The sequence below is a fragment of the Agrobacterium sp. DE0009 genome, assembly GCF_007680755.1.
Taxonomy (GTDB): domain Bacteria; phylum Pseudomonadota; class Alphaproteobacteria; order Rhizobiales; family Rhizobiaceae; genus Agrobacterium; species Agrobacterium tumefaciens_B.
This window is the reverse complement of the sequence record NZ_VEIU01000007.1, coordinates 1-57671: the sequence shown is the minus strand read 5'-3', so window position 1 is coordinate 57671 and position 57671 is coordinate 1. Positions and strand designations below refer to the sequence as shown.

53 protein-coding genes (1 of these 53 running past the window's edge) are annotated in these 57671 nt (G+C 59.1%); 13 read left to right on the top strand and 40 right to left on the bottom strand.

Annotated features, from left to right (window positions below):
* The 3 genes from FS804_RS20265 to FS804_RS20255 all read right to left on the bottom strand — a co-directional run.
* Positions 1-1307, bottom strand: the 5' portion of a protein-coding gene (locus tag FS804_RS20265; RefSeq protein ID WP_144578677.1) for an ABC transporter ATP-binding protein. 484 nt of this gene lie to the left of the window's left edge; 1307 of the gene's 1791 nt are visible here — the first part of the coding sequence; it begins with the start codon at positions 1305-1307; its stop codon lies beyond the left edge, outside the window.
* Positions 1308-1768: 461 nt separating this feature from the next.
* On the bottom strand, positions 1769-2758 hold the full coding sequence (locus FS804_RS20260; RefSeq protein ID WP_144578676.1) for a tripartite tricarboxylate transporter substrate binding protein: 990 nt from the start codon (positions 2756-2758) through the stop codon (positions 1769-1771).
* 247 nt (positions 2759-3005) lie between these two features.
* On the bottom strand, positions 3006-3320 hold the full coding sequence (locus tag FS804_RS20255) for a GCG_CRPN prefix-to-repeats domain-containing protein (RefSeq protein ID WP_144578675.1): 315 nt from the start codon (positions 3318-3320) through the stop codon (positions 3006-3008).
* A 176-nt stretch (positions 3321-3496) separates the two neighbouring features.
* Here FS804_RS20255 and FS804_RS20250 point away from each other — a divergent pair, with 176 nt between their 5' ends.
* The gene (locus tag FS804_RS20250) at positions 3497-3700 is read left to right on the top strand and encodes a CsbD family protein (RefSeq protein WP_010974103.1); all 204 of its coding nucleotides are present in this window, start codon (positions 3497-3499) and stop codon (positions 3698-3700) included.
* A 70-nt stretch (positions 3701-3770) separates the two neighbouring features.
* Here the strand turns inward: FS804_RS20250 and FS804_RS20245 are convergent, their stop codons facing one another.
* The 6 genes from FS804_RS20245 to FS804_RS20220 all read right to left on the bottom strand — a co-directional run bounded on the left by FS804_RS20245 (position 3771) and on the right by FS804_RS20220 (position 11637).
* Positions 3771-5579: an ABC transporter ATP-binding protein gene (locus FS804_RS20245; RefSeq protein ID WP_144578674.1), complete on the bottom strand. Its 1809-nt coding sequence runs from the start codon at positions 5577-5579 to the stop codon at positions 3771-3773.
* Positions 5580-5583: 4 nt separating this feature from the next.
* Positions 5584-7368 (bottom strand): gamma-glutamyltransferase family protein, encoded by a 1785-nt coding sequence (locus tag FS804_RS20240; protein ID WP_144578673.1) that lies wholly within the window; start codon positions 7366-7368, stop codon positions 5584-5586.
* Positions 7369-7389: 21 nt separating this feature from the next.
* A complete protein-coding gene (locus FS804_RS20235; RefSeq protein ID WP_186376930.1) occupies positions 7390-8262 on the bottom strand; it encodes an ABC transporter permease in 873 nt (290 codons plus the stop codon).
* Between the two features lie 12 nt (positions 8263-8274).
* Positions 8275-9222: an ABC transporter permease gene (locus FS804_RS20230; protein WP_144578672.1), complete on the bottom strand. Its 948-nt coding sequence runs from the start codon at positions 9220-9222 to the stop codon at positions 8275-8277.
* Between the two features lie 67 nt (positions 9223-9289).
* Positions 9290-10798, bottom strand: coding sequence for an ABC transporter substrate-binding protein (locus FS804_RS20225; RefSeq protein WP_144578671.1), 1509 nt, complete (start codon positions 10796-10798; stop codon positions 9290-9292).
* 77 nt (positions 10799-10875) lie between these two features.
* Positions 10876-11637, bottom strand: coding sequence for a FadR/GntR family transcriptional regulator (locus FS804_RS20220; RefSeq protein ID WP_246665912.1), 762 nt, complete (start codon positions 11635-11637; stop codon positions 10876-10878).
* A gap of 255 nt (positions 11638-11892) precedes the next feature.
* On the opposite strand from FS804_RS20220, the gene FS804_RS20215 reads away from it, so the two are divergent.
* The 4 genes from FS804_RS20215 to FS804_RS20200 all read left to right on the top strand — a co-directional run bounded on the left by FS804_RS20215 (position 11893) and on the right by FS804_RS20200 (position 14548).
* Positions 11893-13371 (top strand): helix-turn-helix transcriptional regulator, encoded by a 1479-nt coding sequence (locus tag FS804_RS20215; RefSeq protein ID WP_144578669.1) that lies wholly within the window; start codon positions 11893-11895, stop codon positions 13369-13371.
* 139 nt (positions 13372-13510) lie between these two features.
* Positions 13511-13690: a CsbD family protein gene (locus FS804_RS20210; protein ID WP_144578668.1), complete on the top strand. Its 180-nt coding sequence runs from the start codon at positions 13511-13513 to the stop codon at positions 13688-13690.
* Positions 13691-13697: 7 nt separating this feature from the next.
* Positions 13698-14045 (top strand): BON domain-containing protein, encoded by a 348-nt coding sequence (locus FS804_RS20205; RefSeq protein WP_144578667.1) that lies wholly within the window; start codon positions 13698-13700, stop codon positions 14043-14045.
* A complete protein-coding gene (locus FS804_RS20200) occupies positions 14042-14548 on the top strand; it encodes a DUF992 domain-containing protein (protein ID WP_144578666.1) in 507 nt (168 codons plus the stop codon). The genes FS804_RS20205 and FS804_RS20200 overlap by 4 nt, the downstream gene beginning before the upstream one ends.
* Positions 14549-14693: 145 nt before the next feature.
* Here the strand turns inward: FS804_RS20200 and FS804_RS20195 are convergent, their stop codons facing one another.
* On the bottom strand, positions 14694-15254 hold the full coding sequence (locus FS804_RS20195) for a hypothetical protein (RefSeq protein ID WP_144578665.1): 561 nt from the start codon (positions 15252-15254) through the stop codon (positions 14694-14696).
* A gap of 132 nt (positions 15255-15386) precedes the next feature.
* Here FS804_RS20195 and FS804_RS20190 point away from each other — a divergent pair, with 132 nt between their 5' ends.
* From FS804_RS20190 to FS804_RS20180, 3 genes are all read left to right on the top strand, one after another.
* On the top strand, positions 15387-16049 hold the full coding sequence (locus FS804_RS20190) for a response regulator transcription factor (protein ID WP_144578664.1): 663 nt from the start codon (positions 15387-15389) through the stop codon (positions 16047-16049).
* Positions 16046-17404 (top strand): HAMP domain-containing sensor histidine kinase, encoded by a 1359-nt coding sequence (locus tag FS804_RS20185; protein ID WP_144578663.1) that lies wholly within the window; start codon positions 16046-16048, stop codon positions 17402-17404. The genes FS804_RS20190 and FS804_RS20185 overlap by 4 nt, the downstream gene beginning before the upstream one ends.
* A 167-nt stretch (positions 17405-17571) precedes the next feature.
* Positions 17572-18024 carry a GNAT family N-acetyltransferase gene (locus FS804_RS20180; protein ID WP_144578662.1) on the top strand — a complete coding sequence of 151 codons (453 nt, stop codon included), beginning with the start codon at positions 17572-17574 and terminating at the stop codon, positions 18022-18024.
* Between the two features lie 50 nt (positions 18025-18074).
* Here the strand turns inward: FS804_RS20180 and FS804_RS20175 are convergent, their stop codons facing one another.
* The 8 genes from FS804_RS20175 to FS804_RS20140 form a co-directional block, all read right to left on the bottom strand.
* On the bottom strand, positions 18075-19727 hold the full coding sequence (locus tag FS804_RS20175; RefSeq protein WP_144578661.1) for an OFA family MFS transporter: 1653 nt from the start codon (positions 19725-19727) through the stop codon (positions 18075-18077).
* Between the two features lie 114 nt (positions 19728-19841).
* On the bottom strand, positions 19842-20186 hold the full coding sequence (locus FS804_RS20170) for a formate dehydrogenase subunit delta (RefSeq protein ID WP_144578660.1): 345 nt from the start codon (positions 20184-20186) through the stop codon (positions 19842-19844).
* 70 nt (positions 20187-20256) lie between these two features.
* Complete coding sequence (gene fdhF, locus FS804_RS20165) at positions 20257-23139, bottom strand: formate dehydrogenase subunit alpha (RefSeq protein ID WP_144578659.1); 2883 nt, start codon at positions 23137-23139, stop codon at positions 20257-20259.
* A 4-nt stretch (positions 23140-23143) separates the two neighbouring features.
* Positions 23144-24700, bottom strand: a complete 1557-nt coding sequence (locus FS804_RS20160) for an NADH-quinone oxidoreductase subunit NuoF (protein ID WP_144578658.1) — start codon at positions 24698-24700, stop codon at positions 23144-23146.
* Positions 24697-25176 carry a formate dehydrogenase subunit gamma gene (locus tag FS804_RS20155; RefSeq protein ID WP_144578657.1) on the bottom strand — a complete coding sequence of 160 codons (480 nt, stop codon included), beginning with the start codon at positions 25174-25176 and terminating at the stop codon, positions 24697-24699. The genes FS804_RS20160 and FS804_RS20155 overlap by 4 nt, the downstream gene beginning before the upstream one ends.
* 103 nt (positions 25177-25279) lie before the next feature.
* Positions 25280-26215 carry a LysR family transcriptional regulator gene (locus FS804_RS20150; RefSeq protein ID WP_144578656.1) on the bottom strand — a complete coding sequence of 312 codons (936 nt, stop codon included), beginning with the start codon at positions 26213-26215 and terminating at the stop codon, positions 25280-25282.
* A gap of 101 nt (positions 26216-26316) precedes the next feature.
* Positions 26317-27039 carry an aspartate/glutamate racemase family protein gene (locus FS804_RS20145; protein WP_144578655.1) on the bottom strand — a complete coding sequence of 241 codons (723 nt, stop codon included), beginning with the start codon at positions 27037-27039 and terminating at the stop codon, positions 26317-26319.
* A 21-nt stretch (positions 27040-27060) separates the two neighbouring features.
* Positions 27061-27690, bottom strand: coding sequence for a flavin reductase family protein (locus FS804_RS20140; RefSeq protein ID WP_144578654.1), 630 nt, complete (start codon positions 27688-27690; stop codon positions 27061-27063).
* Positions 27691-27819: 129 nt separating this feature from the next.
* Between FS804_RS20140 and FS804_RS20135 the strand changes: the two genes are divergently transcribed.
* Positions 27820-28497 carry a GntR family transcriptional regulator gene (locus FS804_RS20135; RefSeq protein ID WP_144578653.1) on the top strand — a complete coding sequence of 226 codons (678 nt, stop codon included), beginning with the start codon at positions 27820-27822 and terminating at the stop codon, positions 28495-28497.
* Positions 28498-28505: 8 nt separating this feature from the next.
* Here the strand turns inward: FS804_RS20135 and FS804_RS20130 are convergent, their stop codons facing one another.
* From FS804_RS20130 to FS804_RS20100, 7 genes are all read right to left on the bottom strand, one after another.
* Complete coding sequence (locus FS804_RS20130) at positions 28506-29528, bottom strand: ABC transporter ATP-binding protein (protein WP_144578652.1); 1023 nt, start codon at positions 29526-29528, stop codon at positions 28506-28508.
* On the bottom strand, positions 29525-30508 hold the full coding sequence (locus FS804_RS20125) for an ABC transporter ATP-binding protein (protein ID WP_004444579.1): 984 nt from the start codon (positions 30506-30508) through the stop codon (positions 29525-29527). The genes FS804_RS20130 and FS804_RS20125 overlap by 4 nt, the downstream gene beginning before the upstream one ends.
* On the bottom strand, positions 30501-31994 hold the full coding sequence (locus FS804_RS20120; protein ID WP_063951686.1) for an amidohydrolase family protein: 1494 nt from the start codon (positions 31992-31994) through the stop codon (positions 30501-30503). Before FS804_RS20120 ends, FS804_RS20125 begins: the two co-directional genes overlap by 8 nt.
* Positions 31994-33187 (bottom strand): amidohydrolase family protein, encoded by a 1194-nt coding sequence (locus FS804_RS20115; protein WP_063951685.1) that lies wholly within the window; start codon positions 33185-33187, stop codon positions 31994-31996. Before FS804_RS20115 ends, FS804_RS20120 begins: the two co-directional genes overlap by 1 nt.
* A 5-nt stretch (positions 33188-33192) precedes the next feature.
* Positions 33193-34140, bottom strand: a complete 948-nt coding sequence (locus FS804_RS20110; RefSeq protein WP_063951684.1) for an ABC transporter permease — start codon at positions 34138-34140, stop codon at positions 33193-33195.
* 18 nt (positions 34141-34158) lie between these two features.
* Complete coding sequence (locus tag FS804_RS20105) at positions 34159-35127, bottom strand: ABC transporter permease (protein WP_063951683.1); 969 nt, start codon at positions 35125-35127, stop codon at positions 34159-34161.
* 210 nt (positions 35128-35337) lie between these two features.
* The gene (locus FS804_RS20100) at positions 35338-36903 is read right to left on the bottom strand and encodes an ABC transporter substrate-binding protein (protein WP_144578651.1); all 1566 of its coding nucleotides are present in this window, start codon (positions 36901-36903) and stop codon (positions 35338-35340) included.
* Positions 36904-37068: 165 nt separating this feature from the next.
* Between FS804_RS20100 and FS804_RS20095 the strand changes: the two genes are divergently transcribed.
* A complete protein-coding gene (locus FS804_RS20095) occupies positions 37069-38586 on the top strand; it encodes an amidohydrolase family protein (RefSeq protein WP_144578650.1) in 1518 nt (505 codons plus the stop codon).
* A gap of 189 nt (positions 38587-38775) precedes the next feature.
* On the opposite strand, the gene FS804_RS20090 is transcribed toward FS804_RS20095, so the two are convergent.
* From FS804_RS20090 to FS804_RS20060, 7 genes are all read right to left on the bottom strand, one after another.
* Positions 38776-39819 carry a porin gene (locus tag FS804_RS20090; protein WP_144578649.1) on the bottom strand — a complete coding sequence of 348 codons (1044 nt, stop codon included), beginning with the start codon at positions 39817-39819 and terminating at the stop codon, positions 38776-38778.
* A 435-nt stretch (positions 39820-40254) separates the two neighbouring features.
* Positions 40255-42429, bottom strand: a complete 2175-nt coding sequence (locus FS804_RS20085; RefSeq protein WP_144578648.1) for a bifunctional diguanylate cyclase/phosphodiesterase — start codon at positions 42427-42429, stop codon at positions 40255-40257.
* Positions 42430-42658: 229 nt separating this feature from the next.
* A complete protein-coding gene (locus tag FS804_RS20080) occupies positions 42659-43594 on the bottom strand; it encodes a 2-hydroxyacid dehydrogenase (protein ID WP_144578647.1) in 936 nt (311 codons plus the stop codon).
* A gap of 23 nt (positions 43595-43617) precedes the next feature.
* Positions 43618-44349 (bottom strand): amino acid ABC transporter ATP-binding protein, encoded by a 732-nt coding sequence (locus FS804_RS20075; protein WP_063951677.1) that lies wholly within the window; start codon positions 44347-44349, stop codon positions 43618-43620.
* Positions 44330-44989 (bottom strand): amino acid ABC transporter permease, encoded by a 660-nt coding sequence (locus FS804_RS20070; RefSeq protein ID WP_063951676.1) that lies wholly within the window; start codon positions 44987-44989, stop codon positions 44330-44332. Before FS804_RS20070 ends, FS804_RS20075 begins: the two co-directional genes overlap by 20 nt.
* A complete protein-coding gene (locus tag FS804_RS20065; RefSeq protein WP_063951675.1) occupies positions 44986-45690 on the bottom strand; it encodes an amino acid ABC transporter permease in 705 nt (234 codons plus the stop codon). Before FS804_RS20065 ends, FS804_RS20070 begins: the two co-directional genes overlap by 4 nt.
* Positions 45691-45756: 66 nt before the next feature.
* A complete protein-coding gene (locus FS804_RS20060; protein WP_144578646.1) occupies positions 45757-46560 on the bottom strand; it encodes a transporter substrate-binding domain-containing protein in 804 nt (267 codons plus the stop codon).
* Positions 46561-46855: 295 nt separating this feature from the next.
* Here FS804_RS20060 and FS804_RS20055 point away from each other — a divergent pair, with 295 nt between their 5' ends.
* Both FS804_RS20055 and FS804_RS20050 read left to right on the top strand, forming a co-directional pair.
* Positions 46856-47176: a hypothetical protein gene (locus tag FS804_RS20055; RefSeq protein ID WP_144578645.1), complete on the top strand. Its 321-nt coding sequence runs from the start codon at positions 46856-46858 to the stop codon at positions 47174-47176.
* A gap of 157 nt (positions 47177-47333) precedes the next feature.
* Positions 47334-48356, top strand: coding sequence for a LacI family DNA-binding transcriptional regulator (locus tag FS804_RS20050; protein WP_144578644.1), 1023 nt, complete (start codon positions 47334-47336; stop codon positions 48354-48356).
* A 177-nt stretch (positions 48357-48533) separates the two neighbouring features.
* Here FS804_RS20050 and FS804_RS20045 read toward each other — a convergent pair whose 3' ends face one another.
* From FS804_RS20045 to FS804_RS20015, 7 genes are all read right to left on the bottom strand, one after another.
* The gene (locus tag FS804_RS20045) at positions 48534-49562 is read right to left on the bottom strand and encodes a proline racemase family protein (protein ID WP_144578643.1); all 1029 of its coding nucleotides are present in this window, start codon (positions 49560-49562) and stop codon (positions 48534-48536) included.
* A gap of 10 nt (positions 49563-49572) precedes the next feature.
* The gene (locus tag FS804_RS20040; protein WP_144578642.1) at positions 49573-51267 is read right to left on the bottom strand and encodes an aconitase X; all 1695 of its coding nucleotides are present in this window, start codon (positions 51265-51267) and stop codon (positions 49573-49575) included.
* A 111-nt stretch (positions 51268-51378) separates the two neighbouring features.
* On the bottom strand, positions 51379-52620 hold the full coding sequence (locus FS804_RS20035) for an FAD-binding oxidoreductase (RefSeq protein ID WP_144578641.1): 1242 nt from the start codon (positions 52618-52620) through the stop codon (positions 51379-51381).
* Entirely contained in the window at positions 52620-53342 is a 723-nt protein-coding gene (locus FS804_RS20030) for an amino acid ABC transporter ATP-binding protein (protein WP_112637244.1), read from the bottom strand. The genes FS804_RS20035 and FS804_RS20030 overlap by 1 nt, the downstream gene beginning before the upstream one ends.
* Positions 53335-53988: an amino acid ABC transporter permease gene (locus FS804_RS20025; RefSeq protein WP_144578640.1), complete on the bottom strand. Its 654-nt coding sequence runs from the start codon at positions 53986-53988 to the stop codon at positions 53335-53337. Before FS804_RS20025 ends, FS804_RS20030 begins: the two co-directional genes overlap by 8 nt.
* Positions 53989-54000: 12 nt before the next feature.
* The gene (locus tag FS804_RS20020; protein WP_063951667.1) at positions 54001-54666 is read right to left on the bottom strand and encodes an amino acid ABC transporter permease; all 666 of its coding nucleotides are present in this window, start codon (positions 54664-54666) and stop codon (positions 54001-54003) included.
* 71 nt (positions 54667-54737) lie between these two features.
* Positions 54738-55544 carry a transporter substrate-binding domain-containing protein gene (locus tag FS804_RS20015; RefSeq protein WP_063951666.1) on the bottom strand — a complete coding sequence of 269 codons (807 nt, stop codon included), beginning with the start codon at positions 55542-55544 and terminating at the stop codon, positions 54738-54740.
* A 443-nt stretch (positions 55545-55987) separates the two neighbouring features.
* On the opposite strand from FS804_RS20015, the gene FS804_RS20010 reads away from it, so the two are divergent.
* On the top strand, positions 55988-57025 hold the full coding sequence (locus tag FS804_RS20010; protein WP_144578639.1) for an Ldh family oxidoreductase: 1038 nt from the start codon (positions 55988-55990) through the stop codon (positions 57023-57025).
* Between the two features lie 159 nt (positions 57026-57184).
* On the opposite strand, the gene FS804_RS20005 is transcribed toward FS804_RS20010, so the two are convergent.
* A partial coding sequence (locus FS804_RS20005; RefSeq protein ID WP_186376929.1) for a transposase occupies positions 57185-57671 on the bottom strand: 487 nt, incomplete at its 5' end.

Below are 57671 nucleotides of genomic sequence, written 5' to 3'. Positions count from 1 at the left end.
AACAGGATAGGTTCCTGCTGAACGATGGCGATCTGGCCGCGCAGGCTCGACTGCGTCACGTCGGCTATGTTCTGGCCGTCGATGCGGATTTCGCCCGACTTCACGTCGTAAAGCCGCTGGATGAGCTTAACGAAAGTCGTCTTGCCCGAACCGGAGTGACCAACCAGACCCACCCTTTCTCCCGGCTTGATGGTGACGGAGAAGTCATCATAAAGCGGTGTCGGATGAGCTCCATACTGGAACGTGACGTGGTCGAAGACGATTTCGCCCTTGCCGATCCTGATCGGGCCGGCACCCGGCTTGTCCTCGATTCCAAGCGGCATCTTGTCCACCAGCACCAGTTCTTCCATGTCGTTGACGGCACGTTGCAGGTTACGGATATGCTGACCGACATCTCGAAGATAACCTTGCAGTACGAAGAACATCGCAAGCACAAAGGTGATGTCGCCAGGTGAGGCCAGCCCCTGTCGCCACATCAGGAGACCCGTGCCGAGGATGCCGGCCTGCATTGATACCATCATGAACCCCTGGATCGTGCCGTTCAGCGTCCCACGCTTCCATGTCCTGCGCGTGCGGTTATCCCATTTCGCCAATACATGGTTGAGCCGGACCTCCTCACGGATCTCCGCGCCAAAGGCCTTGACCACCGAGTTGCAGCTGATCGCGTCCGCCAGAGCACCGCCGAGTTTGGTGTCCCAGGCATTGGCCAGCCGTGCCGCCGGCGATACGTAGCCCATGGAAAGCATAACGGTGACGCCGATGTAGATCAGCGATCCGAGACCGACGATCAGACCCATGACCGGCCAGTAGCTGCCGAGGACGATGGTGGCGCCCACCAGCATGACGATGGACGGCAAAAGCGCGACGAGCAGCAGATCATTAAGCGAATCCAGCGCCCACATGCCGCGGGTGATCTTGCGCACTGTTGAACCGGCAAAGCTGTTGGCATGCCAGTCGGTGGAGAAACGCTGCACCTTGTGGAAGCCATTATTGGCGACATCCGCCATGATTTTCAGCGTCAGCCGGATGATGCCGTTGAAAATGAACCAGCGCAGCACAACGCTCACCAGCCCCAGCGCCACCACGATGACGAAGGCGCGCAACGCGTTGTCTGCCCCGTTGCCACCGGCAATGGCATCGACAATCTGGCCGGAAAAGACCGGCACCATCACTTCGGCGAGCGTGCTGGCAATCACCAGAACGATGATGAAACCCACCAGCGACGGCCGATGACGCCAATGGTTGAAAACAAAGCCGAGCACATTGCGATAAGCATCGGCGCGGAAATCGAGCTTCTTGCGAGTCATTTTTACCAGCCCAGCGCCCTGCAATCGGCGACCGGTCCTCAAAACGGAAGTTGGATGGCACAGCCCGGGCGGGAGACGAAGTGACCCCGTCAGATCAATCGGGCTATGGGGGAAAGTAAAACCGCATGTCGGGCGCGCGATGGGCGGGCCGCGAATGGATATGACCTAGTGTCGGGTCATTCCCTGCGGGAGGGTTTCGAAGAATGCTGGTGTCATGCAACGCCTCCCTTTGTTCGATCTGACGCGATAGCGAGATTTTTAACGCAGCGCTCAAAGCTTGCCAAACGGGTTTTTGCAACCGGCTGGTGAGTGATGCGGAAACGCCACACCGGCTGGGTGCGACGATATGAACTGTGGCCGATGCGATGGGAGCATCGGCCACGCTTCTGTCAAGCCATCATTTCCGCCGGCAACCTTCAGGACGCGCGGCGGAAAATCGCGATGATATCCGTCGTTACCGGTCAGTCCATTTGCACATTAGCGTCCTTGACGACCGGTCCCCACTTGGCGATTTCCGCCGCAACGTGGGTTTTCAGCTCATCCGGCGAAGAGGCGACGATCTTGGCGCTGAATTCCGCCATGCGGGCGGCGACCGCCGGATCGGCAAGCGCCTTCTTGGCCGCAGCATTCAACTTGTCGACCACCTCGGCCGGCGTGCCGGCAGGCGCAAACAGAGCATTCCAGGTGTAGGTTTCATAGCCGGGCACCGTCTCGGCGATCGTCGGCAGATCCGGAAACGACGAGGCGCGCTCCTTGGTCGTGACGCCGAGCGCCCGCAACGTGCCGGATTTGATATGACCCGATGACGACGGCAGATTATCGAACATGATTGAAATCTGGTTGCCGAGCAGATCGTTGAGCGCCGGGCCTGCGCCCTTGTAGGGAACATGCTGCATGCTTACACCAGCCATGCTCTTGAACAACTCACCGGAAAGATGCAACGGCGTGCCATTCCCAGATGAAGCGTAGGCGTGCTTGTCGGGTTCGGCCTTCAAGAGGGCAATCAATTCGGCGACGCTATTGACGTTAAGCTTCGGATTGACGACCAGCACATTGGGGACGACCACAAGCAGCGAAACCGGGGTGAAATCTTTTTCCGGGTCGTATGGTTTGGTCTTGAGAATCAGCGGGTTAAGCGCATGGGTGGCCACCGTTCCCATCAGGATCGTATAGCCGTCAGGTTCGGCGCGAGCAACACGGTCGGCACCGAGATTACCGCCAGCACCGGCGACATTTTCGACGACGATCTGCTGGCCGAGTTCATCACCCATCTTCTGCGCGATAACACGCGCGACAACATCGGTAGAGCCGCCCGCTGCAAACGGAACAACCAGCGTAATCGTGCGATCGGGAAAGCCTTGCGCGCTCGCTGCAGCACCCAGCATGCCAAAGGAAACCGCAGCAGCGGCCATTTTTAGGACTGTGCGCCGTTTTGAAGACCGGTAAATCATGAACCCTCCTGTAACATGGCCTCCTCGCCATGGGCGCATAGTAGCTCAAACGCACCTCAGGGCAACCCGCCGGTCCATAGCGCGGATGCAAGGACGACGCCCGTGGGGAGGCGCTCCTGGGTTTTCCCGCTTTTCAGGAAACACGAGCCTGTCCAACCAGCAGCGATGCTCCAATTGACGCGATTTCGCCGAGGTGCATGGTTGCAGAAAGAAAAAGGCCCTCCTGAATGGGGAGGGCCTCGCATGATCAGTATCTGTAATAATCGCGTCGGTAGTCGCGATAGTCTCTTCTCTCACGCCATTCACGACGGGCCTGGCGCTCCCGCCATTCCCGGCGCGCTTCCCACCGGTCACGCCGGTCCCAGCCACGCTCATATCGCGGCGGACCATTTGGGCGGCAATAACCGCGCGGCGAGAGATGGAATCCGCGTCCGCAGGCGTAGTCCACCGTCTGGACGTGGGATGCCGAAAGTGTGGACGGCTGGCCAACAGGCATGGCATTTGCGCCGGTGCCAAACAGGGCGCCGAAAATCAGTCCGGCGGTAAGTATCATCTTGCGCATCTTATTTCCCTCCTTGTGGGATGGCACGATTTAGCGCTCCGCCGGGTGAACTGTGGCTGAATGAATCGCGGTGTTTTCGTGGCATTTTAGCGGCAACTTATATCTGCCAGCCGGAACGGAACCTGTTTCAGGCTCAGACATTTACTGGCTGCAAACCAACAAAAGGGAGAGCACCGATGGATTGGAACCGCGTTGAAGGCAACTGGAAGCAGATGAAGGGCAAGGTCAAGGAGCAGTGGGGCAAACTCACTGATGATGATCTTGATGTCATCAACGGTAAGCGCGAACAACTTGAAGGCAAGATCCAGGAGCGCTACGGCTACGAAAAGGACCGTACCAAGAAAGATATCGATGACTGGTACGGCCGTCAGGGCTGGTAACACCTAACCCCGCTTCGGCGGGGTTTTGTTTGGAGGCTCGTGGGTCAGCTCACAAGTGCCTCTTGTCGTCTTATAGCTGAACCATGTGCCCGGGCGAAACCAGCCGATATTCACGCTTGGGGGGCGTGTGTCCTATCTTACGAATTGGGCTCTTCAGCTCCTCGTTGGAAATTCCTCTTCTCATTCCCCGTCGCGCGGGATCAGGCACTGGCACGGCGGCCATTAGTTTTTTCGTGTAAGGATGCTGCGGATTGTCGAAAACAGCCGCACGTGGGCCAATCTCGACGATCTCGCCCAGATACATCACCGCGACACGATGACTGACGCGCTCCACCACTGCCATATCATGCGAAATGAACAGAAAGGCGAGGTTGAGGCTCTGTTGCAGGTCGAGCAGCAGATTGCACACCTGCGCCTTGATCGAGACATCGAGCGCCGAAACGCTTTCGTCGGCGACGATCACCTTTGGATCAAGGGCGAGCGCACGGGCAATGGCGATGCGCTGGCGCTGGCCGCCCGAAAATTCATGCGGGTAACGAGTGGCCATGTCCGCTGAAAGGCCGACCTTTTCCAGGAGATCGGCGGTCTTTTCCTTCGCCTGCTTGCTGCTGCCCAGCCTGTGCTTGATGAAGGGCTCAGAAATCGCCGTACCGACGGTCATGCGCGGATTGAGCGAGGAGAACGGATCCTGAAAGATCATCTGCACGGATTTGCGCATGTTGCGCAGACCTACGGTATCAAGCCGCATCACATCATAACCGTCGAGTGACACATCGCCGGACGACGGCTCTACGAGGCGCATGATCGAGCGGCCGGTGGTGGATTTGCCGCAGCCGGATTCACCGACAAGCGACAGCGTTTCACCCTGAAAGAGATCGAAGGAGACGTTTTCAACGGCGTGAACCGCACCCGTCTGGCGCGCCAGCAGGCCGGACCGGATGGGGAAACGCGTCACGAGGTTCTTGACCGACAGGACCGGCGTCTGGCCGCTCGCAACGGTTTCGGCCACCTCCTGAGGTTCAGTCGAAAGACCGGTCTTCATGTCGAGCACGGGAAAACGCGTCGGCCATTGCCGGTCACGCATCGAGCCGAGCTTCGGCACCGCTGAAAGCAGCGCCCGTGTATAGGGATGCTTTCCGCGTTTGAATATCTCCTCAGTCGGCCCGGTCTCGACTTCATCACCGCGATACATCACGATCGTCCTATCGGCGATTTCGGCCACGACGCCCATGTCATGCGTGATGAAGAGCACCGACATGCCCTCATCTTCCTGCAGCAGTTTGATCAGGTCGAGGATCTGGCCCTGAATGGTCACGTCGAGCGCCGTCGTCGGCTCGTCGGCGATCAGCAGTTTCGGTCGTGAGGCGAGCGCCATGGCGATCATCACGCGCTGGCGCATGCCGCCTGAAAACTGGTGCGGATATTCGTCGAAACGGCCCGCCGAATTGGGAATTCTGACCTTTTCCAGAAGCCGTACCGTCTCGGCCCGCGCCTCACGTTTCGAAAGCCCCTTGTGGCGAATGAGGACTTCCGAAATCTGGCGGCCGATGGTGAAGATCGGATTGAGCGACGTCATAGGCTCCTGAAAGATCATCGAGATGTCGTTGCCCCGCACCCCGCGCATTTCCTTCTCGGAGAGCGAAAGCAGATCGCGGCCGTTAAGCAGGACCTTCCCTTCTATCCGGCTGGAGGCCGGGGCGAGCAGGCGCATCAGGGAGAGCGAGGTGACAGACTTGCCGGAGCCGGATTCGCCCACAATCGCGACGGTTTCGCCGGGCGCGACATCGAAGGAGACATCACGAACGACACTCTTCCAGGCGCCATCGACAAGGAAGGAGGTGGTGAGGTTGCGGACGGAGAGGACTGGTTTTGTCTCCATGGTCTCACCGCCCCACCGCATAGGCCTGCATCAACCGCGGTGTTGCGGCGGCGCGCAGCAGGCCGTCTGCATCGCGGCGCGCGGCGGTGAGCCGGCCGACCGACCAGGCATCGGCAACCGTAACGCGGTGGCCGCGACGACGAAGCTCGGCGAGCGTTGCCTCACCCACCGTGCCTTCCACCATGATTTCACCCGGCGAACTGGTGCGCGGATAAAACGAGCCCGGAAAATGGGAAGTGTGGAACAGCGGCATGTCTATGGACGCCTGCAGGTTCTTGCCGTGGTGGGCATAACGCAGGAAGAAGGGCAATTGCCACTGGTCCTGCTGGTCGCCACCGGGCGTGCCAAAGACCATGGCGGGACGGCCCTGATGCAACGCAAGCGAGGGTGTCAGCGTCGTGCGCGGCCGTTTGCCGGGTGCGAGCGAGGTCGGCAGGCCTTCCTTCAGCCAGAACATCTGGGCGCGGGAGTTGAGCGCGAAACCAATGCCCGGCACGATGGGCGAGGATTGCAGCCAGCCGCCCGAGGGCGTGGTGGAGACCATGTTGCCCCAGCGGTCAATGACATCGATATGCACGGTGTCACCGCGCTTTTCGGTCAGATGCGACATGGTCGGCTCGTAGACGGTGCCCTTGCCGCTCATCTCGGCCAGCATCGCCATTGTCGCGTCCACCTGCTTTTCGTAACCAGGCACGGTGCCGGGTCGCAGCTCCAGCGACGCCTCACTGCCGATCAGCGCCCGACGCCCCGCATTGTAGCCCTCGGAGAGAAGATATTCCGTCGGTATCTGGCCAAACTCCGGATCGCCGTAATAGACCTCGCGGTCAGCAAAGGCGAGCTTCATGGCTTCGACGATGGTATGGATGAAATCGGGACCGGACGGGTCCATGGCCGCAATGTCGAAGCCCTTCAGAAGCGCCAGCGATTGCAGGAGAACCGGCCCCTGCCCCCAGGCGGGCGTCTTGGCAATCGTCCAGTCGTGATAATCCAGCGTCTGCGGCGCTTCCACGGTGGCGCTCCACCCGGCCATATCCTGCGCCGTCAGCACACCCTTGTGCCTTGTGCCGCTCGCATCCATTACCTCTGCGGTGCTGACGTAACTGTCGATGGCTTCCGCTACGAAACCCCGGTAGAAGGCATCGCGCGCCGCCTCGATCTGGTTTTCGCGGCCGGTGCGCGCTTCGGCTTCGGTAACGATCCGCCGGTAGGTCGCCGCCAGAACCGGATTACGAAAATTGGTCTGAGGCTCCGGCGCGGCACCGCCCGGCAGCCACGTTTCATAGGATGTGGGCCATTCCTTTTCGAAGAAATGGGCCAGCCCCTTGATGGTGGCAGAGACTCGCGGCAGCGTTGGATGCCCGTGCTCGGCGTAATAGATGGCGGGTTCCAGCACGTCGCGCACGCTCATCGTACCGTAGTCGCGCAACATCAGCATCCATCCATCGAAGGCGCCGGGGATGACTGTGGCGAGCAGGCCATCGCCCGGGATGAGTTTCAGGCCTTGCGAGGTGTAATGGTCAATCGTTGCGCCACTCGGGGCCGGGCCCTGTGCGCAGATGACTTCGACCTTGTCCTTCTGCTTCGAATAAAATACGGCCGGCATATCCCCGCCGGGGCCGCAGAGATGCGGCTCGACGATCTGCAGGACGAAACCGGTGGCGACGGCGGCGTCGAAGGCATTGCCACCCTTCTCGAGGATCGCCATGCCGACCGCCGAGGCGATCCAGTGGGTTGAGGTGACGACGCCGAAGTTGCCAAGGATTTCAGGGCGTGTGGTGAAATCAGTCATTCCGATATTCCTTGTAAAAAATCATGCTTCCCGCGGATCGAGCGCATCGCGCAGACCATCGCCCAGAAGATTGAAACCGATAACGACGAGGAAGATGGCAAGGCCGGGCCACATCGTCATCCACGGCGCCTGGCTCAAGAAGTTCTTGGCGGTGTTCAGCATGGAACCCCAGGAAGGCGCCGGCGCCTGCTGGCCAAGTCCGAGGAAGGAAAGGCTCGCCTCCGCGATGATGGCGGTCGCCACCGTCAGCGTCGCCTGCACGATGATGGGGGCAAAGACATTCGGCAGGATGTAACGGGTCATGATGTCGATGTGGTTGAGGCCGATAGACCTTGCACCCTCGACATAATCCTCCATCTTGACGGCCAGCACCTGCCCGCGCGTCAACCGCACGAAGATCGGCATGGCGGAAAGGCCGATCGCGATCATCGCATTGGTGAGGCTCGGGCCGAGAAAGGCCGCAAGAGCAATTGCCATGATGAGGAATGGCATGGCCAGCAGCGCTTCGGTGATGCGGGAGATGACCATATCCACCCAGCCGCCGAAATAACCGGAGATAAGCCCGAAGGGGACGCCGATCACCACGGCGATCATGACGGAGACGACGCCGGCCATCAGCGAAGCGCGGGCGCCATAGATCATGCGCGAGAGAATATCGCGGCCGAGATCATCCGTGCCGAGCCAGTGGGCGGCTGACGGCGCCTTGCGGATGGCCGACCAACTGGTCGCAACCGGGTCGGCAATCGGCAATATCGGCGCGGCAATCGCCAGCACGGCGAAAAACACGACGATGATCAAGCCAGCGAGCGCCGACTTGTTGCGCTTCATTTTTTTCCAGGCGCGGCTTTCCTGCCGCGTCGCCGGTATCGAAAGGTTTCGATCCAGAACGGTCATGATATCAGGGCCTTAGATTGTCGCCCTGAGGCGCGGGTTGAGCAGGACATAGGCAATGTCGGCCAGGAGGTTCATGAGGATGAAACCGACGGCGGTGCAGAGCACGATCCCCTGCACGACGGCATAATCACGGGTGAAGACCGCATCCACGGTCATCTTGCCGAAACCGGGAATGGTGAAAATCTGCTCCGTCAGAACCGCGCCTGCCAGCAACTCACCAAAGAGCAGCGCCAAGAGCGTGATGACCGGCAGAAGCGCGTTGCGGAAACTATGTGACAGGATGATCTCGCGCGGCGAGAGCCCCTTGGCCCGGGCGGTGCGGATGTAATCGGAGCTGAGCACCGCCACCATCGCCGAACGTGTATGGCGCATCAGCGTCGCCGCCAGTGCATTGCCCAGCACGAAGGCCGGCATAATCATCGTTTCGATGGAGCGGACAGGGTCTACGAAGATCGATTCATAGCCCGATGCCGGCAGCCAGCCCAATTTCACCGACACCAGTAAAATGAGCATGATACCGAGCCAGAAATTCGGAATGGACAGGCCGGAAAGCGCCACGATATTGGCCGTGTAGTCAATCCACGTATTCTTCTTGACGGCGGCCAGAATGCCGATGGGAATGCCGATCACCATGGCAAAGAACATCGCCATGACAGCCAGCTGAATGGTCACCGGCAGCTTCTGGCCGATCAGTTCCAGAACCGGCTGGTTCGTGCGTAGAGAAATGCCAAAATCGCCGGTTACCACGCCGCGCAGCCAGTTGACGTATTGGAGTGGAACCGGGTCATTAAGACGGTATTTCTCGCGCAGAAACTCGATTGTCGCGGGATCGCGCTCCTCGCCAGCCATCGCCAGGATGGGATCGCCCGGCAGAAGTTTCTGCAGCGAGAAAACGAAGATGGAAATGATCAGAAGCGTCGGGATCGCGACCAGCAGTCGCTTGCCGATATAAACAGGCATGGCATTGCCCCCGTTTTGGTCCGGTCCTGGCGGCCGCACGGCAAGCCGTGCGGCCTTTGCGAAGTGGTCAGTCCTTGGAAACGCCGAGAAGGCGGATCATGCCGTCAGGCGACGGCGCCCAGCCCTTGACCTTTTTGGAGATGGCATAGGCATAGGGCTGGTGGCCGAGATAGATGATCGGCATGTCATCGTTGAGGATGACGCTTGCAGCATCGTATTTTTCCTTGCGGACCGCGTCGTCGGTCGAAGCGCGGGCCTCGTTCAGCAGCTTGTCCACTTCGGGATTGCAATATTTCACATCGTTGATGCCGCCCTTGCAGGTGACGAACTGATGGAGATTGCCATCGGGATCGATGCGTCCCGACCAGTCGGAGCGGCTGAGCTGATAATTGCCGGCGGTCTGTTCGGACAGAAGCGTCGCAAATTCCGTGGCCTTGAGGGTGACGTTGAAGCCGGCCTCCGCCACCATGGACTGGATGACCTGCATCATCTGCGTCTGCGTGGTGTTGTTGGCGTGCTGAAGCTCGACGTCAAGCGTCTCGTAACCCGCCTCCTTCATCAACTGCTTGGCCCTGTCAATATCACGCGGCGGCACCGGCAGGTTCTGGTTGAACCATGGGCTTGTGGGCGGATAAGCCTGATTACCGGCCTTGGAGGTGCCTTCAAAAACGATCTGGCCGATGGCTTCGCGGTCGATCGCGTAGGAGAAAGCCTGACGCAGGCGCTTGTCCTTGCCGAGCGGATTATCCGCCCGCGCGCCATTGTTGATGTTGACATACATGGCCATGTATCCGGGACCAATCACATCGGCATAGGTCAGCTTGGAGTCATTCTTGACGGATTCCGCATCGGAAGCCGAAATGCGCTCGGCGATATCGAGATCGCCGGCACGAAGGTTCGCAAGCTTCACCGTGGTATCTGGGATCGGCAGGTAGACGACCCTGTCGACGAGGATTTTGTCCTTGTCCCAATAGTCAGCAAATTTTTCGAGGACGATGCGATCCTGCTGGATGCGCTCGACGAATTTGAATGGTCCGGCGCAGACCGGCTTCGAACCGAAATTGGCACCCAGTTCCTTGGCCGCTTTCGGTGCGACGATCATACCGGCGCGGTCGGAAAGCTGCGCCAGCAGGGTCACGTCAGGCGTCTTCAGCGTGAATTTGACCTCGAGCGGTCCCGTCGCCTCAACCTTCTCGACAGACGACAGCTCGCTCTTGCGGCGCGATTCCGGCAGCGTCATGTTGCGCTCGATGGTGGCGACGACGGCGGCCGCGTCGAGCGTTTCGCCATCGTGGAACTTGACGCCATCGCGGATTTTCATGGTCAGCACCTTGCCGCCTTCGGACCACGCCCATTCCGTAGCCAGCTGCGGCACGATCTTCATATCCTGCGAGATATCCACCAGCTTGTCGCACATGGCGGTGTAAACGATGCGGCCGACAAAGGTGCGCGATTGCGCGGGGTCGAGCACATCGGCATCGTCATTGAGGCCGATGCGCAATTCGGACGATAGCGCCGGCGAGGCCAGAAATACGCTTGCCAACAGCGCCGCGGTCAATGTCTGGATTTTCTTCATGTTCGTTCCTCTGGTCAGGTTATTTTGACTTTTTGTCATTGGCCGCCCGTAAGGGACGACAGTTTTCATCCGTGGTCTCAAGAGGCCTCGGTCAGCGAAATATCGCGTTTGGCCGCATTGCCCTCCCCGGCACCTTCCTCGAGAAAGCCGAGAGACGTGGCGCGGATCAGCCTTTCCTGATGCATGAGAAGATGCTGACGCATGGCTTCACCGGCTCTGGCGGGATCACGGTCGGCGATGGCATCGACAATGGCCATATGCTGTTCGAAAGACGCCCTGCCATTTGCGCCGCTGCGCCGGGCAAGCTCCCGTATCGACTGCCAGGCATCGTCCTGACGGACGCGGTTGATGACATCGAAAATCGACAGAAACAGCTTGTTGCCAGCGCTCTGGGCAATCTGGCGATGGAGCGACCCGTCCCACAGCTCCTTTGCATCCGCATCCGTGCTCTGCCCCGTTTTCTCCACCAGCGCACGCATGCGTTCAATTTCGGCGGGCTTGGCTCGCATCGCTGCGAGTTGGGCAAGCTGCGGCTCAATGCGCAAACGGACCTCCATGATCTCCATGAAATCCGTTCCCGCGACGAGTTCGGTTACCTGGGCGGACCAATCGTCCGGCTTTTCGCCGACGAAAGTCCCCGCACCCTGACGCCGCCAAATCAGACCCTCAGCCTCCAGAACTTCCAGAGCCCGGCGAACGGCACGGCGGCCGACATCGAAACTTTCGGCAAAAGCCCGTTCCGTCGGTAGTCGCCCATCCTTTGCAAAGTCATTCGACTGAATGTAGTCGCGGAGACGGGCGAGTGCATAGTTGGAATTATCGTTCGGACCGATTGTCAAAAGCGCACCATTTAAGCGAACCAATTAGATAATGGTTCAAGATGAAGACAGATCGCGCCGAAGGTCAAGCCAATTTTTAAGCCGTAATTTTTGCTGCTCAAAAGGTGGGCAGGAAAGTCGCAAAACGGGCGGATTGGGAGCACGAGGGTGTCTTTAGCCCTCTCCCTGCTTCTGCGACGCTACATGACGATAGGACTGCAACGCTTGTCGAAAGCATGCATTATAGTCCCGCAGCAAATCAGAAGGCGGGGCAACATGGACGACAACATCGACATTCCGAAAATCAACCGGGTCGTCCTGCAAAACCTGATCGCCGGTTTGAGCGACGGGTTGATATTGCTCGAGAATGATGGCTCGATTGCGTGGGCCAACAGGGCGGCGCTCGACATGCATCGGATAGAGGCCATGTCCGACCTTGGCATCGACACGAAGGAGTACCGGCGAAACTTCACCTTGCGGTATCGCAACAATCACCTCCTCGATGATGGGCAATATCCGCTTGAACGCCTGCTCTCCGGCGAGACCTTTGAGGATGTCACGGTCGAGATATCGCCAAGCGATGATGATACCGAGTGCTGGGTGCATACGGTGCGCGGGCTTATCCTGGAAGATGCAGGTGCCAAGCCGGATGTCTTGGTCCTCATCATCCGTGACGAAACGCCCCGTTTTGAAGCGGAGGCCCGGTTCGAAAGCGCCTTTAACGCCAACCCCGCGCCTGGGCTCATATGCCGGCTGGATGACGAACGATTTATTCGCGTAAACCAGGGCTTCCTGGAAATGACGGGATTTGCCCGCGAGGACATCATCGGCATCAGCGTCGAGGAGCTTGGGCTTTTTTCCAACTGCGAGACCGGCGAGGACGCGTTGAAGCGCCTGCATGAGGGCCGCATCATCCGGCAACGCGAGGCGCTTATTCCTATTCCAGGTGGTGACAGGCTGGTCATCGTCGCCGGAGAAACCATCGCCGTTGCGGAGGAGCCATGCATGCTTTTTACCTTCGCCGATCTCGATGGCCGACGAAAAGCCCAGAATGCCCTTCGCCAGAGCGAGGAGCGTTTCTTCAAATCCTTCCGCCTGTCACCAGCCCCCGCAGCAATTTCGCGGCTTGACGATTTCGTCCTTACCGAGGTCAACGACGCGTTTTTGACGCTTTGCGGACGAAAGGAAGCCGAAGTCGTCGGCAAAACTGCCAGCGAACTGAAACTGTGGGACGATGTGACAGCCCGCCGCGATGTCGAAAAGCGCCTCAAGGATAATATTCCGATCCGAGATGAAGCCATGCGCATGAATCTTGCCGATGGCGGCACGGCCGAATGTATCGTTTCTGCTGAACGTGCAGAGATCAATGACCAGCTCTGCGTCATCTGGGCCATACAGGACGTCACCGAACGACGCCGGTCTGAGAACGAACTTATCGAGGCGATCGAAAGTGTGATGGCTGACACGTCCTGGTTCAGCCGGACGGTCGTGGAGAGGCTGGCGGGGCTGAGACAGAGCTCGCGTGGCGCGTCATCGTCCGTTTCTCTGAAGGATCTCACCGAACGCGAAGAACAGATCTTGGCGCTGATATGCGACGGCTGCAGCGACAAGGAAATGAGCGACCGGCTACATCTTTCGAAACACACCATTCGGAATCATATTGCATCGCTTTACGGCAAGATCGGCGTGAATCGCCGCACCGCCGCCGCCATCTGGGCGCGCGAACGTGGTTTTAGCGGCCGTAAGGAAAAATAGCATTCTCGACCTTCAAAAAAGGTCAATTTGTACCAGTTCAACTAGTAGCTAATGCTCTCCAAGGGGCATTTCCCACAGCCTATCTTTCCATCATGCCGTTACCAACAGCGGCACCCTCTAAAGATGGAAGGAATTCGTCATGGACAATAACCGTATCGAAGGCATCGCCCGTCAGGCAAAGGGCACGATCAAGGAAGCCGCCGGCAAGATCACCGGCAACGACCGACTTGAGGCGGAAGGGAAGGCCGACAAGCTGGCAGGCCAGGCCCAGGAAAAGATTGGCCAGACGAAGGACAGCGTCAAGAAAGCATTCAAGTGAACTTTTAATGTTCAAGGCAGGAGGTTTCACCATGATGCTTGCGTGTGAGGCAAATCCGGCGGCAAGCTGCCACCCCCAGGACATCAGCCTGTGCGCCGCCTTACAAGCTGTCATTGCTTACGCAGAGGGTCAGGAAAGCAGTTCGATCTCTGTAACTTCGGTCGAAGGGCGCATTGTGCTCTCGGGTGAGGTGGAAACACTCTCTGCCTTCGAACGTGCGGTCATCATCGCAGAATGTTTCGCGTCTCGGCCGATCATCGCCGATCTGGCGATACGCCAGCGACCTCAGACCTATGTGGATGCATCTTCCCCGCGCATCCGCCTCGTGAATAATAACAGGAGTGACAGACAATGAAGAAACTCGTTCTCGCAACCGCTATCGCAACGCTCGCCGTTGCTCCCCTCGCCTCCGCTGAAACCAAGCATGGCGGCAAACGGGCGACAGAGACCGCGCAGAAGGAACGTGTTGGGACCTTGTCCTGTGAAATTGCCGGTGGTGTCGGGCTGGTCGTCGGCTCGAGCAAGGCAGTGGACTGCCAGTTCCGCCAGCGCTCCGGCAAAACCGAACGTTACACGGGCAAGATCGGCAAACTCGGTCTCGATATCGGGGTGACCGGCAAAACCTATATGAGCTGGATCGTTCTTAACACGGCGGCAAGCCGCGTCGGTGAAGGAGCACTCAGCGGCGACTACGTCGGCGCTTCAGCCGGTGCCTCGGTCGGTGTCGGTGTCGGCGCCAACGCATTGGTGGGAGGCAACGCCAAGAACTTCGCCCTGCAGCCTATCAGTGCTGAAGTTGGGACTGGCGTAAACGTTGCGGCCGGTGTCTCGCATCTTCAATTGAAGCGCGCGGGTTAAGGAGCAGCTTCCACCAAATCGAAATCCCGAATTTCATCAGGCGCGCCGCTTCCCGCGGCGCGCTTCTTCATATTTTCAGGCGATAAGCGGAAGTGTCTGAAGACATTTATCTGCAGCACAAGCGCACTTGAGAAATGCAATTGCCTCAGGGATTTGGCGGCGGAGGCAGCGCATCATTCATGGGACCGTGGTCAAGCTCGGCACCAGGGCCGTGCCTCGGCTCATGTTTTGGCCCATGGCGAGGCGGACCGCCTGCGGGTCCAAGCGCTTCAACGCTGCCATCCTGACGGACGATATAGCTGGCATGAAGGACACCGTCATCGAAACGGCCCTGTACGCTGACGGCCTCCTCAGCCTTCGCTATCTTTCCGCCTTCGCCTTCCGGTCCGGTTTCTACCAGTGCGCGGCCGCTGTCATCCTGCAGAATGAACTTGTTGCCGTAGATTTCCGCAACCTTGCCCTTGAGGGTGACAAGGTTGCCTTCCTTGACGGTCGAAATCGCAACGGGCGTCATAGGGGCCATTTCAGGCGTCGGTCTCGTCAGCTTGACCGCGCCGGCGCCCGCTGCGGCGCCAACCGCGAGAATTGCAACCGCTGCGAAGGTGAGCGCCGCTGTCTTGGGACGGTGTTTCCCGTGGGGAGGGACCGGACCAGCCTTTGGAGCAGTGGCAGCGTCAATTGGGTTATTGTCATCGGAATGGGACATTGTGATCTCCTGTTTGCATTGACGAGACCCTTTTACCCTGATGACCCCACCACCAGCCTGAACCTTGTGGTTCAGCTTGAGTTAAGCCGTCGTGGCCTAGAAAACCTCATCTCTAAAGCGGATTCCAGAACCATGCGGATACTCCTTGTCGAAGACGATGCCGACCTTTCGAAACGGATTGCCGCCAGCCTGCGCGCGGAAAATTTCGTTGTCGACATCGCGCAGAACGGCGAGGACGCCCAACACGCGGGCTTAACGGAGCTTTACGACGCTGCCGTTCTCGATCTCGGCCTGCCCAAGGTCGATGGCGTTTCGGTTTTGAAATCGTGGCGCGCTGAGCAACGCAATCTGCCGGTGCTGGTGCTGACCGCCCGTGACGGCTGGCCGGACAAGGTGGCGAGCTTCAAGGCGGGCGCCGATGATTTTCTGACCAAACCCTTCAAGGTCGAAGAGCTTGTCTTGAGATTGCGCGCACTGGTGCGACGAGCAACCGGTCATGCCGCTTCCACCATCACCTGTGGGTCGCTCACTTTTGACGCGCAGCTTGGCACCTTCGAGCAGGACGGGCTGCCGTTGAAACTGACCGCGCTGGAATGGCGGGTCCTTTCGTGCCTCATCCTTCGCAAGGAGATCATCGTGGATCGACGCGAACTGACAGAACGGGTGTATGACGGCGATGCGGAGGTCGATTCCAACTCGATCGAGGTGATCATCGCGCGCTTGCGGCGCAAGATCGGCGCGGACTGCATCGAAACCGTGCGCGGTCGCGGTTACATGCTGAAAGCGCAACCATGACACGCCTTCCTTCCGGTGCCAGGTCTTCAATATCGCGTCGCCTGACGATGTTTTCCGTGGTCTTCGTCACCGCAAGCGTGATTATCGCCTCCGCTATCCTCTATCTCATCGTTGCGGGTGTCGTGCGCGAACAGATCGATCAACGCCTTGATACTCAGATCGAGGGGGTGCGAAGCGCGCTCTTTGTTGATGGCGCAGGCAAGCTGACGCTGAATGCCGCCCTGGATGCGCCACCTTTCGACAGGCGTGGGTCCGGCTGGTACTGGCAGGTGCGCGCCAAGGATACCATCATCGGCTCGCGTTCCCTTGCGGGCCGGACGCTCGACAATCCCCCATCACCGATGGACTGGGGCAAGATGCTGGGCCATGGCCCACGCCCGGGAACCGACGCCAGTCTTCAGGGACAGGACCTCTATCTTCGGTCTATCCAGACCATCGTCGGCGGGACACTTGTCGACATTACCGCGACCGCACCACGCGTCGCACTCGACACCCCGGCCCGACGTGCGCTGTTATGGCTCGTTCCAGCCATGACGCTGCTTGGCGCCAGTCTGGTCGCCGGCATCTTTATTCAGGTCAGATACGGCCTGAGGCCACTTCGCCAATTGACGGATGACATCGCGGCTATTTCGGCGGGTTCCCGAGACCATCTCCCGGACGTGGAGGTTGATGAACTTCGTCCCGCGACACGCGAAATAAACAGGCTCGTGGAACAGAACAAGGATAGGCTGACCGAGACCCGTCTGCATTTCGCCAATCTTGCCCACGGCCTCAAGACCCCGGTCACCAGCCTCTATCTCGCGTTGAACCAGACGAATGATCCTGATGGCACAATGCGCGGCCTGCTGGACAAGATCGATCAAAGGATCCGTCACCATCTTGCACGGGCCCGCAAAACAGCCGCAGGCGGCGTCGTTGCTTCCACCGAGCTTTTGCCGAGGATCAACGACATCGTTGAGATCATGACGCATATTCATGCGGACCGTGGCGTCGTCGCGCGTGTCGATGTGGAAGATGCCCTGCGCGTGGCCGTGTTGCCAGAAGATCTCGATGAGATCATTGGCAACATCGTCGACAATGCCTTTAAATGGGCAAAAAACCGGGTGGAGATTTCTGCACGGAAAACCGGCCGCACCGTGGACCTTACGATTTCTGACGATGGACCCGGCATCCATGACGATCTGGTTGCAGAAGCCTTTCAGCCGGGAAAACGGATGGATGAGACCGTTCCGGGAGATGGGTTCGGCCTCACCATCGTCAAGGAACTTGTTGAACTCCACGGCGGACAAATAAACCTCGAGGGAAGCGCCGATCGTGGACTTTCCTGTGTGGTGACACTACCGACCGCTCTTTGATGGCAGCAACACCGACGCTTGTTGACCCCGACTTCACCAGAGGTTAGACAGTGGCGTCACAAGAAGGAGACTTATGCGCAGAGGTTGGAATTCTGGCCGTCACTTTGGCGGGTTCAGCCGGCCCTAGAAGGCCGACCCTTTGACATGTCTCACTTAGTGGAATTTCCATGCATAAAACATCCGTTCAAATCCGGCCGTTTGACGCGGCGCGGGATACGCAGACGTTATCTCTCATCTGGCTCAACGCCTCGCTGCTTGCCCACCCGTTCATCGGTACGCAGCGTCTTCGCGAACAACGCAAGCTGATCGAAGATACATATCTGCCGAACTCCGAAACATTTGTTGCCGAAATTAGTGGTCAAACAACCGGCTTTATCAGCCTGATCAATAATTTCGTCGGCGGCCTGTTTGTCTCGCCGCACTGGCAGGGCAAAGGTGTTGGCCGCGAACTCATCGCTCACGCTCTCACGATCCATGATGCGTTGAATCTCAATGTTTATACCGAGAACGCGCAGGCGATGGGTTTCTACAAATCACTGGGCTTTCGCGAGGTCACTCGCAGTTCCCACGATGATGACGGCATGCCGTTTGAAAATGCACGCTTGCAACTGACGCGGTGAAGGAAAAAGGGCGGCCGCCGGGCCGCCCGTCTTTTTTTTCGCAGGAACGATCAGCCGAAAAGAACGAGACTGCTCTTCACGGTGACCCAGACACCCCAAAGAAGCGGAATTCCGACAGCTGCCCAGGCAAGAGCCGCCTTGGCGTCGAAACCGCCGCGACCGATGCCGAACGAACCGGTCGGCCCTGCATTGGCAGCCGCTGTCTTCGCCTGAAGTGCGGCAACTTCAGCATCCGACATGAACCATTTGTCCGAGAGCGGTCGGACGAAGGCATTTGCGACAAGGCCAATCGCCAGCATACCCGCCAGAATGTACATCGTGCTGGTGTAAAGAGCAGGCCCGGGAGCCACGCCGGCAGCAATCTGCGCTTCGCGGATATAGTTGACGACGACGGGACCCGCGATGCCGGCAGTCGCCCAGGCAGTCAACAGACGGCCATGGATTGCGCCGACAAACTGAGTTCCGAAGATATCGGCGAGGTAGGCCGGGATCGCTGCAAAACCACCGCCATACATCGACAGGATGATGCCGAAGGCGAGGACGAAGAGCGCTTTGTTGCCCATCGTCGCGAGCGTCGGTGCGAGCGCGTACAGAATGATGCCGAGGATGAAGAAGCAGAAGTAGGTGTTCTTGCGGCCGATCTTGTCGGACATGGAGGCCCAGAAGAAGCGGCCACCGATGTTGAAAAGCGAAAGAAGGCCGGTGAAGCCGGCGGCAATCGCCGCAATCTGCGCCTTTTGTCCGGCATCGAGATCGGCAAACCCCACGCCCGGAAGGCCGATCAGCGAACCCGCGAAAATTTCCTGCAGCATCGGAGAGGCCATGCCGATGACGCCAATACCGGCCGAAACGTTCAGGCAAAGCACCGCCCAGATCAGCCAGAACTGTTTCGTCTTGTGGGCATCGCGAAGATGGACGTGTCGCGTTGTGATCATGGCGCTTTTGGCCGCCGGCGCCGTCCAGCCTTCCGGACGCCAGCCCGCAGGCGGAATGCGATATCCGAAGGCGCCGGCCATCATGAAGACGAAGTATATCAACGCCATCACGACAAATGTCTGCCAGACGCCCACCGACGTTTCGGTCTTGAAGGTATTCATCAGGAGGTTAGCGAGCGGCGCACCGATCATCGCACCACCGCCAAAGCCCATGATGGCCATGCCTGTCGCCATGCCGCGACGGTCCGGGAACCATTTGATCAGGGTGGACACCGGCGAGATGTAGCCGAGGCCAAGCCCGACGCCGCCAATGACACCTGCTCCCAGCCACATCAGCCAGAGTTGATGGGTCATGACGCCGATAGCGGCGACAAGAATACCACCGCACCAGCAGCAGGCGGAAACGAAGCCCGCCTTGCGGGGTCCCACCCGTTCCAGCCAGCCGCCCCATATGGCGGCAGAGCAGCCAAGAAGAACGAAGAAGAGCGTATAAATCCAGCCGAGATCCGCCACGCGCCAGTTGCACTGGGTGGTAAACAGCGCCCCGATCAAAGTCAGACTGGAGCAGCTGGGATCCGTGGCCGGCAGCGCTTTCGAGAGCGGCAGCCAGAACACACTAAAGCCATAGGCCATGCCGATGCACAGATGGATGGCAAGGGCCGCCGGCGGCACCAGCCAGCGATTGAAACCCGGTCTTGCGATTATTCGTTCACGGTCCAGCAAACCGGCTTGCGCCGCCTCTCCCGCCGTTGCGCCTGCTACTGCCATTGACACTACCTCCCTCGTGAATGTCTGGAGATTTTCATTCGCCCCGCCAGGCGAATAGCGATGCCGCCGCACGTCCTCCCATGCGGCGGCAAGCTTCATGTATTTCCGCACGCGTCAGATGCGCGTTGTTTCGGGCACGCTCGGTTCCGAAAGAGATTCCCCCGCAATCGGTCCCTTGCCGCCCGGTGCGCCCTTTGCGTCTTCGCCGAGCCCTACGGCATCGGCAGCTAGCGCGTCTGGCCTTCTGATCTCTCTGGATGCGGCAATCACGAGCGGCAGAAAATCGCCGGCACCGGCATCCACCATCTCGAAGAAGCGACGACGCATACGCGGCTCCCAGAATTTGTTGATATGAGTGGCAACGCCATCAACCTGGATATCCTCCGGCTGCGACAGAAAAAACGTCGCAATCTGGTTTGCCATCCTCACCAGCTTTTCGTCCGTGTGATTGAGCAACATGATCTACTCCCCGCGCCAGTTCACGTCCCGACGCCAAATGTTAAGAAGGCCGGGACAAGCCCGGGCCCAATTATTCCGCAGCTTCCAGCTTGCCGGCGATGCGGCGGGACTGACGCGAAAGCGCATCATATTCTTCCTGCCATTCCGTCGGCCCGTTGGATGGCGAGACCTGAACCGCCGTCACCTTGTATTCCGGGCAGTTGGTCGCCCAGTCGGAGAAATCGGTGGTAATGACGTTCGCCTGCGTGCCGGGGTGATGGAAGGTCGTATAGACCACGCCCGGCGCCACACGATCCGTAATCAGCGCTCGCAGCGTCGTATCTCCCGACCGGCTGACGAGCTTGATCCAGTCGCCGTCCTTCACACCACGCTGTTCGGCATCGTGCGGATGGATTTCCAGACGATCCTCCTCGTGCCAGACGACGTTTTCGGTGCGCCGTGTCTGTGCGCCGACATTGTATTGCGACAGAATGCGGCCGGTGGTGAGCAGCAGCGGGAAACGCGGTCCCGTGCGCTCATCCGTCGCCACATATTCGGTGCGGATGAACTTGCCCTTGCCGCGCACGAAACCGTCCACATGCATGATTGGCGAGCCCTCGGGGAATTTTTCGTTACAGGGCCACTGCACCGAACCCTTTTCTTCCAGATAGGCATAGGAAACGCTGGCAAAGCTTGGCGTCGTCGCCGCGATTTCGTCCATGATCTCCGATGGATGGGTGTAGTTCCAGGCAAGACCCATGGCCTGCGCCAGCTTCTGGGTCACTTCCCAGTCGGCGTAACCGTTTTTCGGCGACATGACCTTGCGCACGCGGTTGATGCGGCGCTCGGCATTGGTGAAGGTGCCGTCCTTCTCGAGGAAGGTGGAACCCGGCAGGAACACATGCGCATAATTCGCCGTCTCGTTCAGGAAGAGATCGTGCACCACAACACATTCCATGGCGGCAAGGCCGGCGGAGACGTGCTTGGTATCCGGGTCTGACTGGAGGATATCCTCGCCCTGAATGTAGATTCCCTTGAAGCTGCCATCGACAGCGGCATCCAGCATGTTGGGAATACGCAGCCCCGGTTCGTTGTTGAGCTTCACACCCCAGAGTTTCTCGAACACATCGCGCGTCGCATCATCAGAGATATGGCGATAGCCAGGCAATTCATGCGGGAAGGACCCCATGTCGCAGGATCCCTGCACATTGTTCTGTCCACGCAACGGATTGACGCCCACGCCGGGACGACCGATGTTGCCAGTCGCCATGGCGAGATTGGCGATCGCCATGACGGTCGTTGAACCCTGGCTGTGTTCGGTGACGCCAAGACCGTAATAGATCGCGCCATTGCCACCCTTGGCATAAAGCCGGGCCGCCCCGCGCAGATCTTCCGCGGGAACACCGGTGAAACGTTCCGTCTCTTCCGGGCTGTGCTGCGGCTCGGCTACGAAAGCAGCCCAGTCCTCGAATTCCGACCAGTCGCAGCGCTCGCGAATGAAGGCCTCATTGAACAGCCCTTCGGTGACGATCACATGCGCAAGAGCCGTCAGAACGGCAACGTTGGTGCCCGGCAACAGTGGCAGGTGGAAAGCGGCCTCCACATGCGGCGTGCGGACGAGATCGATGCGGCGCGGATCGATGACGATCAGCTTTGCACCCTGACGCAGCCGCTTCTTCAGCCGCGAACCGAAAACCGGATGGCCGTCGGTTGGGTTGGCACCGATAACAAGCACCACGTCGGAATGCTCGACACTGTCGAAGTTCTGTGTGCCCGCAGAAGTGCCAAAGGCCTGGCCGAGGCCATAACCCGTCGGCGAATGGCAGACGCGGGCGCAGGTATCGACATTATTATTGCCAAACCCGGCGCGAATGAGCTTCTGGACAAGGAATGTTTCCTCGTTCGTGCAGCGCGACGAAGTGATGCCGCCAATGGACTCGCGGCCATACTTGCCCTGAATGCGCCGAAACTCCGAAGCGACATAGGCAAAGGCCGCATCCCAGCTCACTTCACGCCAGGGATCGCCGATGTTCTCGCGGATCATTGGATTGAGAATGCGGTCCCTGTGGGTCGCATAACCATAGGCAAAACGACCTTTGACGCAGGAATGGCCTCGGTTCGCCTGTCCGTCTTTCCACGGCACCATGCGCACCAGCTCTTCACCGCGCATCTCCGCCTTGAAAGAGCATCCGACGCCGCAATAAGCACAGGTCGTCACCATCGAATGTTCCGGCTGACCGATCTCTATCACCGATTTTTCGGTCAGCGTCGCGGTCGGACAGGCCTGCACGCAGGCGCCGCAGGAAACGCAATCGGAATCGAGAAACGCTTCATGCGCGCCGGGCGATACACGGCTCTCGAACCCACGGCCCTCGATCGTCAGCGCAAAGGTTCCCTGCACTTCCTCGCAGGCCCGCACGCAGCGCGAACAGACGATACATTTGGACGGGTCATAGGTGAAATAGGGATTGCTCTCGTCCTTCGGCATCCAGCGGGCATTAAGATCGCCCTCCCCGGTGCGGGCCTTGACGTGGTTGTCGCCCTCGTAGCCGAAGCGAACGTCGCGAAGCCCCACCGCGCCTGCCATGTCCTGCAATTCACAATCGCCATTGGCGGCACAGGTCAGGCAGTCGAGCGGGTGATCGGAGATATAAAGTTCCATCACGCCCTTGCGGATCTGCTTCAGCCGCTCCGTCTGCGTGTGCACGACGAGACCGGCAGCAACCGGCGTGGTGCAGGAGGCGGGGGTGCCATTGCGGCCCTCCACCTCGATAAGACAGAGCCGGCACGAGCCGAAGGCATCCACCATGTCGGTGGCGCACAGTTTCGGCACATCGATGCCCGCTTCGCGCGAGGCCCGCATGATCGACGTTCCCGCGGGAACGGTCACCTGTCGGCCGTCGATTGTGAGCGTCACCATATCGGTGGCGTTGGACTTCGGGGTGCCGTAGTCGAATTCGGTTACAAGGGCCATGGTCTTACTCCGCCGCTTCAACACGTGGGGTGGGGGCAAAATCAGCAGGGAAATGCCGGAGCGCGCTCATCACGGGATAGGGCGTGAAACCGCCCAGCGCACAGAGCGAACCAAATTTCATCGTTTCGCAGAGATCTTCGAGCAGCGCCGTGTTTTTCTCCCGGTCGATCCCGAGCGCGATCTTGTCCACCGTCTCGACACCACGTGTCGAGCCGATACGACAGGGCGTGCACTTGCCGCAACTTTCGACGGCGCAGAATTCCAGCGCGAACCGAGCCTGATGCAGCATGTCTGCCGTATCATCGAACACCACGATGCCGGCATGGCCTATCAGGCCACCAGCCGCGGTAAACGCTTCGTAGTCGAAGACCGTGTCGAACAGCGACACCGGGAAATAGGCTCCGAGCGGACCGCCCACCTGCACCGCCTTGACGGGACGGCCGGTGATTGTGCCGCCGCCGATATCGTTCACCAGTTGCCCGAGCGTCAGGCCGAAGGCGGTTTCGTAAAGCCCACCATGTTTCAAATTGCCAGCAAGCTGGATCGGGATGGTGCCATGCGACCGGCCGACACCGAAATCGCGATAGAAGGCCGCACCACGATCCATGATGACGGGAATGGAGGCCAGCGAAATCACATTGTTGACGACCGTCGGCTTGCCGAACAGGCCCTGCAGGGCGGGTAGCGGCGGCTTGGCGCGTACCGTTCCGCGTTTGCCTTCAAGGCTGTTCAGGAGTGAGGTTTCTTCGCCGCAGACATAGGCACCGGCGCCCATGCGCACTTCCATGTCGAACGCACGGCCTGACCCGAGGACGGAGGACCCGAGAATTCCCTCACGCCTTGCGATCTCGATCGCCTTTTCCATGACCCTGATGGCGTAGGGATATTCCGAACGCGTATAGATAAAGCCCTTGGTCGCGCCAACCGCTAGGCCGGCAATGGCCATGCCTTCGATCAGCACGAAGGGGTCGCCTTCCATGATCATCCGGTCGGCGAAGGTGCCGCTGTCGCCCTCATCTGCGTTGCAGACGATATATTTCTGGTCGGCCACCGCATCAGCAACGGTCTTCCATTTGATACCCGTGGGAAAACCAGCGCCGCCGCGTCCGCGCAGGCCGCTCTGGGTCACATCGGCAACGATATCGAGCGGGGCCATCGCGACAGCTTTTTCAAGACCCTTCATGCCCTGATAGGCGCGATAATCCTCCAGCGACAATGGATCGGTGACGCCACATCGGGCAAATGTCAGACGTGTCTGGCCTTTCAGAAAGGGAATGTCCTTTGTAGGCCCGAGACAGAGGCGATGGTCGCCACCCGTCAGAAAATCCGCGTCGAAAAGCGAAGCGACATCGCCCGCCTTGACGGGGCCATAAGCAATGCGCCCATGTTCGGTGCGGACTTCCACCAGCACTTCAAGCCAGAGCATGCCACGCGAACCGTTGCGAACAATATGGACGTCGAGGTTGCGGACAGTGGCTTCGCGGGCGATGGCATCGGCAACGAGATTTGCGCCAACGGCAAGGGCCGCAGAATCGCCGGGAACAAAAACGGTGACACTCATCGGCGTGCCTCCGTCAGAATCTCACTAAGACAGTCCTCATCAAGACGGGCATGGACCTCGCCATCCAGCATCAGGGCCGGCGCCTGTGCACAGAGCCCGAGACAGAAAACCGGCTCCAGCGTAACGGAACCATCAGGCGCGGTTTCGTGCCAGTCTAGGCCGAGCCGGGACTTGATGGTTTCCGCAAGAGGCTCGCCACCCATCGACTGGCAAGCCTCGGCGCGACAGAGCTTCAGGACATGACGTCCGTGGGGATGATCCCGAAAATCAGGATAGAAGGTAACGACGCCATGAACTTCAGCGCGCGAGATGTTCAGCGCGGATGCGATGATCTGCTTGGCGCTTTCCGGGACATAACCGAATTCTTCCTGCACGGCGTGCAGGATGGGCAGCAGAGGCCCTTCCAGTTGAAGAAATTCGTCAATGACAGCGGAAACACGGGCCGCCTCATCCGCGGCAACCGCTCTGATATTCATGAGCCAGTCCTCCCAAACCGACAGGGGCAGGAATGGCGAAAAAGACTTTCATCAAGCACGCCGCAGCCCCCTGCGTGTATAAACAATGGCGAAGCAGGGTGGATCAGGTCAATAAGGCGTTTCCGTCATCTGATAGGAAATTCCTATCAAACGCCTTTTCCGCTGCCCTTTGACGTGCCTCGTGTAGAAGCGCAGAAACCAGAGGCGTGTGTGGCTCCCGATGGGTGGCGATCAAACCAACGAGATGCTCGGGTTCCGGATCGGTGATGGGAATGATCCTGATCTGCTTCGGAAAACCGAAGGATTCAGCAAGGTTACGCGGCATTATTGAAGCCCATTGTCCGGTGCGGATATGGGAAAACAGCACGATCATGGAGTTGGATTCGAGCGTCGGTTTCGCCTCCACCCCAGCCTCGGCCATGTGCCGGTTGATGATGCGCCTGTTCTGCATATCAGGTGTTAATAGGCAAAGCCTAAGACTGGAAACCTGCTTCCAGGTAACGCTTTCCTGATCCGCAAGCGGCGTTCCGGCAGCGGCAATGAGGTGATATCGCTCGGAATAAAGCGGCACAGTGGTCACGCGCCCAAGTGGCTCGTTGTCGAGGTAACTGATTCCCGCATCGATCTCGAGGTTTTCGATCTGGCTCAAGACCTGCAGCGAGGTGCGTGACGTGACGGAAAAAGTCACATCGGGATGGCGCGCCTGAAACGATTCCGTCAATCGCGGCACCATCGCAAGCGCCGTTGGAATGACGGCCAAGCGAATATGTCCGGTCAGGCCCTTGCGGGCAGCGCGCATTTCCTCGCGCATAGTGCGTGCATCCCCAACGATGCGGCGCGCCCATTCCAGAACACGCTGGCCCTCCGGTGTCAGCCCCTGATACCGTGCCGAGCGCACCACCAGAACGACGCCCAGTTGATCCTCCAACTGCCGGATTGCCGCCGACAGGCTGGGCTGAGAGACACCGCATTCCTCCGCCGCCCGGCCGAAATGTTCAGCCCGCGCCAATGCGATGAAAAATTCCAGCTTGTCGATCATACGCTCTCCCCCAGGGGCGCGCCCGCTTGACCGGTGCGCGCGGGAGAACACTAGAACGTGGCACAAGCGCCCGCAAATGGCTGCAGGCATTTTCCTGCAAACTAGGCGCAGGCGACGAGGGGAGGCCCCTTCACGCGCGGATAGTCATAGGCGTTGACCTTCGAGGTTTTGTAATTGGCGCCAACAAGAGCTTCGGCAAGCTTGATCGCCGCCGTCACGCCATCGATGACCGGAACACCTGTGGCGTCGCGCAGCCGGTCGCAGAGCGAGGACATGCCGGCGCAGCCGAGAATGATCGCTTCTGCCGCATCCTCACACTTGGCGGCCTCGATTTCGCGACGAAGCAGGGCTTCCGCGACCGCGGGGTCTTCTTCAAGGCCAAGAACCGGCAGGTTGATTGCCCGGACCTTCCGGCAATGCCGTTGCGCGCCGTAGTCCTCCACAAGATCCTCGATAACAGGAATGGAGCGAGGAAGCGTGGTAATGATCGAAAAGCGCCGGCTGATCGTCATCGCCACCTGCACAGCCGCCTGGCAGATGCCAATAACGGGCCCCTGCGCCACTTCGCGGGCGGCATGAAGGCCCGGATCATCAAAACAAGCGATCACATAGGCATCCACGCCCTGCCCCTCGCCCTTGCGAATTTCCGTCAGAAGACCGGGAACGGCCATGGCCTCATCCGCCTGCCCTTCGATGCTGACGGGGGTGTCGACCGGATTTGCCGCAGAGACGTGGGTCTCCTTCTGCTTGACCCGGAGCGCACTATCGAGAGCCTGCGCGGTCATTGAGGCGGTGGAATTGGGGTTTATCAAACGAATATGCATCGCACGCATCCTGAAAAGCTGTCACTTGCCGTCAGGCGCGGTGAAATCGGTGATTGGTGGCGCCTTCAAAACAAACTGGCGATCCGAGGTGATGTAGTTGTCGGCGTGAAGCCGGGCGATCGGCTGATAGCGATCGGCATCGACATAACGTCCCTCTTCATCGAGGCATTCGTTATGAACATGCATGTGCACCACTTCGCCGAGCACCAGTGTGCGGCGGGGGTAATCGATCAGTCGCTCCACCTTGCATTCGAATGCACAGGGCGATTGCGCGGCATAACTCGCATCGATCTGGTTGCACGGCATGGCCGTAAGTTTGGCCATCTCCATTTCGTCAACTTCATTGTCGAAGCCGAGGCCGCAGATCAGCATCTGCTCCGAAAGCGCCATATCTACCATATTGACGACGAACTCGCCGGTGCGGCGGATATTCACCATCGTGTCCTTCTCCTCGCCGCTGACCTTCGGCTGAATGCCAAGGACGACGATGGGCGGATCATGCGAAAAGACGTTGAAGAAGCTCATCGGCGCTGCATTGTTATGGCCGGCTTCAGAACGCGTCGTCACAAGCGCGATCGGTCGCGGACCGATAAAATTCGTCAGAAGGCGGTAGCGGCTCTGGGGCTCAAGCGCGCTGAAATCGAATTCCATGATCGGCATCCTAATTTAGTCTACAATTATCTTTCATATTGTTGACAATGTTGCAACCAAAATCCCGTTGATACAGTTGACTTTTTCATTCACATCACGCTTCTCTAGGACGATTGGGGAGTATGTCGAATGAGCGAGCAGGCCGGCCCGTCCACGCAGCAGATTGTCGAGAAAGTATGGCTTTCGATTGCCGAACGCCGGCTGCGTCCGGGCGTGCAGCTGAAAGAAGAGCAACTGGCGACAATCTTTAGCGTCAGCCGTGCAAGAATCCGCCAGGCCTTGTCCGTTCTCGAACGTGACGGACTGGTGACCATCGTTCCCAATCGCGGCGCTTTTGTCTCCAAACCGTCGGTCGAGGAAGCCCGCGATGTCTTCTTCGTCCGCCGTACCGTCGAGCAATGCGTGGTCGAAAGACTGTGCAAATCCGCCACCAAGACAGATCTCAAGAAGCTACGCGACCACGTGGCCAAAGAGCGTGTGGCCAATGCCAAAAACGTCACGACCGACATCATCAAGCTTTCCGGCGGGTTCCACCTTCTGCTTGCGGAAACGCTGGGTTCCGACTTCCTCTTCACCACCATGCGCGATCTCATTTCCCGCTCGTCGCTGATAACAGCCGTTTACCGTAACACGGATCGCTTCAACTGCGGCCCGGACGAACATGCGGAAATCGTCGATGCGATCGCCAACAATGATCCGTCGCGGGCCATCCACCTGATGACCCACCACCTTGAGCATGTGGAAGCGGAACTCGATCTTAGCGAAATCCGCGACCTTTCCCACGACCTGCGCGCCGCGCTCGGCTGATCTTCCGCTCAGGCGCGCTGTCGCTCGCCCGCCCATTGCGTGTCATCTTCCACCAGGTGGCAGGCGACCCGCGTGCCGTTGGCGAGGCTTTTCACCTTAGGGACTTCTGCCGTACATTGCGCCGTTGCCAGCGGACAACGCGGATGAAACGCGCAACCCGAAGGCGGCTTCAGAGGGCTTGGCACTTCACCTGCAACAATCTCCCGATCCCGCTGCGGCGTCTTGATATTGGGGATCGTCTGGAGAAGCAGCCGTGTATAGGGATGGCGCGGATTGGCAAAAAGCTCTTCCGTATCGCCCTCCTCCACGATCCGCCCGAGATACATCACCGCGATACGGTCTGACATGTGACGGACGACGCTCATGTCGTGGCTGATGAAGAGATAGGTGAGGCCGAGTTCATCCTGCAGGCGGCGCATGAGGTTCAGCACCTGCGCCTGCACCGACACGTCGAGCGCCGATGTCGGCTCGTCGCAGACCAGGAATTCCGGTTCGCTCGCCAATGCGCGGGCAATGGAGATGCGCTGGCGTTGGCCGCCGGAAAACTCATGCGGAAACTTTTCGCCGTCAGAGGCCGCCAGCCCCACGGTCTTTAGAAGTTCCTCCACGCGCTCCATCGTTTCGGCCTTCGTCGCGCGCAGCTTCAGTTCGCGGATTGGCTCTGCGATGATGTTCTTCACCCGCCAGCGCGGATTGAGCGAGGCATAGGGGTCCTGAAAGATCATCTGCGCCGACAGGGGTTTGCCCTTGCCGCCGGCCGCGAAACGAAACTCGCCGGCGCTTGGCCGGAAAAGCCCTGTCACCAGGCGGGCAACGGTCGACTTGCCGCAGCCGCTCTCGCCGACAATGCTGAGACAGCCGCCGGCCGGAACGGAAAAGTCGATATCGTTGACGGCTTGGACAAATTGCCGGGGTTTGCGCTCGATAATTCGGTTGAGCAGCGGGGCGGAAACGTCGAAGGTTTTCGTCAGGCCCTTCACCGTCAAGGCCGGCTTGCCCACTGCTGCCTTTTGAGATGCGGATCGTGTCATGCTGTGCCTCCTGCATTCAACCAGCACGCACTGGCGCCGTTGCCGACGGTTTCGAGTTCAGGCCGTTCCCGCCGGCAGCGTGGCCCGGCAAATCCACAGCGGGGATTGAATGCGCATCCGGGCGGGATCGCATCGAGACGCGGCATCGCCCCGTCGATCTGGTTCAGCCGCTCCACCCGCGCACCGAGCGAGGGAATCGAGGCCATCAGGCCCTGCGTATAGGGGTGGCGCGGTTCGTGCAGCACCTGTTCGACCGGTCCTACCTCGATCAGCCGGCCTGCATAAAGCACCGCCACGCGGTCGGCAGCCTCGGCAATGACGCCCATGTCGTGGGTGACGAGCATGACCGCCGTCTGCTTTTCCTTGCACAGCCGCCGCAGCAGCGAAATGATCTGCGCCTGGATCGAGACATCGAGCGCCGTCGTCGGCTCATCGGCAATGATGAGTTTCGGAGAGGCGGCGAGCGCCAGTGCAATGACGACACGCTGGCGCATGCCGCCGGAAAACTGGTGCGGATAATGATCGACACGATCCGCAGGTGATGGAATGCCGACATCCTTCAACAGTTGAACAGCTCGTGCACGGGCATCCGCTTTCGACAGCGGCAGGTGCTGGCGGATCGTCTCGACAAGCTGCGCACCGACCGTAAAGAGTGGATTGAGCGAGGTCAGCGGGTCCTGAAAAATCGCACCGATCTCACGGCCGCGAATGCTTTCCATCGCCCGGTCATCCAGTTGATCGATACGGCGCGACCCGAGCCAGATTTCACCATCGGCGATGTGGCCGGGTTTCTCGAGCAGGCCCTGGATGGCAAGGCCCGTCATGGACTTACCGGCGCCGGATTCCCCGACAACGCCCAGGATTTCACCGGGCCGGATCGAAAGGCTAATATCAGAAAGCGCGGTGACGGTGCCGCGACGACCGGGAAACTCGACCTTAAGATTACGGACATCGATGACCGATTGGTTCATGTCAACCATGCTGGGCAACCTCCACCGGATAGCTCGGAGGGAAAATTTCGGAGACGGGCGGATTTGCCCAGCTCCGTTCGGGATATTTTGCAATCAGGCGATCGAACTGCGCCTGCGCCTGTTCACGGGCACGCCGCATGTCGATGTGGGCGACCTGCCTTTCACGCATCGATAGACGGCCGTCGACAAAAACGGCCCGCGTGACCTTGCCCGAGCCGCCGGTCACCAGCGTGGTGATCGGATCGATGCTCGGCGCCATGACGGTATCGTCGAGGTCAAAGACGGCAATGTCTGCCCTAGCACCCGGCGAAAGACGGCCAAGGTCAGACCGGCCAAGCGCACGCGCGCCGCCAAGTGTGGCCGCATCGAAAAGATCGGCACAGCGGATCTGGTCTGGAGCACCGTCATTGATGCGGCAGGTGATCAGCCCCACGAGCAGATTCATCAGCATGTCCGCCGGGGCCGTATCCGTTCCCATCGCAATGTTGATGCCGCGTTTGCGGCAGGATGAGAAGGATGAGAGTGTGCTGCCGCCACGGCTCGAAACCAGCGGACAGTGGACGATGGAGACGCCGTTTTCCGCATAGAGTGCCAGGTCTTCCTCCGTCGCATTGGTGGCGTGCGGGGCGATCAACCTTTCGCTGAGGAGGCCCGCCTTGGCAAGCCAGACTGGCGCGGTCGAGCCGTGGAGCTTGCGAACCGTATCGACCTCCATGACGCCCTGCGCCATATGGAGACGGAACTTGCAGCCGAGTTCGCGGGCAGCCGCATCGGTGCGCTCTATGAGCGCAAGAGTTGAGGTTTCCACCCGATCCGGCGCGAGCATGCCGCGCACCAGATCGCCGTGCTTTCCACTCTGCTTTTCGATGAAGGCGATCGCGTCGGCGAGCCCCCGAAAACCGCGCTCCTCATCAAAGACTGGCACCATGCGGCCCGGCTCTTCCAGAACCATGCCGCCTGACCGGAAGGCGGGGCTGAGATAAACGCGCAGGCCAAGTTCGCCGGCAGCATCGGCCGCCGCTTCGAACTCCGCCACGGTCTCCCCCCACTCGCGATAAAACAGCGATGCGATGGGGGTTGCCGTGGTGATGCCGTTTAGGAGCAACTGCCCGAAGGCGAAACGCTTTTGAAAGGCAAGCTCTTCCGGGGAATACATTTCGTAAGGACCAGCCTCGACATAGGAGCGCGGCCATACACGACCCTTCGCCCAGCCTGGATGATGATCGATGCCGAGGATCGTCGTATCGAGATCGGAAAGCGCATCGAGATCGATCAGGCCGGGGCTGACGAGCGCATTGCCAAAATCGATACGCTGGGCGACCTCTCCGGGAAATCCATGCCCAACAAAGACGATTTCGCCGTTTTCGAAAACAACCTCACCGTTTTTGAGCAGCCGGTGCGAACCGTCCCGGTGTCCGACAACCCAACTGGCTGTGAGCAACGTTCGCCCTTCCGGCCTTTCGCCAAGTTGCAACGAATTGAGAACGTCGCTCATCACGGCGCCTCCACAATGGCTTTGCCATCTCTCGCCGTAACGCGGCCGCCTTTGACGACCAGTGGCCGGGGAGCGATATCGACAACGGCTTGCGCCAGCGTTTCACCCGTCAAGAGGGTAAAGTCGGCAGCGCAGCCGATATCCAGGCCGTAATCTTCAATGCCCATGACATCGGCGCCGCCCTTGGAAACGACATGGAGCACATGAGCAAGTTCGATATCCGAACGCAGGCCGTTTTTCATGCCGATGATCTTGGCGCGATCCAGCATATCCGGCTGTCCCCACGGACCCCATGTATCGCGGATACCATCACAGCCACCGCCAACGCGCACACCTGCCTCCTTGAGGCGCATGATCGATGGCACGCTTGCCGATGGCGCACCCGTGGTCAGTATGGCGACATCAAGCCGCGCAATCTCGTCGATCAGCCTGCCGACGCGAAGATAGTCATTCATACCGAGCGCGAAGGCGTGGCTGATGGCAACGTTGCCCTGCATGCCGTTCGCCCGGATGCGCTCGAAGATGAGTTCCATGGTGAAGGCGCCGAGGTCGGCTGCTTCGTGCAGATGAATATCGATCGGCACGCCGTGTTTTGTCGCGAGCTGAAAAAGAATGTCCAGCTGACCCTTCGGATCGCGGTCGATGCCACAGGGATCGATGCCGCCAAGCACCTCGCAGCCCTGCTTTAAGGCTTCATCGAGAAGCTCCACCGTGCCGGGCATGACCATGACGCCCGATTGCGGAAAGGCCACGACCTCGATGTCGATAATGCCATCAAGCTTTTCGCGGGTTTCCCAGATGCCTTCGACCAGCTTCAGCCCATGGGTCGGGTCGATATCGACGTGGCTGCGAATATGGGTGCCGCCATTGGCCGCAAGCCCGATGGCATGGCGCATGGACTGGCGATGCGGATCGATGCCGATCTGAACGCGGTTTTCCCGCTCGAAATCGATTCGCTCTCGCAGGATGGCAGCACGATTGTTGACGTGCCAGGGCATGCCCCACGTCGTCTTGTCCAGATGCGTATGGGCATCGATAAGACCGGGGACGGCAATTGCTCCCTTGCCATCCTCAATCGGCATGCCGGGTTCGGCGTCGAACTTTCCGAAGCCGATAATCTTGCCGTTCCTGATCATGATATCGCAGGCTTCGCCCGCCATGGGCCGTACGTTGCGAAGAAGAAGATCGTGCATGGAACTCACCTCAGTTTTGGATTGAGCGCATCGCGCAGCCAGTCACCCAGAAGGTTGACGGTGACGACGAGCAGGCAGAGTTGGAAGACAGGGAACAGCACGATCCACCAGGAGCCGGAGAACAGGAACTGGTTGCCGATGCGGATCAATGTGCCGAGCGACGGCTGGCTGGGCGGCATTCCGATGCCGAGAAAGGACAGGGTTGCTTCGGTAAGGATCGCCATGCCGAAATTGAGCGTCGCGGCGACCATGATCGGCGTCAGCGTATTGGGCAGGATATGCGCCGCCATGATGCGGCGGGCGGGGACGCCGATCAGCTTTGCCGCCTGAACATAGTCCTTGCCAGTTTCGACGATGGCCTGGGCGCGCACCGTACGGGCATATTGCACCCATGCGGAAAGCGCGATGGCGAGAATGAGCACGGCAGATGCCCCAACCTCCCGCAGATTGTCGGGCAGCATCTGGCGGACGACAGTGGAGACGAGGATCGCCACGAGAATGGTCGGGATGGAGAGCGTGATGTCACCGATGCGCATCAGGAGGCCATCGGCAAAACCACCGAAGTACCCCGCCACCAGACCTGCGGTCATGCCTATGACGAGCGAAAGCAGCACGGAGGCAACGCCGATGACGATGGAGATGCGTGTGCCATAAAGAATGGCCGAAAGCATGTCGCGTCCCTGCGTATCGGTTCCCAAGAGAAACGGCCATTCGCCGCCCTCCTGCCAGATCGGCGGCAGCTCGGCCTGCCACATGTCGAGCGATGCGCCATCATAGGGATTCTGGGGTGCAATCCACGGCGCGAAGACAGCGGCGAGGATGAGGATTGTCAGGATGAGCGCGCTGATCTTTGCCGATTTGCTGCGGCTGAAGGACCAGTAGAGATCGCTGTCACGCATGCGACTGAAAAGCGACCGGCGGGCGGATTTTTCCGTTTGCGAAAGGTCTGTCATGAAACCGGCTCCCTTCGGTTAGCGCGCGGCGCGCAGACGCGGATCGATGACCGCATAGGCGATATCGACGAACGTGTTGAGGACAACGAAGATGAAGGAGATGATGCAGAGATAGGCTGCCATGACGGGGATATCGAGGAAGGTGACCGCCTGAATGAACAGCATGCCCATGCCCGGCCACTGAAACACCGTTTCCGTGATGAGCGCGAAGGCGATAAGCGAACCGACATTCATTGTCGTCAGCGTTACAACAGGCATCAGACAGTTACGAAGAGCGTGACGGAAATAAATCCGCCAGCGCGGAATGCCGCGGGCCCGTGCGAATTTCACGAAATCGGACCGCAGAACTTCAAGCATTTCCGCTCGCACCAGTCGCATGACGAGCGTGATCTGATAAAGCGAAAGCGCGATAGCCGGGAGAATGAGGGCCGCGCGTCCGGATGACGTCAATAGCCCCGTCGACCACCAGCCGAGCTGGACGACATCGCCGCGACCGAAGGCCGGTGCCCAGCCGAGGGAAACGGAAAAGACCAGAATGAGTAGGATGCCGACAACGAAGCTCGGCAGCGAAACGCCGACAATCGACAGGAATTGCAGGCCCTCCGTATACCACTTCCCGCGCCGGATCGCCGTCAGAACGCCAAGAGGCAGGCCGACGACCAGCGATATGACGGTGGCAACCAGCACCAGCTCAAGTGTTGCAGGGAACCGTTCGGCGATCAGCGGCAGCACCTGCTGCCCATTGCGGTAGGAAACACCGAAATTCCCCTCCGCTGCATCTTTGACAAATCGCAGATATTGGGTCGGCAGGCTGTCATTGAGGCCCAGCCGTTCACGTAGCGCGGCACGATCTTCCTGCGAGGTCTGTTCGCCGACCATCAGTTCGACGGGATCGCCCGCCAGCCGAAAAATGAGAAAGGCGAGAAGCGCGACGGAAAGCATGACGAGCACGGCATTTCCCAAACGCTTGATGATGAAAACCAGCATTGTTACCTCTCGGACGCGAGCCTGAGCCACGCGGGCTTTCAGGTTCGATCACTCTCTTCCAGAGATGGGCCAAAGATTTCACGGCCTAACTTAGCCGCAACAACATACAACTTTGTCGACAATTTCGACGCGGATTCACCCTGATCTCGAACCGGTTGACCGCTAAGCAACTGAGGCGCTCGGCCTGGGCCGGCGCCTCAACAACGTGTCTTACTTGTCGACCTGGGTCAGCCAATGGCGTGGCTTGTTGTCGGCACGGAAGTCGACACTTTTCACCTTGGCCAGCATAGCCCAGGCAATCGGCTGCTGGTGCAACGGCACGAGCATGGTCTCGTCCTTGGCGATCTTCAGCGCAGCTTCTTCAAGCGCCAGGCGCTTCGTATTGTCCTGCTCCTGCGCCGCCTGCGCGACAAGCTTGTCAATTTCCGGGTTGGACCAGCCGCCATAATTGGAGACGCCCATCGCACCCTTGCGGGTGGAGAGGATCTGCGACAGCATCGAGAAGGCGTCCAGCGTCGGCTCGTTCGCCCAGCTGAGGTTGAAGACGTCAGCCTTGCCGCCATTGCGCTTGGGTGACTGTACCGAACGTGGCGCAATATCGATCGTCGGCTGGAAACCGCCGCGCTTCAGCATATTGGCAACGCCCGAGCAGATGTCCTCCTCATTGACGCTCTCGTCATTCATGCAGGTATAGGTGAAGGCGAGGTTCTTCATGCCGGCATCGGCAAGCAGCTTCTGCGCCTTGGCCGGATCGGCCGGTTCAAAGGTATCAAGCGACTTGGCGTAGCCCGCAATTTCGGGCGCGATCAGCGAACCAGAAGGTCTTGCAAGACCACGCATGACTTTCTTGTTGATCAGGTCTCGATCGATCGATGCTTCGAAGGCCTGACGGACACGCAGATCATTGAAGGGATTTGGCTGGCCATTCTCGAGCTTTTCGCGGCGATTGAAGCCGATGAAGAGCGTGCGAAGCTCAGTGCGTTTCTTGACCGAGATATTGGGCGAGGATTCCAGGCGCGGCAAATCCTGGATCGGAGCGGAATCGATCAGGTCGATTTCACCCGACAGCAGGGCCGCAACGCGTGTCGCAGCAGATGCAATAGGCACGAATTCAATGCGGTCGAGATTGTGCTTCCTCTGGTCCCACCAGCCTTCATTCGCAACGAGAACAGTTTTGCTGTCCGGAACGCGGCTCTCCAGCTTGAAGGGGCCGGTGCCATTGGTGTGCATGGTGGTGTAGCCATCAACCTTCGACGCGAAGTCGGTAGGCTTCTCGCTATTGTTATCTTTCAACCACTTGGCATTAAAGATGAAGATGTTGGTTATGTCGTTCAGAAAGAGCGAGGTAGGCGCGTTGACATCGAGGTCAACCGTGTAGTCGTCGACCTTTTTGACGCCAGCGTAAATCGGAATATTGCCACGCAGCGGCGAGGTTGCGTCCGACGCGCGCGTGAAAGATGCGACGACGTCATCGGCGGTAAAGTCTGCGCCGTCATGGAACTTCACACCCTTGCGCAGGGTGAAGCGCCAGGTCTTACCGTCAATCAGCTTCCACTCGGTGGCAAGTGCGGGCTCTATCTGAAAATCCGGCCCGTAGCGAACGAGGCCCTCGTAAATATGGTTCAGAAAAGCCAGGTTGGACGTCGACGGCACCGAATAGGGGTCCAGTGAATAAAGATCGGCGCGACCGCCCCAGCGAAGGGTCTCGGCATTGGCGGGAACGGCAATGGCGGCGGCAGCCATGGCCGCCAGGACGAAACTTCTGATACGGGACATTTGACCCCCCCCTTTTTTATAAATCGTTGAAAGACCGCAAGGCGGTCCGGTCTGGCAGAGGGAGTATTGTTTCGCCCAGGCTTATTGTCAATAATATTGTTGACAATTATCGTACTCAAAATCGTATGTTTTTGGAAACGGGCTGAAATTCAGGGAGGACGAAATATGACAGGCTTTCTGCTGCTGCACGGAACGATTGTCACGGTCGACAGAGAGAGACGCATGATTGAAGACGGCGCATTGGCCATCGAGGGCGACAGGATTGTCGACATCGGCGCAGCGCAAGATCTCCAGTCTCGCCACACCGACAAACAAAATATTGATTGCCGGGGAAAGCTGATCATCCCCGGCCTGATCGATGCTCATGGCCATGCCGGCCACGCGCTTCTTCGCAGCATTGCAGCGGACACCAATGCAATGTGGATGAAAATCATCACCCCGACCTATTATCACTACGTGACCCGCGACTACTGGTATGCGGACGGGTTGATTTCCGGCATTGAACGGCTGCGCGCCGGGGTGACGACCGGGGCGAGCATCATCACCTCGATGCCGCGCGCGGATGACCCCGTCTTCGCCGTCAATCACGCCCGCGCCTATAGCGAACTCGGCCTTCGCGAAATTATCTGCGTTGGGCCGTCGGGCCTCCCCTGGCCGCATCAGGTTACGCGGTGGGAGAGCGGTTCGCCAGAGCGTCGCGACGTAAGCTTCGACGAGATGATGGAGGGCAGCGAAGCGGTGATCGAAGCATTGCACGGCAGCGCCGATGGCCGTATCAGCGTTTTTCTGACGCCTTTCACCATCGTGCCTTCGGTCGAACCATCAAATGCATCGACGCCCGATCAGGCTGTGAAACTGACCGAAGGCGACAGGATGCAGGCCCGCCGGATACGAGAGATGGCGCGCAAGACAGGTGTGAGGCTTCATTCTGACGCCTTTGCCGGGCAAATCCGCATGGCGTTCCAGGACAAGGAAAATGCCCTGCTCGGCCCTGACATTCACCTTCAGCACTGCTGGGGCATATCCCATGACGAGATCGACATCTTGGCGCAAACCGGCACCCGCGTGACCCACGCGCCACCGGGCCGCGCGACCCCCATCATGGAAATGATGTCGAAAGGCATTCGTGTCGCCATCACCACCGATGGTGCGGCCCCCAGCCGCCATTTCGACATGTTGCAGACGGCGCGCCTGGCACAATTCACGCAACATCTCCTGCACAATCACGACCGCTACCTGCTTCCGCCCGGCAAGATATTTGAGATGATCACCATCGATGCCGCCCATGCCATCGGCATGGAGGACGAGATCGGTTCGCTCGAAATCGGCAAGAAGGCTGACGTCGTCATCATCGATATGCGCAAACCGCATCTCATGCCCATGTGGATGCCTGTTCATCGGTTGGTGCATCAGGTTCTCGGAAGCGATGTCGACACCGTATTTGTGGACGGCAAGCTGCTGATGGAAAACGGACGGGTCCTGACGGTAGATGTCGATGCTGCCATTGCCTTTGGCCAGCAGGAAGCCACGGCGCTGGCGGAGCGGGCTGGCCTGAAAGCACATATGCATGATCCCGGCTGGGGCCGCCTGCTGCGCACATTTGACGAACCGGTACACCCTCCGCGTCCCCCGGAAGATGCAAGCTACCGCGCGGGCGAGCATGGACTCGATCAGAACCCATAAATCAACAGGCTACGGCAAATCCTCATTTGTAATACCGTCAGCTCCCCGAAAAAAACTCCCCGGCCTGGAGTGGACCGGGAAGCAAACCTGACATCATGTCAGGAACTTTTACTGGAGCTAGCGGCTCACCTGTCCGGGAACAGGGTGGATCTGAGTTGCCTAACCCAACTATATTTTTTATTCAGAGGATCAGAACGAACGCTCGAGACGAATGAAACCGGTCCAAGCCTCAGGCTTCTTTTCGACGTCGAGGTAGTTCGCCGCCAGCCTCGTGGAGAGGCCGTCGGTGATCTTGTAATCGACCGTCAGACCGGCCTTCCAGGCATCGTTGTTCGAGAAATTATCCCAGGAAGCGAGGCCATAGCTGCCGTAATACTGAACGCCGGGAGTGATCTTCAGCTTGTCGGTTGCCTTGAGGGCGTAGGATGCAGCAACGGCCCATTCGGAAACGTTGTAATACGCGTTTGCACCGGAAGCCCAGACACCAGCCAGAGCGAGCGTGCCCGGACCAACGCCAGCTTCTGCGATCAGGCGAACGGCACCATTCTCACGATCGGTGTCATAACCGCCGATAAGAGCGAAGGATACGCTGTCGAACTTTGCACCAACGCCGGCAGCTACGCCCACATTGTTGTCGCTCTTGTTGAAGGAGCCAACAGAAATGCCTTCCAGCTCGTCAACCGAAACGCCAGCCCAGAACGAACCTGTGTCATAGGTGTAACGAATGGAGTTGAACTTGGAGTTCGACGACAGTTCGTCGGTTTCACCACCAATACCATCGTCCCACCAGCTGGTGAACTTACCAACCTTGAGGCCGGCGAGTTCAATGAAGGCCTGGTCAACGAAAACCGCCGAACCCTTATCATTGGAATTGGTCGCAGAAGCGGCTGCCGATCCGGTGTCAGCATTGCCCTGGAAGCCGATGAAGCCACGAAGAGCACCGAGCTCGGTGTCGGTGCGGGTGTCAACTTCGAACTGCGCACGTGTGAACGAATCCCAGTCGGACTTGCCGGATTTATCGCGACCGAAGTCAGTCTGGAAACGCACGTAGCCCTGGAACTTCAGGCAGGTTTCGGTGCCTGGGATGTAGAAGAAGCCGGCGCCGAAAGCGTCGCAAACGCCAACGTATTCCAGGGGCTCAGGCTCAGCAGCGACGATAGCGTCGGCAGCGTGAGCGCCAGATACTGCTGCGAGTGCCGCAGCGGAGCCGATGAGAAGGCTCTTGATGTTCATTTGAAATCTCCAGTCAAAAATTTTTCAACGAGTGCGCAAATTTGAGGGCTGGTCTTTCCCTGCCGCCCGCCTCCCCTGCGCTGACTGAGCAAATGACAGAAATCATCAGCGACTCGCAATTCAAATCGTCCAAATCGAAATACCGATAATGTATTGATCCGAGTATCGTAGTACATTTACAACAAATTAACAGCTGTAAATAAAGTAATTAATTGATTTATTCTATATTTTTATGCTAAATTGCTGATGCCTTATTTTATAATATACTCAATCGAAGCAGGTGTGCAGCACGGTGTCGCCGGGCCGCGAAAGCTGCGACTTATGCTGCCGTGGGGATGTTGCAGTTGGGAAACAAGAAAAGGCGATGATAGGAAACGCCGGCCACCCAGGTCGGGGCGCACGTCCGTTCTTAAATAATCGACACTGTGCCGCAATTTAGCGGCTGGCTTCGGATGCCCCGTTTGGGAAAATCGAGGTTTGCGCCAGCATTGCCGCGATCGCCTGAGCGGGCACCGGCGGGCTGAAATAATAGCCCTGACCACAGGGGCACCCGGCGTCCCGCAGAAATTTGGCCTGCTCACCGGTCTCCACGCCTTCGGCGATGACATCGATACCCAGCGAGCTGGCAAGCTGGATCATGATCGAGACGATGGCACTGTCCTTGGCATTACCAGGCAGGTGAGCGAGGAAGGAGCGGTCGATCTTCATGCAGGAGAGAGGAAAGGTCTTGAGCATACCGAGGCAGGAGTAACCGACCCCAAAATCATCCAGCGCGAGGCTCACGCCCATGTCCTTGATGGCCCGCATGATGCGCACGGATGCGTCAACGTCCTGAATGATGAGCGTCTCAGTGATTTCGATTTCCAGAAGCGATGCCGGAAGTCCGGTTTCCTTCAGCGCGGCCCTTATCTGTTCCACCAGCCCGCCCTGAAACTGCCGCGGCGAAATATTGACCGCCATCTTGACGGGCGGAAGCCCGGCGGCCGCCCATGCCTGCGCCTGATGACAGGCCTTGCGCAGGATGCTTTCGCCGAGTTCGACGATCAGGCCGGTTTCTTCCGCAAGTCCGATGAATTCCGAGGGAGCAAGCAGACCTTCCGTCGGGTGCTGCCAGCGCACCAGCGCTTCCACGCCATTCATTACGCCGCTCGCAAGATTGATCTGCGGCTGGAAGTGCAGCACGAACTCGTCGCGCGTTACGGCCTTGCGCAGTTCTTCGATGCGGTTGACCTTCTTTTTCAGGTCCTCCGCCATGTTGGGGGTAAAGGTGGCAATCTTGTCACGCCCGCTGTGTTTGGCTTCATACATGGCAAGATCGGCGGCCGCGACGATCTCCGCCGTGTTCTTTCCATGCTCCGGGAAAAACGCCATTCCGATGCTGCATGTGACCTTGATATCGTAATTGCCGATACGCAGAGGTTGTGAAACAGCAGCGCGGATGCGGTGCAGCCGGGTTTCGACATCCTCTTGGCGTACGTCAAGAACGATGACGAATTCATCGCCGCCAACCCTCAGAACCAGATCGCTTTTACGCAGCGCTCTGGCAATGCGCGACGCGGTCTTTGAAAGAAGCGCGTCCCCGATGCTGTGGCCGAGCGTATCGTTGATCTGCTTGAAATTGTCGAGGTCAAGAAAGCAGACGGCCACCCTTCCCTTCGTCTTCCCGGCCGTCTCCAATATTTCAGGTAGCCTCGTATCGAGAAAACGGCGGTTCGGCAGCCGGGTCAGCATATCGTGATCGGCGAGAAACGCGATGTGCTCCGCTGCCCTCTTTCGGTCAATGGCAAGGCCCGCCATGCGCGCCGCCGCGCCGATGAACTCGAGGAGCGCAGGATCCGGCAGACGGCCGGCCAGCATACACCAGACGAAACCGTGCGCCTTGCCTCCGCTTTCGGGGATATCGAAACTAAAGGCCACATCTTCGGCGGAGTGGGTTAGGCCGTCGGGGTCGCTGACGCTGGAGAGAAGGGCGATCAGTCCCTTTTGCTGCGCCAGAGCCGGCGAAACATAAACGGACGGTTCTCCCTCCGCAGCATCAAATACCCGCACGGCGCAGGCCAGTCCGGTTGCCAGATTTTCAATAGCCTTGACGAATTCTTCAAGAAAATCCTCGATACGGGCGGCCGCGACAATCATTTCGAGAATATGCGCCTGTGCCTGAAGCAGTCTTTCCGACGCTTTTTTCTGGGTAATATCCCGCGAGGCGCCGACCACACCGATGATGTTGCCCGCCTTGTCCCTAAGCGGCACGCGAGACATCATGAGCCAGCGATCAACATCGCCACGCATGGCGCGTTCTTCATATCCAAGATCCGCCTTGCCAGTGCGCATCACGCGCGATTCGGTATCGGGAATGCCGGCGATATTGGCCGCTTCCCCGTGGATCTCGTAGTCGGTGAGCCCGATAAGCTGCTCGACCGTGTCAAAACCGTTCTCATTGACGATGGCACGATTGGCGAAAAGGAAGCGCCCTTCCAGATCCTTGGCGTAAATGAAATCCGGCACGTGATCGATCATCGCTTCCAGAAGGGCGTGCCGGTCAGATGGATTGGTGTTTTCGCTAACGGCAGCGGAGGCTGACGCGGCACTTCTGCGAGTTTTTCGCGACATCCGGGCCTGCTCGGGTGTCTTCGGGCCTTTGGAACGCACCACTCCGCCTCACTGCTTTATAAGAAAGCAGAATAGTAGGATTATACATATTATATAAATGTGAACGGCGGGTCGAAACGAGGCCTAAATCGCCGTCTTTCCGGGACCGAGAACATATCGGTGGATGCGTTACGCAAAACGGCGCGGACAAAATCCGCGCCATAACATTGTCCCGTGTTCAGAAATTGTATCACACGACAGGTGTCGGCAATTCCTGACCGGCAAAATGCGCGTCAAGATTGGCGAGAACCAGATCTGCCATGGCACGCCGGGTTTGGTGCGTGCCGCTGCCGACATGCGGGGCAAGGATGACCGTATCGAAGGCAAACAGCGCTTCGGGCACGCGCGGCTCTTCTTCGAACACATCCAGCGCCGCGCCGCCGATCGCACCTTTCGATAGCGCCTCGATGAGCGCCTTCTCATCCACCAGCGAACCGCGCGCCACGTTGACGAGTATTCCCTGCGGCCCTAGTGCGCTCAGCACATCGGCATTGACGATGTGCCGTGTTTCGGCGGTGGCAGCGGCGGCGATGATGAGGACGTCGCAATTGGCAGCAAGGTCCTCTATGCTGCCGTAATAATCATAAGCGACCTCACGTCGGCTTCTGGCGGTGTAGGATATCTTTCCGTCAAAACCCTCCAACCGCTTTGCGATCGCCTGGCCAATGCGGCCAAAACCGAAAATGCCGTAGCGGCGACCGGCCACGCGTGTGGAAAGGCCCATGTCGCCCTTCAGCCATTGACCGGTGCGGACATATTGGTCCGCCTGCGGCAGCTTTCGCGCCTGTGCCAGTATGAGGCCCAGCGCAAGGTCGGCCACATCCGCCGTCAGCACGTCGGGCGTATTGGAAACATGAACCCCCCGTTTTCTGGCTTCAGCCAGATCAACCTTGTCGAAACCCACCCCATTAATGGCGACAATTTCAAGGCTGGGGAGCGCAGCACCAATATCCGCAGGCAGACCGATATGGCCGCCCGTGACAACGCCGCGGATTGCGCCGCCGTGCTTGGCTAGGAAAGCAGCTTTGTCTGCGGCTTCAAACAGGCGATGTACCGTAAAGCGCTGCGCGAGTTCTTCTTCCAGTGCCGGGATGAGCGGGCACAGTTGCAGGATTTCAGTGGTCATGGATTTTCCTTTGAGCCGGTGAGCTACTTCACATCGGCCTTGACGAACTGCCGGAGTTCCGGCGTTTGCGGATTGGCAAAGAGCTCGGACGAGCGACCCTCTTCCCAGATCTTGCCCTTGTGCATGAAGATGGTTTGCGTCGCCACGCGGCGCGCGAAGGCCATTTCATGGGTGACGAGGATCATGGTCATGCCGTCCTTGGCGAGGTTCTCCATGACGGTCAGCACTTCCTCGGTCAGTTCGGGATCGAGCGCCGAGGTCACCTCATCGAACAACATTACCTTCGGCCGCATGGCAAGCGAGCGTGCAATGGCGACGCGCTGCTGTTGGCCACCGGACAGCTGGTCGGGATAGGAATCGAATTTTTCCAAAAGGCCGACCAGCTGCAGGACTTCGCGGGCGATATCCTTGCTTTCCGATTTCGGCACATCCTTGACGATGCGCGGCGCGAGCATGATGTTTTCGCCGACCGTCAGGTGCGGGAAAAGATTGTAGCTCTGAAACACGATGCCGACGTCGGTGCGCAGCTTGCGCAGAGCCTTGGCATCTTCGCCGATCGCATGACCGGCGATTTCTATGCGGCCGGAATTGATCTTTTCCAGCCCGTTCATGCAGCGCAGAAGCGTGCTCTTGCCCGAGCCCGAACGGCCAATGAGGGCAAAGACTTCCCCGCGACCGACCGAAAGCGACACGCCTTTTAGGACTTCCAGAGCACCAAAGCTCTTATGAACGTTTTCAACGATTACTTCCGGCATGAAGCCTCCTTTCCAGCCAACGCGACAGCTGGGACAACGGGTAGCAGACGATGAAATAAAGAACGGCCACGGCGACGAAGACGCGGAACGGCTGGAACGTGGCATTATTGATGAGCTGCCCTGCTCTTGCCAGTTCGACGAAACCGATGATCGATGCGATGGACGTATTCTTAACGACCTGAACGGCAAAACCCACGGTCGGCGGCAGGGAAATCCGCATCGCCTGCGGCAGGATGACGTAGCGATATTGCTGGGCGCGGGTGAGAGCGAGCGATTCCGACGCTTCCCATTGCTGCTTCGGCACCGCCTGAATGCAGCCGCGCCAGATTTCCGCGAGATAACCTGAGGTATAGATGGTCATCGACGCGCCGGCGGCAAAAAGCGGCGGCAGTTCCAGCCCGGCAAGGCTGAGGCCGTAATAGGACAGGAACAGGATCATCAGCACCGGAATGCCCTGAATGACCTGAATATAGGTGCCGGCGGCAATGCGCAGCAGCTTGCTGTCCGAGGTGCGGGCAAGAGCGATAAAGAAGCCGACAATGCCGCCGCCGATCAGCGCAATGATCGTCAGCAGCACCGTCCATTGCAGGGCGGTCAAAAGGAAGCCGAATTCGTTCCAGCCGAAAGTTCTAAGGGTCATGACTGCACCTCCGGCAAAGCAGTGATCGTCTTGCGGGCGACACGGCGGCCAAACAGCCACATGCCGACAAGGGCAAGGATGAGCCGCAACGAAAGCGCCAGCGCCAGATAGATGAGCGTGACGACGATATAGACCTCGAAGGAGCGATAGGTTTGCGATTCCACGAAGGCTGCGGCCGCCGCAAGCTCATGGGTGGAAATGGCCGAACATATGCTCGATGCCAGCATCATCAGCACGAACTGGCTGCAGAGCGACGGATAGACCTTGGCGATAGCAGGCACGATGATGACGTGGCGATAGATCTGGTACTTGGTAAAGCCCAGCGCCTCGCCCGCCTCGATCTGCGACTTGTGCACCGCCTCGATGCCGGCGCGGATGATTTCCGTCGAATAGGCCGCGAGATTGATCGTCATGCCGATCAGCGCCGCCGTATCCGCCCCGACGCGAAAGCCCAGGCCCGGAAGGCCAAAATAGACGATGAACAGTTGCACGAGAAACGGCGTATTGCGGATCACCTCGACATAAGCATCCACGATGATGCGGACGATGCCGCCATTGATGGACCGCAGCGAAGCGAGAAGAATGCCGAAAGCGCAGCCGAGCACGATGGAGAGGACCGACAGTTTGATCGTCAGCCATATGCCGTTCAGAATCTCATTCTGATATTGGGCGAGTGCGCCGAATTGGAATGTGTAGGACATGCGTCACTCCGTTGACATTTCCCGGCCCGCCGGAAGCCTTCCCGGCGGGCGCGTTGAAAGGCTCAATCAGAAGCTTGGCAATTGCGGCAGCGGCCGACCGGTCCACTTGACCGAGATACGGTCGAGATCGCCGGACATTTTCATGAGGTAGATGGAGGTGTTCAGCCATTGGCGCAGCTCGAAATCCTCGAGCTTCGTCGCCATGGAGTTGCCCTGCTGGAAGAAGGTGAACCCAACCTGCAAACCGGCTTCCGGACGCTGTTTGATGATCGCCTCGCCGACTGTGGAAGGCAGTGCCACGGCATCGACCTGACCTGCAAGCAGTGCCTGGGCGCTGGTGGAATCGTCCTCGTAGACAACGATTTCCAGACCTTCGATATTGGCCTTGCGCAGCGCGGTTTCCTGCGAGGAACCGCGATTGACCGACACGCGCTTGCCCTTGAGGCTGTCGAGATTCTCGAACTTCTGGTCCTTGCCGGAGATGATATCCATGTTGAAGGCGCTGTAAGGCTGCGTAAACATCACGGTCTTGGCGCGCTCGCCGGTCGGCGCAAGCGTTGCAACAAGGAAGTCGACCTTACCGGTCTGGAGCGCGGGAATACGCGCAGGTGGCGTCAGCGGCACAAGCTCAACCGGCAGCGACAGGTAAGAACCGATGAGGTTGGCGACATCCACGTCATAACCGGAAGGATTGCCCTTCTCATCCACCATGCCCATCGGCGGAGCGCCGGTCAGAACGCCGATCTTGACCTTGCCGCGCGCCGTGATCTCGCTGAGCGAGACAGCATGGGCGGATGTGGTGACGGCAAGCGCCGCTGCGGCAACACCTACGGCAACGGTCATGTTCTTCAGAAATCTTGAAATGCTCATGGTTTCTCCTCCAACCTTATAGTGGCTGCCCAAATGGAACAGCGGCCTTGCGCAAACCGGAAAATGTTCTCGATAACATTTTACCGCGATTGACTAAAAACTCCTCCCAAGAAACCGCGAAAGCACAAAACCAGATGAATTCCCCATTAAATTCACTGTTTTCGGCTGGTTATCGATTTTCCTCGTGTCGACACCGTTTCACGTTCTTGGCAGGATCAATAATGCATGTTATCGGTATCATTGCAAGTCTGATCTGCACCCCTGTTGCATTGGACAGTCGTTCGGGAGGAAAACCATGTATACACGCTCGGCAATTTTCGAAGGCAAGATCCACCCCGGCCGGGAGGAGGAGTTCTTCCGCATCGTCGAGGAAAAATTGCTGCCAGTCTGGAAACGTATGCCGAATGCACAGGCCGTGCGGGTGATGCGCACCGAGCGCACGGACCCGGACGCCGCGTCGATCATCATGGTGCAGGAAATCGACTATCCGTCGATGGAAGCAGTGGAGGAAGCGCTGGTTTCCCCCGTCCGGCTGGAAGGCCGGGTGCTGACGGATGAGATGATGAGCATGTGCGACGGGCGTTTTTATCATCTGGTCTATAGCCGCGTCGCATAAATCCGGTGCACGCCGCATTGATACCAAATCATACGGCGTGCTTTCCCTAGATATCTTCGTGTATGTCTTGTCCTGAACCGGTTCGAATTTCGGGAGACATGCTTTGGTGGAGCGCACGCCCTTGGCCGCAGCGTTAGTCACGTCAAAAAAAGCTACCATGAGCGACGTCTCGAAACTCGCGGGCGTCTCCAAGATGACCGTTTCGCGGGTGTTGGCCGATCCTGCCCTGGTGTCGGAAGAGACGCGCCAGAAGGTGATGAAGGCCATCGAGAAGCTTGGCTATGTGCCGGATCGAATCGCCGGTTCGCTCTCTTCCCGGCGCACCAATTTCATCACCGCTATCCTGCCAACACTCACCAACTCCAATTTCGCCGACAGCGCGCAGGGGCTGGCCAAAGCGCTGCGCGCGGCCGATTACCAGTTGCTGATCGGTTATACGATGTATGACCTGCAGGAGGAGGAGCGCGTCATCCGCACCATGATGGAGCGCCGCCCTGATGCTATCGTCGTCGCCGGCACGGTGCATACCAAGATGGCGAGCGAAGTGTTGATGCGCGCCGGTATCCCGATTGTTGAAATCTGGGACGTGCCCGAACATCCGATCGACCACGCGGTCGGTTTTTCCAATTACGAAGTGGGAAGAACCGCCGCCAAACACTTGATATCGCTCGGCTTCAAGAGAATCGGTGCGCTCGGTTCCAGGGCCGACGGTGATGTGAAGGATTGGCGCGGAGAAAGCCGCCTCCTCGGTTTTGGTGCAGCACTGCGCGAAGCCGGCATTTCCGACGATCTCATCATTCGTGAAGGCAGCGCGCCGGTCTCCTATGATCACGGCGCAAGGACACTCGGTTCGCTGCTGACAAAGGCGCCCGATGTCGAAGGTATTTTCGCCGTCTCCGATATTTCCGCCGTTGGCGCGCTGATGGAATGTCACCGCCGCGGCATTGCCGTGCCCGATCAGGTTTCCATTCTCGGCTTCGGAGATTTCGATATCGGCCGGCAATGTTATCCGGCGATTTCGACTATCCGGGTCGATGCGCAGATGATCGGCCGAAAGGCGGGCGAATTGCTGCTTTCGATATTGGAGCCGGAAAAGGATGCCGCGGTTCCCGAAGGGGCGCGGGTGGATGTCGGGTTCGAGCTGATCGTGCGGGAAACGACGAAGCGGTTGGGTAGGTGAGACTCTAGTGAGGGGGAACGAGCGGCGGCCACTTGCTTCTTCTCCCCAAGGGGGAAAAGAAACGAGTGGCACCATCCTCTCCCCATCTCGACGTCATCCTCGGGCTTGATACGAGGACCTGCAAATTCGGCAACCAACGGGCCCTCGCCTCAAGGGCGAGGATGACAGGCGAGGATCTTACCGCGCACCCCAGGTATCCGTCAGCCGATACCCCTCCGGCCATGGATCCGACGGATCGAGCATGTGCTGGTGTATTCCGGTGATCCAGCCTCGGCCGGAGATTTCCGGCAGGATGGCAGGGCGGTCGCCGACTGTTGTGGTTCCGAGGATACGGCCGGTGAAGGTCGAGCCGATCAGCGACACCGCCGTGAGCGTTTCGTCTTCCTTCATTTCGCCGCGTGCATGCAGCACGGCCATGCGAGCCGAAAGTGCCGTGCCGGTCGGCGAGCGGTCCACCTTGCCCGGCTGGATGGCAACGGCCGCCCCTGCCCGCAGGCCCTCGGCTGTGCGTTCTACCTTGCCGGCGAAGAGGCAGAAGGAAAAATGTTTCCAGTCGGGGTTTTCGGGATGATCGAAACCCAGAGCCTTGTTGGCGGCATTGGTGATACGCACACCGAGGCGGGCGATCTCATGCGCCTCTTCCGGCTTCAGGCTGAAGCCCATCGCCTCGGCATCGACAATGACGAAACTATCACCGCCATAGGCGGTGTCCACTTTCAACTTACCGAGACCTTCGACCTCAAGTTCCGCATCGAGCTTCGCGGCAAAGCTCGGCAGGTTCTGCACGAAAATGCGTTCGGCCTTGCCGTTACGGCATTCCGCGCGCACCTTCACCAGCCCACCCGGTGCTTCCAGCAGCATATGGGTTTCCGGCTCCTGCATCGGCACGATGCCGCCATCCAGCAGCACGGTGGACACGCAAATTGAGTTGGAGCCGGACATGGGCGGCGTATCTTCCGGCTCCATGATGATGAAGGCGGCATCCGCATCGGGATGTTTGGGCGGCACCAGCAGATTGACGTGGCGGAAGACGCCGCCGCGTGGCTCATTCAGCACGAAATTGCGGAGGGTTTCATCACGGGCGATGAAACGGCTCTGTTCCCAGATCGTTTCGCCTGGCGGCGGCCTGACACCGCCGACGATCACATCCCCCACTTCGCCTTCCGCATGGGCGGAAATGACATGAACGGTCTTGATACTGCGCATTCAGTTCTCCTCAGGAAAGCCAGGCGGGAAGACGGGAAGCAGCCCTGCCGGTCAGCGCGCTTTCAACGCAATCGGCAAGACTGCCGAAGCGCACCGCGCGACCGCTAAGGCCGGGGCCGTAATGGGCGTATTTGCCGGAATTGGTCATGAGCGCACGGGTCTTCGTCGGAAAAACCGGCTCGGAAATCGAGCACCAGCACAGGTCAGGCAGCACCTGCACGCCACTATCTTTCAGACGTTGCAGTGTGCCATCCTGTATGGCCGCATCGATAATCTGCTGGCCGGCAGTCACGATGACGGCGACATCCGCATGGCGTTTGCGGCCGTTGAACGCGGCGGCAAGGGCGCGGCACTCTTCCAGCGAGGCATGAGGGCTACCGATGGCAACGAGTTGCACCTCTTCCGGCCCCTCGTTCAGAAGCGACCAGCCAGCGGCCATATCGGCGAGTGAAATGGTTACGGTGTCGGCGGTTTCGAGCGGCGCAAGTTCCGCCTCCGGCGTCACGCCCTCGATATGAAGCATGGGTGAAGCAGAAGTGGTGCCGAAAGCGGCGCAAAGCGCTTTCAGATCATCCCGCGAGGGCATTGCGGAACCGAGGCCGCGCAGCAGCGGAATGCAATCCGGCGCGGCCTTGCCGGCGAGATAGCCGACGAGCGGCCAGAAGGCGTCATCGATGCCCGCTGGCAACGCCACATCGATGATACGCTGCGGCCGGCGGTTCTCTTCGAGATACACGCCCGAAAGCGGCGCCCTGCCCGTCATCGCAATGCAGAGATCGAGAAAATCCGGGTGCTTGGCGGTGCGGGCACCGAGCACCGTATTGGCGAAGATCACCGCATTCGATTCGGCCCAGCCGATCGATTCGCCGGCACTTGGCGCGCTATCCAGCAGGTAAGGAGAACACGTGAAGGTGGGACGACAGCCCATGCGCACATAGGCATCCGCCAGCCTTGCGGCCGGATCGCCGAAATCCTCCGGCACGCCCTGCGCCCGCCAATGCGCCTTGTCCACCGAAATGGCGTTCATGGTCGTCGGCACCCGCACCTTGCCGCCCATGTCAGCCATTTTTTCCGCGAAGGTCAGGTTGGCGGGGCTGGCATAGATGCAGCCATCAATATGACCCTGTGTCACATCGACAAGCGCGGATGCGCCCTGCTGGGCCGCCATGGCGACGATGATGCGCATGGCCTGGCGCGCGGCGATGCCGTCACGGCCCTCAAGCATCGCCCGGTCGTCGTCGGTGAGGTCGAGATGGGCCGTCGCCGGCGGAGCGATGGCAAGCGAGATACCGTCGGCCTCAATGGTGTTCTCGTTGATGCTGACATGCGCGGCACGCGAGAAGCGGTCGAAATTATCCGCGTCAAGACGGACGACCGGCAAAGCCTTTTCGAACATTTCCGCCGCCACAAGCGCGCCGAGCGTCAGAACATCTTCAGCCTCGCAGAAAATCAGCGCCGAGGGCGCTCGGCCGGTGAGGATAAGATCAAGCAGAACGCCCGAACCGGTGCATGAGCCGCGGCTGGTCGGCATGAACAGCACGCCGCCGGTGAGACAGACGCCATGCAACGGGTGGTGAACGTCGATCACCTTGCCGGTGGCAGGATCGACCCCGCCCCAGAAGCTCAGCCCTTCGGTCGCGGCGATCACGGGACCCTCGGCGGCTCCGGCCAGAATGCTGCGAGCTTCAGGAACGGCAGAAAACATCGAAAACCTCCCTAAAGCATTTCCGTCAAAACCGCATAGCGGTTCTACGCCCGGTAAATGCTTGAAAAACAGAGCCAAGAGTTTTTGCCTTTCAGAGAAAAGCCAAATCCTCTAGAAACGTTGCGGCGAAAATGCCCCTGTATCGATGGCGGGTTTTTGGCCCGTCAGAAGATCGGCGACGATGCGGGCGGTGCCGGCGGATTGCGTCAGCCCCAGATGGCCATGACCAAAGGCATAAATCACCCTCGCCGTGTGCCGTGCTTCACCTATGGCCGGCAGGCTGTCCGGCAGCGAGGGACGAAAGCCCATCCACTGCTTGCCGCCTTCCGTTTTCAGGCCCGGCAGAAAAGCCTTCGCCTTGGTCAAAAGCGCCTCGGACCGGGCGAAATTGGCCGGAAGCTCCAGTCCGCCGAGTTCCACCGCACCGCCAACACGAATGCCGGAGGATAGACGAGTAACGACGAAACCATGGCCGCCGAAAGTCACCTGCGTGCGCAGATCGAAGGCACCGGACGGCAAGGTGGTATTATATCCCCTTTCCGTTTCCAGCGGAATTTTTTCACCAAGCGAACGGGCGATGCGGTGCGAGAAAGCCCCCGCCGCCAGCACCACCTTGCCTGCCCTGCGCGTGCGCCCATCATGGCTCACCACCTCGACGCCATCGTCCAGCGGTCGGAGCGAGGCGACATCAAGGCATTCGATGCGGCCACCAATTGTGCGGAAATGGTCGGCCAGCGCCAGCGTATAAAGCTTGGGATCGGCGATGGAATACCAGCCGGGCGTAAAGGTGCCGCAGGAAAAACGCGGCGCGATGCCGGGCTGTATCTCGGCCATCTGTTCGGCGTTCAGATGCCGGAACTCGATGCCATGGCGTTCGCGCGCCTTCCAGCCGGGAAGCGAGGCTTCGAATTCGGCCTCGCTTTCATAGACCTGAAGGTTCCCCTCCTTGCGCAGCATCGCAATCGTGTCCGTCTTTTTGAGGAACGGCTCCAGCTCAGCCTTGGAAAGGTCCATCAGCGCCGTCTGGGCGGCGGTCGAATGTTCGACTTTCGATGCCGCGCAGGCCCGCCAGAACCGGAACATCCACGGCGCGATCTTCAGCGCATAGGCCGGCGGCACGCTGAGCGGCCCGAGCGGATCGAGAAGCCACTTCGGCGCTTTCCAGAGAATGCCTGGCGATGCCAGAGGCAGGATATCGGTGAAAGCGAAGGCGCCGGCATTGCCGGCCGAAGCGCCCGCCGCCGGTCCTTCACGGTCGATGACCGTGACCGACAGGCCGCGGCCCTGCGCCGCGATTGCCGCCGAGAGGCCGACAACGCCGGCCCCAATGACGATGACATCATTTGCAGGCATTACCGAACGCTCGCCAGGAACTTCTGCGTCTCAGGATGCTGCGGCGCGCCAAAGAGCTGATCCGGCGTGCCGATTTCCGCCATCACGCCCTGATGGAAGAAGGCCACACGGTTCGAGACATCGCGGGCGAAGGCCATTTCGTGCGTGACGCAGATCATCGTCATGCCTTCATCCGCCAGCATCTTCAGCGTATCGAGCACCTCGCCGACCAGCATCGGATCGAGCGCGGAGGTGACTTCGTCGAAAAGCATGTATTCCGGCGACATGGCGAGCGCGCGGGCAATCGCCATGCGTTGCTGCTGGCCGCCGGACATGCGGTTCGGGTAGACCTTCAGCTTTTCGGCAAGGCCGACATGGGTCAATTGTTTGACTGCGATTTCCTCGGCCTTTTCCCTGGAAATCCCGAGCACCTTGCGCGGCGCCAGCATGACGTTTTCAAGCACCGTCAGATGCGGAAAGGCGTTCCACTGCTGGAAGACGATGCCGACCTTGCGGCGCAGTTTGTTGAGGTCGGTCGACTTGGCGTGGACCTCGGTGCCGTCTATGACGATCTTGCCGCTGTCGATTGGCTCAAGCCCGTTGATGCAGGTGAGCAGCGTCGACTTGCCGGAACCGGAGCCGCCGATGATGGTGACCACCTCGCCCTTGTTGACGGTGAGGTTGATCCCTTTCAGAACCTCCAGCGGGCCGAAGGATTTGCGGACGTTTTCGATCTCAATCATTGGGGGACCACCGTCTTTCGAGATACCCGCCGAAACGGGCGATGGGGAAGCTGATAAGGAAGTAGATGGCGCCGCAGATCATCAGGATGGTCAGCGGTTCCTGCAGGCGGGTGACAAGGATCTGCGAGGCGCGCAGAAGCTCGATGAGGCCGAGCCACAAAACAAGCGCGGAATCCTTCATCACACCCAACGTCAGACCGATCCACGCCGGCAATGACACGCGCGTAGCCAGCGGCAGAACGATGTAACGCATGTCCTGCGACCAGGTCATGCCAAGCGACCGGCAGGCGCGGCGGGTGTTGGACGGCACCGCTTCGATGCCACCACGCACGATTTCCGTGCAATAAGCCGCGGTATAAAGCGACAGTACCACGCAGGAGGTGGTGAAGGGTGGCCAGCCGAGCTTGGCGATCGACTGGAAGGCATTGCCGAGAACCAGCTGGATGAGCAATGGTACGGAACGGAAAATATCCAGAATGAAAGTCAGCGGCAGCGACCAATAAGGTCCGACCTGGAAACGGATGATGCCGAAGATGATCCCCATGATGGTGCCTGCCGAAACGGCAACGGCGGTGACGGCAAGCGTCATGCCGGCACCCTTGGCCAGGAAGACGAGATCACTCCAGGTGAGAGCGGTTTCAAACATGGCTCACCTCTCTCAGTAGCGGAACAAACGCGCGGCCAGCAATCGGGCGGCGAGCGTGACGATCTTGGCGATCACATAATAGATGACCGCGGCAAGCGCGAAGAATTCGAAGGTGCGGAACGAACGGGCGTTCAGCGCCTGGGTGACACCGGCGAGATCCGTATTCATACCGACCGTGACGCCGAGCGAGGTCATGAGGATCGCCCAGACCATCTGGTTTGTGGCAGGCAAAAACGCGACACGCAGCATCTGAGGCATAATGATGAGACGGAACGTCTGCATCGATGTCATGCCCAGCGAGCGGCCTGACCGCGTCTGCGTATCCGGAATGGCTTTCAGCGCACCACGGAAATTCTCTGCGAGATAACCGGCATTGTTGAAGGCGATGCCGACGAGAAGGGCGGTATAGGGGCTGAGGTGAATGCCGAAATTGCCAAGGCCGAAATGCGCCATATAGATCTGGAACAAGGCCGGCGTGTTGCGCGCGACTTCTACCCAGACAGCAGCGAAAGCACCCAGGATCCGGTTGCCGGAAAGCCGAAACAGCGTCAGCACAATGGCGCATGCAAGGCCGATAACCATCGACAATATGGCGATCTGGAGCGTCACCACCGCACCGTCCAGAAGCTGTGGCAGAGCCTTCAGCGCCTGATTCCAGTGGAATGTATAGTTGAACATGAAGGTCCCGCCTCCTCAGAAACGATCAACGGCGCGATCATTTCGACCGCGCCGTTTACGAAAAGTCCTGATTAGCGATAAACGCCGTTGACGGTGAGTGAAGGCACTTCGCCGCCAACCCACTTTTTGTAGAGTTCGGCGTAACGCCCTGTGCGGACCTGCTGATTGATGAAGAGGTTCAGATAATTGATGAAGCCGTATTCATCACGGTTGGTGAAGAGCGCGACATAGTCAATGTCGTATGGCGCCTTGCCGACAACGGAAATGCCTGCGAACTTGCCGCTCTTGACGTTCGACTGAGCAACCGTCGAGGTCGAAACGGTCGCGTCAATCTGGCCCTGGCTGAGAGCAAGGAAAACGTCAGCCTGAGTCTGGTACGGGCGGAATTCGCCGACTCCCCATTCCTTGACGGTCTTTTCAAGCGCGATCGCCTCGAAGGTGCCGGCAGTCGCACCAACCGTCTTGCCCTTCATGTCCTCGAACGACTTGACGCCCGACTTGTCGTTAGCGGTCACGGCCATTTCGAAAGCGAAATAAGGCACGGTCATGCCGACCGTTTTCGCGCGTTCCAGCGTATCGGAGGTCGAGGCAACGCCGACATCAACGCGACCGGACATCAGTGCCGGAATACGCTCGGGGAACGGGGTCTCAACGATCTCAGCGGTGACGCCGAGCGCCTTGGCGAGATCGTTGCAATAGTCAACGTCAAAACCGATCGGGTTGTTGGCGTCGTCACGCGCGCCCATGGGCGGGAAGTCAAGGACGACGGCGCAGCGCAGCGTACCGGACGAAATAATGTCGTCGAGCTTGTCGGCCTTGGCCGGGGTGATTGCGGAAGTGGCGGCCAACAGGCCGGCGAAAATGGCCGATTTTTTCATTTTTGATTTGCTCCCAGAATTGGTCTGCCCTTGAGGGCCAGGCCACTATTTCCCCACCTAAGCGAGAAATCAATATAAAAATACAAGGAGTATACAAAAAGAATTTTTGCATGTGCGAAGTTGGAGGAGGCACTCGTTAGACTGGGTAGGAAAACCGCTTTGGAATCAATTGGGCAGGAGGGACAGCCCGATGCTGCCTCAAAGTGATGCTTTGCGCCGGCACTCACCCGATGCGCATTTGAATCTTTTGCGCCTATCAGCAGGTAGGGATTTGTTTGACTGGTCTAGATCTGTGAAAGCATTGGTAAATGGCTCGATTTTCGCCTCCTTATGCCTAAAGGAGCCGCACGCTCTCGGAAGGATAAATGAAATGAACCGTTGCATTACGTCGCCCTTTGTATACTTTATGTATTCAAATTGTGCGATCCTGTTGGAGGACTATGATGAGCGACACGATCACCTTGACCGTTGAGGCACTCTTTCAGCGGGTCGAGTCGATTTTCCTGAGGGCCGGTCTCAATGATGTGCAGTCCGCTGCATTGGCGCGCGTCATCACAGCAGGTGAGCGAGATGCCTGCAAATCTCATGGGGTTTACCGTATCGAGGGCGCGTTGCGGACCGTTAAGTCCGGCAAGGTCAAGCCGGATGCAATACCGCAAGTCGCGGAGGACGATGGATCGGCAATTGTTAAGGTCAGTGCCAATGGCGGCTTCGCCAACCCCGCTTTCGAGCTTGGCCTGCCGGTTCTGGTGGAGCGCACGAAACGCCTCGGCGTCGCAGCGCTTGTCATCAATGACTGCACGCACTTTTCGGCACTCTGGCCCGAAGTTGAAGGGCTGACAGAAAACGGGCTCGCCGGGCTGGTGATGTGCCCGAGCTACGCCACCGTCGCACCCACGGGCGGTAGCAAACCCTTGCTCGGTACAAATCCCTTCGCTTTCGGCTGGCCGCGCAAGAACACCTCACCTTACGTCTTCGATTTCGCGACGTCGGTCGCTGCCCGTGGCGAGATTGAACTACACCGCCGCGCCGGTAAGGCCCTGCCAGAGGGCTGGGCCGTGGACTCCAATGGAAATCCCACCACAGATCCTGAGGCAGCCCTTGCCGGCGCCATGCTTCCTTTTGGCGGCCATAAGGGATCAGCCATCGGCACCATGATAGAACTTCTCGCTGGCATCATGATCGGTGACCTGACAAGCCCAGAAGTGCTTGATTATCTTGGGACGACCACACTTGCGCCCTTCCATGGCGAGTTGATCGTCGCCTTCTCGCCGGAAGCCTTCGCCAAGGGCCGCCCCGGTGACCCATTCCAGCGCGCGGAAGTGCTGTTCGAAGCGATCGTCGGCCAGGGTGCCCGCTTGCCCTCCGGCCGTCGCTTCGCGGCGCGTGCCAAATCCGAAAACGAAGGCATCACGCTCACCGCCGCCGAAATGGCCGGCCTTGACCGACTGCTGGAGAAGGGGCTGGACGCGGTCTCCTGACATTTGGATGGGGAAATGAAAAACGGCCCTCAATTGCGGGCCTCAGACCGCTGACAAACCCGTCGATTTTTCGGCGGGTTTTGTTTTTGGGTTGGGTTGAGATTTTTGTTGGGCGTCTGTTTGCTTGGGGGCATGGCGTCAAATATAGGCTTGAACGCCTCATCCCCATGCAGGTTCGGGTACTTTCGTTACCGCCATTGCGATCTTCTTGATGTTCTGTGCCGAGGCCGCAAGCAGGCACTGCCATCTGACCTTGATCAGGCCGCGGAAGCGAGCGTAGCGGTGCCCGTGCAGCTGTTTGGCATCGGCAAAGGAGCGCTCCACCGTTTCCTTGCGCCGCTTGTAGATCGCCTTGCCCCAGGGTGTCTTGCGGTGGGCATCCGTGCGTTCGCGTGCATCCTGCCAGACATGCCGGGTGATGGTTCGTATCGATCCGGCATTGGACGTGCAGGAGGCCAGCAACGGACAGTCACGGCAGATGGATGGGTCTGAGCGATAGTGCCTGTAACCACTGCGGTCGGTGGTGGCATAGGTCAGCAGTTGCCCTTCAGGGCAACGATAGCCATCAGCCTCTGGCTCGTAGACGAATTTCGACTTGCGCATCATGCCGTCTCTGGGCGGGGTCGGGTTGCGATAGCCGGTCACG

Coding starts and splice junctions, on each gene's coding strand:
- FS804_RS20260 (WP_144578676.1), bottom strand. CDS start 2,758: ATGATTTACCGGTCTTCAAAACGGCGCACAGTCCTAAAAATGGCCGCT.
- FS804_RS20255 (WP_144578675.1), bottom strand. CDS start 3,320: ATGCGCAAGATGATACTTACCGCCGGACTGATTTTCGGCGCCCTGTTT.
- FS804_RS20250 (WP_010974103.1), top strand. CDS start 3,497: ATGGATTGGAACCGCGTTGAAGGCAACTGGAAGCAGATGAAGGGCAAG.
- FS804_RS20245 (WP_144578674.1), bottom strand. CDS start 5,579: ATGGAGACAAAACCAGTCCTCTCCGTCCGCAACCTCACCACCTCCTTC.
- FS804_RS20240 (WP_144578673.1), bottom strand. CDS start 7,368: ATGACTGATTTCACCACACGCCCTGAAATCCTTGGCAACTTCGGCGTC.
- FS804_RS20235 (WP_186376930.1), bottom strand. CDS start 8,262: ATGACCGTTCTGGATCGAAACCTTTCGATACCGGCGACGCGGCAGGAA.
- FS804_RS20230 (WP_144578672.1), bottom strand. CDS start 9,222: ATGCCTGTTTATATCGGCAAGCGACTGCTGGTCGCGATCCCGACGCTT.
- FS804_RS20225 (WP_144578671.1), bottom strand. CDS start 10,798: ATGAAGAAAATCCAGACATTGACCGCGGCGCTGTTGGCAAGCGTATTT.
- FS804_RS20215 (WP_144578669.1), top strand. CDS start 11,893: ATGGACGACAACATCGACATTCCGAAAATCAACCGGGTCGTCCTGCAA.
- FS804_RS20210 (WP_144578668.1), top strand. CDS start 13,511: ATGGACAATAACCGTATCGAAGGCATCGCCCGTCAGGCAAAGGGCACG.
- FS804_RS20205 (WP_144578667.1), top strand. CDS start 13,698: ATGTTCAAGGCAGGAGGTTTCACCATGATGCTTGCGTGTGAGGCAAAT.
- FS804_RS20200 (WP_144578666.1), top strand. CDS start 14,042: ATGAAGAAACTCGTTCTCGCAACCGCTATCGCAACGCTCGCCGTTGCT.
- FS804_RS20195 (WP_144578665.1), bottom strand. CDS start 15,254: ATGTCCCATTCCGATGACAATAACCCAATTGACGCTGCCACTGCTCCA.
- FS804_RS20190 (WP_144578664.1), top strand. CDS start 15,387: ATGCGGATACTCCTTGTCGAAGACGATGCCGACCTTTCGAAACGGATT.
- FS804_RS20185 (WP_144578663.1), top strand. CDS start 16,046: ATGACACGCCTTCCTTCCGGTGCCAGGTCTTCAATATCGCGTCGCCTG.
- FS804_RS20180 (WP_144578662.1), top strand. CDS start 17,572: ATGCATAAAACATCCGTTCAAATCCGGCCGTTTGACGCGGCGCGGGAT.
- FS804_RS20175 (WP_144578661.1), bottom strand. CDS start 19,727: ATGGCAGTAGCAGGCGCAACGGCGGGAGAGGCGGCGCAAGCCGGTTTG.
- FS804_RS20170 (WP_144578660.1), bottom strand. CDS start 20,186: ATGTTGCTCAATCACACGGACGAAAAGCTGGTGAGGATGGCAAACCAG.
- fdhF (WP_144578659.1), bottom strand. CDS start 23,139: ATGGCCCTTGTAACCGAATTCGACTACGGCACCCCGAAGTCCAACGCC.
- FS804_RS20160 (WP_144578658.1), bottom strand. CDS start 24,700: ATGAGTGTCACCGTTTTTGTTCCCGGCGATTCTGCGGCCCTTGCCGTT.
- FS804_RS20155 (WP_144578657.1), bottom strand. CDS start 25,176: ATGAATATCAGAGCGGTTGCCGCGGATGAGGCGGCCCGTGTTTCCGCT.
- FS804_RS20150 (WP_144578656.1), bottom strand. CDS start 26,215: ATGATCGACAAGCTGGAATTTTTCATCGCATTGGCGCGGGCTGAACAT.
- FS804_RS20145 (WP_144578655.1), bottom strand. CDS start 27,039: ATGCATATTCGTTTGATAAACCCCAATTCCACCGCCTCAATGACCGCG.
- FS804_RS20140 (WP_144578654.1), bottom strand. CDS start 27,690: ATGGAATTCGATTTCAGCGCGCTTGAGCCCCAGAGCCGCTACCGCCTT.
- FS804_RS20135 (WP_144578653.1), top strand. CDS start 27,820: ATGAGCGAGCAGGCCGGCCCGTCCACGCAGCAGATTGTCGAGAAAGTA.
- FS804_RS20130 (WP_144578652.1), bottom strand. CDS start 29,528: ATGACACGATCCGCATCTCAAAAGGCAGCAGTGGGCAAGCCGGCCTTG.
- FS804_RS20125 (WP_004444579.1), bottom strand. CDS start 30,508: ATGGTTGACATGAACCAATCGGTCATCGATGTCCGTAATCTTAAGGTC.
- FS804_RS20120 (WP_063951686.1), bottom strand. CDS start 31,994: ATGAGCGACGTTCTCAATTCGTTGCAACTTGGCGAAAGGCCGGAAGGG.
- FS804_RS20115 (WP_063951685.1), bottom strand. CDS start 33,187: ATGCACGATCTTCTTCTTCGCAACGTACGGCCCATGGCGGGCGAAGCC.
- FS804_RS20110 (WP_063951684.1), bottom strand. CDS start 34,140: ATGACAGACCTTTCGCAAACGGAAAAATCCGCCCGCCGGTCGCTTTTC.
- FS804_RS20105 (WP_063951683.1), bottom strand. CDS start 35,127: ATGCTGGTTTTCATCATCAAGCGTTTGGGAAATGCCGTGCTCGTCATG.
- FS804_RS20100 (WP_144578651.1), bottom strand. CDS start 36,903: ATGTCCCGTATCAGAAGTTTCGTCCTGGCGGCCATGGCTGCCGCCGCC.
- FS804_RS20095 (WP_144578650.1), top strand. CDS start 37,069: ATGACAGGCTTTCTGCTGCTGCACGGAACGATTGTCACGGTCGACAGA.
- FS804_RS20090 (WP_144578649.1), bottom strand. CDS start 39,819: ATGAACATCAAGAGCCTTCTCATCGGCTCCGCTGCGGCACTCGCAGCA.
- FS804_RS20085 (WP_144578648.1), bottom strand. CDS start 42,429: ATGTCGCGAAAAACTCGCAGAAGTGCCGCGTCAGCCTCCGCTGCCGTT.
- FS804_RS20080 (WP_144578647.1), bottom strand. CDS start 43,594: ATGACCACTGAAATCCTGCAACTGTGCCCGCTCATCCCGGCACTGGAA.
- FS804_RS20075 (WP_063951677.1), bottom strand. CDS start 44,349: ATGCCGGAAGTAATCGTTGAAAACGTTCATAAGAGCTTTGGTGCTCTG.
- FS804_RS20070 (WP_063951676.1), bottom strand. CDS start 44,989: ATGACCCTTAGAACTTTCGGCTGGAACGAATTCGGCTTCCTTTTGACC.
- FS804_RS20065 (WP_063951675.1), bottom strand. CDS start 45,690: ATGTCCTACACATTCCAATTCGGCGCACTCGCCCAATATCAGAATGAG.
- FS804_RS20060 (WP_144578646.1), bottom strand. CDS start 46,560: ATGAGCATTTCAAGATTTCTGAAGAACATGACCGTTGCCGTAGGTGTT.
- FS804_RS20055 (WP_144578645.1), top strand. CDS start 46,856: ATGTATACACGCTCGGCAATTTTCGAAGGCAAGATCCACCCCGGCCGG.
- FS804_RS20050 (WP_144578644.1), top strand. CDS start 47,334: ATGAGCGACGTCTCGAAACTCGCGGGCGTCTCCAAGATGACCGTTTCG.
- FS804_RS20045 (WP_144578643.1), bottom strand. CDS start 49,562: ATGCGCAGTATCAAGACCGTTCATGTCATTTCCGCCCATGCGGAAGGC.
- FS804_RS20040 (WP_144578642.1), bottom strand. CDS start 51,267: ATGTTTTCTGCCGTTCCTGAAGCTCGCAGCATTCTGGCCGGAGCCGCC.
- FS804_RS20035 (WP_144578641.1), bottom strand. CDS start 52,620: ATGCCTGCAAATGATGTCATCGTCATTGGGGCCGGCGTTGTCGGCCTC.
- FS804_RS20030 (WP_112637244.1), bottom strand. CDS start 53,342: ATGATTGAGATCGAAAACGTCCGCAAATCCTTCGGCCCGCTGGAGGTT.
- FS804_RS20025 (WP_144578640.1), bottom strand. CDS start 53,988: ATGTTTGAAACCGCTCTCACCTGGAGTGATCTCGTCTTCCTGGCCAAG.
- FS804_RS20020 (WP_063951667.1), bottom strand. CDS start 54,666: ATGTTCAACTATACATTCCACTGGAATCAGGCGCTGAAGGCTCTGCCA.
- FS804_RS20015 (WP_063951666.1), bottom strand. CDS start 55,544: ATGAAAAAATCGGCCATTTTCGCCGGCCTGTTGGCCGCCACTTCCGCA.
- FS804_RS20010 (WP_144578639.1), top strand. CDS start 55,988: ATGAGCGACACGATCACCTTGACCGTTGAGGCACTCTTTCAGCGGGTC.